Genomic DNA, 55,180 nt, shown 5'->3' with positions numbered 1-55,180 from the left:
CATAGCAAATTGCAACGCCTCAGAAGCCCGCGCTTCCGGGGCGTTTTTGATTCCCGCACAAGCCCACGACTCCATTTCCAACGCAGGCGCGCCGCTGCATCAAAAGATCCTGGCCTTCTGACGTGTAGGACCACGGCTGCGATCAGGTCGCGGATTCGCTCAATCGCTTGCGCTCTCAAAGTCCTGCCCGCGCGAAGGTCTTCGTGGGGCCGCGACTGTCTCACGGTACACGTGTGTACGCGTACCTCAGGCTCCCAGGACATCGGGAGCATCAGCATATGGGACTGTGTCCCGGGGCGTGGTGTAGCTGAAGCCGAGGCGCCGCGCATTTCGGCATCCGTCTGGGCCGTTCATGCTCCTGGGACTGCTGAGAGCATGGTGATTGGATTGTCGCTGACCGGCGCCATGGTTTCAAGGGTCATATAGCGGGCACGCTGGACGGCCCATTCGTCTGACTGTTCCATGAGGATAGCGCCGATGAGTCGGGTGATGGCAGCCTCATTGGGGAAGATGCCGACGACATCCGTGCGGCGTTTGATTTCGCCGTTGAGGCGCTCGATGGGGTTTGTGCTGTGTAATTTGGCGCGATGCTCGCGCGGGAAGGTCATGTAGGCCAGCACATCGGGTTCGGCTTCATCCATCAGGTTTGCCAGTTTGGGCAGTTTGGGTCGCACCTGATCGGCCACGGCACGCCATTGCTGGCTGGCGGCCTCGGGTGTTTCCTGAGCGAAGGCGGTGGCGATGAAGGCGGAGACAACCCTGCGGCCGCTTTTACCGGCATGAGCCAGCGCATTGCGCATGAAGTGAACCCGGCAGCGCTGCCACGTGGCACAGAGCAGTTTGGAGACGGCTGCCTTGATGCCTTCGTGCGCGTCGGAGATGACCAGCTTGACGCCGCGCAGTCCTCGGCGCGTCAACTTGCGCAGGAAGGCGGTCCAGAAAGGCTCGGCTTCCGAGGCGCCGATGTCCATGCCCAGCACTTCGCGGCGACCGTCGCTGTTCACGCCTACCGCGACGATCACCGCCACCGAGACGATCCGCCCATTCTGCCGAACCTTCACGTAGGTTGCGTCGATCCAAAGGTACGGCCAATCCCCTTCGATCGGGCGGTCCAGGAAGGTATGCACGCGCTCGTCGAGCTCCTCACATAGGCGGCTCACTTGGCTCTTGGAGATGCCGTCCATGCCAAGCGCTTTGACCAGATCGTCCACTGAGCGGGTGGAAATGCCCTGGATGTAGGCCTCCTGGATCACCGCAGTCAGCGCCCGCTCCGCCATCCGACGTGGTTCGAGGAAAACGGGAAAGTAGCTGCCTTTGCGCAACTTTGGGATCCGCAGCTCGACAGTGCCGGCCCGCGTCTGCCAGTCGCGCTCGCGGTGCCCGTTGCGCTGAACAAGCCGGTCGGGAGACTTCTCGCCGTAGCCAGCGCCAGTCAGGTTGCCGACTTCCATCTCCATCAGCCGCTCGGCGGCAAACGAGATCATCTCGCGTAGAATATCCGCGTCCGGGGTCTTCTCTACCAGCGAACGCAGGTGCATCATCGGATCGGTCATCGTGATTCCTTCCGTCAGGTTCGAGTTTCGCAACCCAAACCTATCCGAAAATCACGGTGACCACCTCAACCCTCAGCTACACCACCTCCCGGGACACGATCGCATATGGCAAATCGCCATAATGGCCGAACCGCCTTCGCCCGTCTTCCGAAGCCAATGCATCTGCGCCTTCCTGGAAATTCAGGACCGCCGCGGCGTGATCACTCGCACGCTCACGAAGGTTGGGCGTCTGGTGCGAGATGATGAAAAATGCAGCCCGGACCTGAAGCTCTGCCTTGCGACGTCATCCAGAGGCGATCGCGGACAAGGCCGGCTTCTGTCGGCGCGGTCCAATTACCTCTCCACCCCTCTATAAATGCAGAAGCAAGCGAACACGCGAGCGGTGCGCAGGCACTTCGCCGGGCCCTCAATGCGCGCCCATTGATGAGGTTGTCAGAGATGAATTTCCAAAGCTCCGCCATGCTTGAGCCGATAATCGAAACGACGGCTCATTCCATGAGCCATCGGGCGGATTGCGACATTGCGGCACCCCCGCAGGCTGTATCGGCGTTGAGGTAAGTCCCGAGCCTATCATTCAGGCCTGAACTGTCCTGACAAAGCACAGATTTCCGTAATCGTGATTATGAATATCGGGTGTAAGCGTCACTCTTTCCAAAAAATGTGCCGCTGACCGCCTCTAACGTCGCATTCAATCGCGGTCGTGAGTTTATAGGGAAAAACAATGTCTCAGTCCTACCGCATCGATGGCGATAAGTATATTTGTCGTGTGCCGATTGAAATGTTGTTCTGCGAAAGTAACGACTTTATTCACGGCCCGAATGCCTATGCCGAGCGTCCGCCGCTGTGGCATCAGCAGCACAATATCACCGACGGCCTGCCCATCATGAGCCTGCGGTCCCACATCCGGCTTTTCGAAGGCTTCTTCGATCCTTCGCAGCTTGATGTCGGTTATTACGAGAATTGGTGGAACACCATCCATCACACGATGGGCATCGCGCTGCCGTGCAGTGCGACGCAGCAGATTTCCCAGCGCTACGACTATTTCAATCATCTCAATGCACGTTATGCGGAAAATGGCATTGAAGACGCTGCCTTCGCCCTTGAAGGTGAATACGATGCGTCGACCGGCCGCTTCATTCTGCGGGATGGCCATCATCGCACCTGCTATCTGATCGCGCGTCGCGAACGTTGGGCCAATGTCCGCATGTCGCGTTCATCCTTCTCGGCGTTGTTCGAGCCGGCCATCGGCGAGCGTGTGCGCAAGCATGTCGAACAGATTGGCTATACCCAGCCCTATGCTCCTATCGAGCATCCGCAATTCCATGTCCCCTTCGCTTATCGGGACAATTTCTTCCCGAACCGCCTCAGCTGCATAGCCGACACGCTAGGCTATATCCGGCCGGCGAGCGTACTGGATATCGGCTGCAACGCCGGATATTTTTCGCGTCATTTCAGCCGTATGGGCGCGCATGTTGTCGGTGTGGAACCGCAGGATTGCCATTTCACCACCGCTTCAATCCTCAACGAACTTTTCAACACGCGGTGTGATTATCGGCAGGATACGGCAGAAAACGTCGATTTGGGCGACCAGGTATTCGAAGTTGCGATCATGCTTACTGTCCTATACCACTTCCTCGATAAGGGGGACACGGCAGTGAAGATCGCCAAGAAGATCGATAGTCACGTGTCGCACTTCGTGTTTTGGGAATCCGGCTCTGATGCCGAACGCGAAATCGACTTCATGAGGCGACATACGGGCTTCAATGCCTATCGCCGCCTGCGCACGACCATCGGCACCGGCCGTGTTCGCGAACTGGGCGTATTCGCGCGCGAAGCCGAAACCATCGATAACCTTCTGGCCTTCAACCCCTATCACCATTTCATGCTCGCAACCGCCCTTTGAAAGCTGCGATAATCTGCCCCCTCACCGGCTTGTTGGTAGGTCGGTGAAGGGGGCAGTAGCAGATGCACAGTGCGGATAAGCGGGGTGGGGCGATGCTTTCCTGCGGCACGCACCTCACCCTCAAAACCCATCCCAAAACCGCGGTTTTGTGCACACGGCACACGTACATACCACGTGCCTGTCGAAATTATGTCGTATACTATCGACAACTCCTTCCAGATGGGCATCATCGCGGTCAGCGGATCGTCCTGATCCGATGACCCTGCATGTCTGGCGGCCTTTGGGCCAAGGAGTATCGATGATCACCCGCACCCTTCGTTCTTCGTCTCTGCGCCTGATCGCGCTTGGCGGTCTGTGCTCGGCCTCGGCCATTGCCATCGCGGCCGCGCCGTCCGCGCCCAGCTTCGACGTGGCGCGCGTGTCCAACGACATCAAGACGCTCTCCAGCGATGCTTTCGAAGGCCGCGGCCCTGCCACCCGCGCTGAAGTGAAGACCATCGACTACATCGCCGCGCAGATGAAGGCCGCCGGCCTCAAGCCGGCCGGCGACAAGGGAACCTGGTTCCAGAACGTGCCGCTGCTGCAGTCGGACATCGTGGGAACCCCGTCGCTCTCGATGAGCATCGGCGGAACTGCGACGCCGCTTTCGCAGGGCAACGAGATCGCCGTGCGCGCGGCTGAGAACGGCCAGTCGACCGTCAACTTCAAGGACCTGCCGCTGGTCTTCGTCGGCTATGGCGTGAAGGCGCCCGAGCGTGGTTGGGACGACTTCAAGGGCGTTGATCTCAAGGGCAAGATCATGGTCGTGCTCATCAACGACCCCGACTTCGAGGGCGGTGAAGGCGACTTCGGCGGCAAGCTGATGACCTACTACGGCCGCTGGACCTACAAGTACGAGGAAGCCGCGCGCCAGGGGGCGGCGGGCGTGCTGGTGGTACACGAGAGCGAGCCCGCCTCCTATGGCTGGGCCACGGTCAAGAACTCCAACACCAACACCATGTTCGACATCGTCCGCGCCGATCCCAAGTCGGCGCACACGCAGATGGAAGGCTGGATCCAGAAGGACCTTGCCGCGCAGCTACTGAAGGCGTCCGGCATCGATTTCGAAGCAGCCAAGGCTGCCGCGCGGAAGAAGGATTTCCAGCCCATTCCGCTGAAGGCGACGATGAGCGCCGACTATGCGGTGAAGTCGCAGGTCATCACTTCGCACAACGTCGCCGGAATCGTGCCCGGTTCGAAGTATCCGAACGAGACCGTGATCTACTCCGCGCACTGGGATCACCTTGGCGTCGGTGCACCGGATGCCAAGGGCGACCGCATCTACAACGGCGCGCGCGACAACGCTTCGGGTACGGCGGCGCTGCTCGAACTGGCGCGCGCTTTCGCCAAGGGGCCGAAGCCTGAGCGCACCGTGCTGTTCCTGGCGGTGACGGCGGAAGAGAAGGGCCTGCTCGGCTCCGAATACTATGCCGACAATCCGCTGCGTTCGCTGGCGACCACCGCCGGCGTGATCAACATGGACGGTCCGCTCTCGATCTCCAAGACCACCAACTTCAGCATCTCCGGCGCGGCCAAGCTGGATCTGCTGACCGTGCTGACCGAAGAAGGCCAGAAGCTGGGCCGCCACTACACGCCCGACGCCCGTCCGGAGGCAGGCAGCTTCTACCGTTCGGACCACTTCTCGATGGCGAAGCGCGGCGTTCCGGCGATCTCGTTCAGCCCGGGGCGCGAGCTGGTCGATGGCGGCGATGCGCGCGGCAAGGAACTGTCCGACGCCTATACCCGCGACAAGTACCACCAGCCTGCCGACGAATACGATCCCAGCTGGGATACCAGCGGTTGGACCAGCGATCTGACGCTGCTCTACAATACCGGCGCGCGTCTGGCCGACAGCCACGTCTGGCCGAACTGGTCGCAGGACAGCGAATTCCGCGCAACGCGTGACGCCACCGGGGCGCAGCGCAAGCCCTGAGTGTCTCCCGTCTGACGGGCCATTTCACGCCCCGGTGCCGCAAGGTGCCGGGGCGTTTTCCGTATCGGGCAAGCGGGTTATCGCAATTAGACCAAGGCCGATGTGGCCTGCCTTGTTCCCTGCGGCACATCGGCTTGCCGAGCCGGCAAGACTTGCCTCAAACGGATTGATCGCGCCTCAGCGATTGCCCGACAGTCCCGTTCGAAACGCACGCGGCCGCGAAAAGCGACCGTGCAGGAAAAAGACGTTCGAGGGGAGGATCGGTTCATGCTCAGCAGGAAAGCAGCCTTGTGCCTTGCTGCCGCGCTCGTTTTCGCGCCGGAAGTGGTGTTGGCGCAGGAGGCTGAGGCGCCGGCGCCTGAGGACGCAGCGCAGCCCAAGACCGGAGAGATTATCGTCACCGCCCGCAAGCGGCAGGAATCGATCCTGCGCGTGCCGGTGGTGGAAAGCGTGCTGAGCGGTGAAGCGCTGCAGCAACAGCAGATCACCTCGATCCAGGGAGTGACCAGCCGCATTCCCGGGCTTGTGCTCGGCAATTCGGTCCTTTCGGTCGGCTCGCAGATTTCGCTGCGTGGCGTCGGCACCAGCGCGCTCGACGCCGGTATCGACCAGTCGGTCTCGCTCAATATCGACGGGCAGCAGTTCAGTCAGGGCCTGTCGTTCCGCAGCGGGCTGTTCGATCTGGCACAGGCGGAAGTGCTGAAGGGCCCGCAGGCGCTGTTCTTCGGCAAGAACAGCCCCGGCGGCGTGATTGCGCTGACCACCGCCGATCCGGGGCGGACGTTCGAACTGATCACCCGCACCAGTTATGAATTCGAGGCGCGTGAGATGCGCGGGGAACTGATCGTCTCCGGCCCGGTGACCGACACACTGGGGCTGCGGCTTGCCGGCACATGGTCCGATTCCGATGGCTGGTTTCGCAATCGGGCAGTGGCCTATCCCGGCACCGGCGCGGTGGATCCGCGCCAGCCGCGCACCGGCGGCAATGAGAACTACATCATTCGCGGCACTGCCGTGTGGGAGCCGGATCCCAGCTTCAAGGCCCGGTTGAAGGTGAACTTCACCAAGGACCACAGCGACAATCCCGCCACCACGCAAAGCGTCTCCTGCCCGGACGGGATCGCCCCGGTGGTGAGCCCCACCAGCATCGGCTATCCCTTTCTGGTCAGCTGCAAGCAGAGCCGGAACGTCTACTTCGTGTCGATGGACCCGGCCGCCTTCACCGGCTTGCGCCGCGATGGCACGCCGGGGCTGCGCAATAACGGAGAGCCCTTCACCAACATCGTCCAGAACTTCGGCGTGCTGGACATGACCTGGCGGCCGGCGACCGACCTCAGCCTGACGTCCACCACGACGTATTACCACAACACCACCGATGCCGCGATCAACGGCACCGGCACCAGCGCGGCCGGCCCGGCGCTATTCGCCGACAATCATTTCAAGCGCCGCGACGTGACCGAGGAGCTGCGTCTGGAATCGGACTGGCGCGACAGCCCGGTCAATTTCCTGCTGGGCGGCTATTACCAGAACGGCAAAGTGACCAACGACGTGTTCGTCGGCGGCAATACCAGCCAACTGCTCTACGTGGGCGCCTATGGCATCTTCATTCCGATCCCGGCGGTGCTCTCGGCCGGCACGCACGATATGCGGATCGAATCGACATCGCTGTTCGGGCAAGTCCGCTGGAACCCGGTGAAGACGCTGGAACTGGCGCTGGGCGCGCGCTGGACCAGCGAGCAGCGGCGCGACGACGCGGTCTCGCGCAATGCCTTGGGCGAATACGTCGATATCGACCTGCCGACGCCGAAGATCTCGTCCAAAAACATCTCGCCCGAACTGACGGTGACATGGACGCCCAGCGATGACTTCACCGTGTTCGGCGCGCTGAAGCAGGGCTACAAGTCCGGCTCCTACTCGATCACCACCCCGGCGGTGGCCGGCGTCGACAACTCCTTTGGCGACGAGCGTGTGCGCGGCGGCGAACTGGGCTTGAAGGCGCGCACGGCCGACCGTTCGCTCACCGCCAACGCGGCCTTCTACTATTACCGCTACAAGGGGTTGCAGGTGGGCACCAATGTGCCGGCGCTGAACGGCATTCCGGTGGTGCGGACGATGAATGCGGGATCGTCCAAGGTCTATGGCGTCGATTTCGATACGACATGGCATCCGCCGCAAGTGGAAGACCTGTCGCTGACCGCCGCAGTCAACTGGAACAAGGCCAGCTTCATCAGTCTGGACGGCGTGCCGTGCTATGGCGGACAGACCTATGCGGCGGGCTGCAACCAGCTGCTCGATCCTTCGACCGGGCTCTACACCGGGCAAAGCGCATCGGGCGAGCCGCTGGAGCGGGCGCCCGAATGGCAGTTTTCGGCAGGGGCCGATTACGAGCTGCCGGTCAGCAGCACCACGCGGTTCGCGCTGGGCAGTTCGGTGCAGTATTCGTCCAGCTATCACGCCACGATCGGCCCGCGTGAGGATTACATTCAGGGCTCCTACGCCAAGCTCAATGCCTATCTGACGCTGAAGGGCGCGGACGACCGCTGGGAAGTCTCGCTGATCGCCAACAACCTCACCAACGTGATCCGCGCCGGCTATTGCACCAACGGCAATTTCCAGAACGGCCAGATCCTGGGCGGACAAGTGACCGGCAGCCCGACCAACGCGGCGGGGCCAGCGGGGATCGACGAAGTATCCTGCGTGCTCGATCCGGGCCGGCAGGTGTTCCTGAAGCTGACGCTGCGGCCTTTCGGATAGGGGGCGGTTTGGATAGAGGGAATGCGCAGTTTCCTTGACTCTGCGCGCCCCGCCGCTTATCGGGCGGAGTTTACCGATCCAGCGAATTTTTCACGGAGTGCCCATGGCGCGCGTTACTGTCGAAGACTGTGTCGACAAGATCCCCAACCGGTTCGATCTCGTCCTGCTCGCCGCGCAGCGTGCGCGCGAGATTTCGGGCGGCGCCGAACTCACGCTTGAGCGTGACCGCGACAAGAATCCGGTCGTCGCCCTGCGCGAAATCGCCGAACAGAACGTCAAGCCCACCGAGCTGAAGGAATCGCTCGTCACCTCGATGCAGCGCGTGCTGCCCGACGACGACGATGCGATGGACGATGTCGGCTCGCTCAGCCAGTCGGCAGAGGCTCTGCGCATCACCGCTTCGGCACCGACGCGCAACACCTCGATCGGCGGCGATTACGACGGTTGATGTCTTCCTTGCGATCGCTCCGTATCAGCCCTGATGGCTTGACTACGGAGGGATCGCGGGCAACCATCGTCAGGTGGTTGCAGGAAAGCACAGATTGCCCCGCATAGCCGGGAGCGGCGGGTCGGCCCTGAAAAGGGTACGGCCCGTTGTCGCGTCCGGGGGAGGGGCATCGGAAAAAGCCGAGGCGCCTTCCGAGGCTGCGCGCAGCGCCACGATCGCCATCTACAGCGTCAAGGGCGGGGTGGGGAAAACCACCTTTGCCGCCAATCTTGCCTGGTGTTCGGCGCAGTCGACCGCCCACCGCACCTTGCTCTGGGATCTCGACGCCGCCGGCGGTTCAGGCTTTCTCTATGGGCTTGAGCCGAAAGGGTCGCGCCTTGCGGAGGAAGTTTTCACCAAGGATCGCCCGGCCACCAAGCTGATCCAGACGACTCGCGATCCGCTGGTGGACGTGCTGCCCGCCGATGAGAGCATCCGCGCGCTCGACGCGCAATTGACGCGCATCGGCAAGCGCAAGCGGCTTGCCAGGCTGGCGGAGGAGCTTTCGGCGGACTATCCGCGCATCGTACTCGATTGCCCGCCGGTGCTGAATGAGCTTTCGGCGCAAGTCGCCCGCGCGGCGGACCTCATCATCGTGCCGCTGCCGCCCTCGCCGCTGTCGGCGCGGGCGCTGGAACTGGTGGTGCGCGAGATTGCGGGAACCACCAAGCGTCACCCGCCGATCCTGCCCGTGCTCTCCATGCTCGACATGCGCCGCGCGCTGCACCGGCAAGTGCGCGAGGCACAGCCGGACTGGCCGGCGGTGCCTTATGCCAGCGTGGTCGAACAATGCGCGGTGCAGCACCGCCCGGTGGGCGCGATCGCCCCCACCAGTCCGGCGGCGCAGGCCTTCGCGATGCTGTGGCGAGCGATCGAGGCCAAGCTGGCAGAGAAGCGCAATTGAGGCCTTTCCGCGGGCGATCGGCGCGACTTTCGCCTGCCGCGCGCAATGGCTGTTCACCCACCGCGTGACAGGTTAAGTTCCCCCGCCCGGTTTCGTTCGGGCAACAGGGGGAAATGGTGAGCGAACTAACTGAAAGTCTGGCAGAAATCGGGCAAGGTGCGATGGCGGCGCGCGCGGCCGAGCCCTACGCGGGGGAGGCTGAGGACGGCCACACGCATGAGACGGCCTGCCTGAACTGCGGCACCAAGCTGATCGGATCGCACTGCCATTCCTGCGGGCAGGCGGCGCATGTTCACCGCACGCTGGGCGCATTCTTTCACGATCTGCTGCACGGCGTCTTCCATTTCGAGGGCAAGATCTGGCGCACGCTGCCGATGCTGGTCCGCCACCCCGGCGCCCTGACGCGCGAATATATCGACGGCAAGCGCGCCAGCTTCGTCTCGCCGATCGCGCTTTTCCTGTTCTGCGTCTTCCTGATGTTCGCTGTGTTCCACGCAACGCACGACGAAAGCGTGAAGGGCGCCCGGGCGGTGACCAATCCCAAGGAACTGGCTGCGGCCATCGCCGGCAACGACAAGCTGATCGCCGACCTGAAGGCGCGCCGCAAGCAGTTGGCAGATGCCGGTAAGGATACCGACCGGATCGACAAGCAGATCGAGAACAAGGAAAACGCGCAGGAAGTGCTGCGCGATACGCATGACGCCATCGCCGAAAACACCAGCGACGAGCAGTTGAGCGAGTTCAAGCCGCTGCAGAAGGCCGTGGCCAAGTTCCGGGACGATCCGGATTTCGCGGCCTACAAGATGCAGAACTATGCGTACAAATACAGCTGGACGCTCATTCCGATCTCGGTGCCATTCCTCTGGCTGCTGTTTCCGTTCAGCCGGCGGTTTCATCTTTACGATCACACCGTGTTCGTCACCTATTCGCTGTGTTTCATGACGCTGCTGGCGATTGCCGGGATGCTGCTGGGGGCGATCGGCGCCTCTTCGCTGGAGGGACTGCTGTTCTTCGTGCCGCCGTTCCACATGTATGCGCAGCTTAAGGGCACTTACGGTCTGGCGCGCCGCGCGGCGCTGTGGCGGACCGCGCTGCTGGTGTTCTTCGCCTCCACCGCGCTGCTGTTGTTCTTCGTGGCACTGACCGCGCAGAGCGGGGCGTAAGGCAAATCTGCTGGGTGAGGGGTCGTCAGTCGGACGGCTCCGGCTTGCGGCGGAGGTGCGATTTGTGCGTGCCGCGTGCCACACGGCTCGCTGCACAACCTAAGCGCGGAACCTGAGGCGCAACCTTACAACACACCCCTTCGTCATCCCCGCGCAGGCGGGGATCCCGCTTTTCTTGCGGCCGTACGACAGGTTGCAGAAGGAAGCGGGGCCGCCGCCTACGCGGGGGGCGACGAGATAGTGACGGAGGAGTCCATCTCATTCTTCTCACCCTACGTGAGCCAGCCCTCCGCCCAACCAAGACAACAAAAAAGGGCGAGGACACCGCCGTCCTCGCCCTTTCCTGCATTCTTCCCCGAGGGGAAGCCTTGTTTCGGAAGTCTTTTCGAAAGCCTCGTCAGGCGCCCTGGGGCGTCGCGCTGCCGGAGTAGCGGCGGCCGGCCTTGGGGATCGACGATCCCGTCATCGGACGCGGCGTGCCGGTTCCGCGCGGTTCGCTCGGCCGGTCGATCTTGCCGTCGGACAGCAGCTGGTTGATCTCCTCGCCCGAGAGCGTTTCGTATTCCAGCAGCGCCTGTGCCAGCGCTTCGAGCTGCTCGGCATTGTCCCGAAGCAGCGTGGTCGCGCGGGCGTGGGCATCGTCCACCAGACCGCGGATTTCGCTGTCGATCACCTTGTTGGTCTCGTCAGAGGCCATCAGGCGATGCGATCCGCCCATGCCCAGGTAGCCTTCCTGCTGCTCTTCGTACTGCAGCGGACCCAGCTTGTCCGACATGCCCCACTTGGTGACCATGTTGCGGGCCAGACCGGTGGCATACTGGATGTCAGACGAGGCGCCCGAGGAGACCTTGTCGTAGCCGAAGATCAGTTCCTCGGCCACGCGGCCACCCATGGCGACCGAGAGGTTCGCCAGCATCTTGTCGCGGTGGTACGAGTAGCTGTCGCGTTCCGGCAGGCGCATCACCATGCCCAGCGCGCGGCCGCGCGGGATGATGGTGGCCTTGTGGATCGGGTCCGAAGCGGCCTCGTGCAGCGAGACGATGGCATGGCCGGCCTCGTGATAGGCGGTCATCTTCTTCTCGTCGTCGGTCATGACCATGGAGCGGCGTTCCGCGCCCATCATCACCTTGTCCTTGGCGTCCTCGAACTCCTGCATGGCGACCAGGCGCTTGTTGCGGCGCGCGGCGAGCAGGGCGGCTTCGTTGACGAGGTTGGCAAGATCCGCGCCCGAGAAGCCCGGCGTGCCGCGTGCGATCACGCGCGGGTTCACGTCCGGCGCCAGCGGCACCTTCTTCATGTGCACGGCGAGGATCTTTTCGCGGCCCTCGATATCCGGCACAGGCACCACGACCTGACGGTCGAAGCGGCCGGGACGCAGCAGCGCGGGGTCCAGCACGTCGGGGCGGTTGGTCGCCGCGATGATGATGATGCCTTCGTTCGCCTCGAAGCCGTCCATTTCGACCAGCAGCTGGTTCAGCGTCTGCTCGCGCTCGTCGTTCGAATTGCCGAGGCCGTGGCCGCGATGGCGGCCGACCGCGTCGATTTCGTCGATGAAGACGATGCAGGGCGCGTTCTTCTTGGCCTGTTCGAACATGTCGCGCACGCGGCTTGCACCCACGCCCACGAACATCTCGACGAAGTCCGAGCCGGAGATCGTGAAGAACGGCACGCCCGCCTCACCGGCGATGGCGCGGGCGAGCAGGGTCTTGCCGGTACCCGGCGAGCCGACCAGCAGCGCGCCCTTCGGAATCTGGCCGCCCAGCTTGGAGAAACGGGTGGGATCGCGCAGGAACTCGACGATTTCCTCCAGCTCCTCACGCGCTTCATCGATGCCGGCAACGTCATCGAACGTGACGCGCCCCGAACGTTCGGTCAGCAGCTTGGCCTTGGACTTGCCAAAGCCCATCGCGCCCGAACCGCCGCCCTTCTGGACCTGGCGCAGCGCGAAGAAGGCGATGCCGACGATCAGCAGGAAAGGCAGGGTCTGCGCCAGGATATAGACCAGCACGGAGCCTTCTTCCTGGCTCGCGCCGGCGTAGCGCACGTCATGGTCCTGCAGAAGCTGGGTCAGCGTGGTGTCGTTCGGCACCGGGACGGTGGTGAACGAATCGCCGTTCTTCAGCTTGCCGTCGATGCGGTCTTTGCCGATTTCCACCGTCTGCACGCTGCCTTCGGCAACTTTTGCACGGAAGTCGGAATAGGCGATGTTCGGCCCGCTTTCGGCGCGGGTGTTGAACATCGACACAACCAGAAGGAGGGCGACAAAGATGCCGCCCCATACGAGCAGGCTCTTGACCCAGGGATTGCCGCTAGGCTGGTCGTCGTTCATCGTCTGTTGAAACCGTCCTTTCGCCCGTCAATGTAAGATCGGGCGGTTGAATCGCAAGCGTGCGGAATGCAGTCACTGTAATCGAAACCGCACTTCGCTGCGAGCATTTCGCGTTTGATTGCCATTCAAGCCTGCGCAGCCGCGCGACAGGGCGGGAGAGTCAGCGTCATTCTAGCACCTTGGGCGAGGGTTTCGGCGGCCGATTTCGGAGCGTTTGCCGGGCTGGCGAGGGTCACCGATTCCAGCGCATATTCCGCGCCGATCTGGCGGGCCAACGCGCGCGAGATGCTAAGCCCCACCGAATCACCTTCGATTGCGACAAAGCCCGGCGGCAGCCCGGCACCGTCATCCTCCACGCTCAGCGCGATGCTTTCGCCGGTGCGACGCAGGCCGACGCGAATGGTGCCCCGCTCGCGTTGGCCCAGTCCGTGCTCAAGCGCGTTCGCAATCGCCTCGTTCAGGATCAGTGCCACCGGCACGGAGGCTTCGGGCCGCAGGATCAGGCCCGGCTCGGCCACGACGACGGTGGCGATGCCGTCGCGGCCGCTCGTCTCCATGACATTGCGCGTCAGTTCGGAGATGAACGAATCGAGCGTCACCAGCGCGCCATCGGTATGGTAGAGCCGGCGCTGGATGCGGCCGATCACATGTAGCCGCTTGGCCGCATCGCTGATCGCGCGGCGGGCGACCGGTTCCTCAAGCCCGCGCAATTGCAGCGACAGCACGGCCGCGATCATTTGTAGATTGTTGCCCACACGGTGCTGCAATTCCTGAAACAGCACTTCGGAGCGATCCGCCAACTGGCCGCGTTCCTCGGCCAGCACGCGCACTTTCTCGCGCGTGTCGGACAGGCGGGCATTGGCGCGCTGCATCAGGTGGACGAGCGCGATATCCACCGTGACCACGGCGCAGTAGAAAGCCATGGCCACCAGCGTGCGTCCGTCCAGTGAAACACCGAAGCGCGGGGGAATGAAGAAGAACCAGGCGAAGGCCCCGCAGACCACCGCCGTCAGAATGCCTGGGCGCGGTCCGAACAGGAACGAGGACAGCGTCACCGCCGGGAAGAAACTGAGGAACGGGTATCCCGGCGGAAAGGCATCGTCCAGTTCCCACCGCAGTCCCAGCGCGACAAGGCAGAGGCAGAGCGAGATCGCATAGCCGAGCAGCGGACGCTCGGGAATCAGCGGCAGGCGTTCGATGAAGCGGATGGAAAGAGGGGCCAGTCGGATCACGTCTTGTTTGTCGCTCGCTACGCATGGTGCGGCGAGATCGCGTCCGGCAGGTGCGTCCGGGCCGGGCGTCTCGAAAGCAGAGACGCGCGATCCGGCGCGCAAGTTCCCATGTGTGTTATCTTACCAACTGATAGTCTCCGGCCGTATCGATCTGGGCCACCCATCCGGGATAGACGACGATGGTGGTGAGGGTCTCCTCGATGATCGCGGGCGCGGCCACTTCCATCCCGGGCGCAAGGTCCGCGCCGCGATAGACCGGCACATCGGCGAAGCCCTGACCCAGATTGGCGCGGCGGTGGCGGTTCGGCTGCGGTATGACGCCGCTGGGGGCGAAGTCTCCGCCGGCCGCGGGTGAGGGCGTCTCGACATGGGCGGCGAGTCGGACGCCCGAGATTTCGGGAACCTCATGCTCGCGGATGTGGCCGTATTCGGTCATGTGGCGGGCGTTGAACAGTTCGATGGCGCGTGCGGCAAAGGCTTCGTCGATGAAGCCGAGGTCGCCCAGCGGGGTATCGGCGGCGAAATCGAACGAGAGCGAGAAGTTCTGCCCCGGATAGCGCATGTTGAGCCGGTAATCGGCGCGGATGTCCTCCGCGCGGAACTGCGCGGCGGTGAAGAAGCGCGCCGCGCGGTCCGACAGTTCGGTCCAGAGCTTGCGAATGCGTGTCACATCCAGCGCCGAGGCGGAGGCGATGTAGGAGCGTTCCTCGTCAATGGTCGGATTGGCCACCAAAGTGCCCAGTGCCGAGAATGTGGGCGATGCCTTGGGCACCAGCACGCGGCGGATGCCAAGGTCTTCGGCCTGAATCGCCGCGAAAGCGGGGCCGTTGCCGCCATAGGCCAGCATGACGAGGTCCTTGGGATCGATGCCCTTGCCCGCCGTGGTGCGGCGCACGCCTTGGCTCATATGGGCATTGACCACGCGCCAGCAGTCGAAGGCGGCGCGTTCCGCATCCTCGTGGCCGAGTTCGTTGGCGATCTGGCGGAAGGCTTCCTCCACACCGTTGCGGGTCAGGCGGAAGCTGCCGCCGGCGAAGCCTTCCTCGGTGGAGAGGATGCCCAGCATGACCAGCGCATCGGTCACGGTCGGGTCGGTGCCGCCGCGTCCGTAGCAGATCGGGCCGGGCTCGGACCCTGCCGAGCGCGGGCCGACTTCCAGCGCGCCCTTGTTGACGTGGCAGATCGAGCCGCCGCCCGCGCCCAGCGTCTCTACTTTCACCATCGGCACGCCGACGAGATAGCGGTGATGCATGTTCCAGCCCGCCTCGGCCGGGGCCTCTCCGTTCAACACCAGCGCCATGTCGTAGCTGGTGCCGCCCATGTCGACGCAGAGCAGGTTCGGGCAGCCCTTCGCGCGCCCCGCATGGGCCGATCCGACCACACCGCCCGCCGGTCCGGAGGCGAGCACGCGGATCGGCGCGCCGTCGATATAGTCCTTGGTCATCACCCCGCCGGAGGCCTGCATGACCATCAACTGATTGCGGTATCCACCCTCGCCAAGCCGCTGCACCAGCCGTTCGAGATAGCCGGTGACGCGCGGGCCGACATAGGCGTTGACCACCGTGGTCGAGGTGCGGTCGTACTCCGGCGCGCGGGGCAGCACTTCGTGGCTGGCGGAAACGTAGGCGTTCTGGATTTCCTGCCGCACGATCTCCTTGGCGCGGCGCTCATGCTCCGGATTGACGAAGGAGAACAGGAACGAGATCGCCACCGCCTCCACGTTCTGCAGCCGCAGCTTGCGGCAGGCTTCGCGCAGCGCCGCTTCGTCCAGCTCCTTGTGGACCGATCCGTCGTGCAGGACGCGTTCGGGTACTGTCAGGCGGCGGCGGCGCGGGGTGATCTGCTGCGGCGCTTCGAGGCGGACGTCCCAGATATCTTCCTTGTAGCCGCGGCGATATTCGATCTCGTCGCGGAACCCCTCGGTGGTGATCAGGCCGGTGAGGGCGCCGTTCATCTCGATCAGGGTGTTGTCGGCGACGGTGGTGCCGTGGACGATCGCCTCGCAGCGGCCGAGGAATTCGGTGAGGGGCAGGCCTTCCTTCTCGGCCAGCTTGCCCAGGCCCTCCATCACCCCCAGCGAGCGGTCCTCCGGGGTGGAAAGGTTCTTGTGGAGCACCACTTCGTCCCCTTTCAGGAGCGCGAAGTCGGTGAAGGTGCCGCCGATGTCGATGCCTACTCGGTACGTCATTCAGGTTTTCTCACTCTCCAGATCCTCCCCCAGCGGGGGAGGGGGACCGCCGCAGGCGGTGGAGGGGGATTGGCGCGGCGTTGTGTTCTTGCGCGCCCCCTCCGTCGGCCCCTTGGGCCGCCACCTCCCCCGGTGGGGGAGGATCGCGAACTGTCTTGCTATTCCGCCGCCTCGGCCATGCTCGCCATTTCGGCCCTGAGCGCCTCGGTCGCGGCGTGATCCACCGCCAGCGAATAGTCGCCAAGGCTGCCGGTCAGCACCACGCCGTACTTCGCCCGCGCCGCCTCCGGGCTGACGTACTCGTCCAGCACATCCTCCTTCACCGCCTCCGGATCGCGCTGGAGCGGGCGGCCGAACCCGGCGCCGCCGCCGTGCTGGTAGGCGATCACCGCCCCCTCCGGCAGCAGATCCTGCGCGGTGTGGAGAATGGCGCGCTCGTTGGGGGAGCCGACCTCGAAGCGGTTGGTATAGGGGGTCGCATCGTCCCCGCCGCGCAGCCCGCGCAAGGGGTGGTCGGCCGAGACCATCCAGGCCATCGCCGAAGTCGGCCGCAGCACTTGCTTGACGTTGAGCGAGCCGGGGCACCCGCGCCACCGGCCGGCGCCGCCGCCATCGGTGGTCATCTCGCGGCTGATATTGAGGATCGGGAAGCGGCTTTCCGCATCCTCCGCTTCGGAGAGGATCAGGCTGCCCAGCGCGGAAGGGCAGGAGCCCCAGCCATCCAACCCTTCCACCGCCGAAACGTCCATCGACCGGCAGTCGACGCCCTGATCCATCCACATCATGCCGGCCTCGTCGAAGCCGACGACCATGTTGGGCATGCCGATCTTGTAGAGCTGCGGCTGAGACCGTTCGGGCGCCACATTGGACAGCGCGATGCAGACCGCCTCGGTAATCTCGCAAGCCGGGTGGAACGATCCCAGCGCGGCGGGCTTGTTCGGCGGCGGCTGGGCGATGCAGCCTTCGGGGATCAGGATATCGACCGCGTTGAAGAAGCCTTCGTTCTTCACGATCGTCGGGTCCATCGCCGCGACCACCTGGCACATCACGTAGCTGCGCGAATTGGCGAAAGTGTTCCACACGCCGACAAGGTTCTGCCGGTCGTCGGTGCCCTCAAGGTCGACGGTCAGCTGGTCTCCGGCGATGGTGCAGGCGACCTGGACCTTGATGTCCTTGGTCCCGGCCGTGTCGTGGTCGATCCAGACGGTCGCCTCGTGCCGGCCATCGGGCCATTTCGCCACTTCCTCGCGCACGCGGCGTTCGGTGTGTTCGATCGAGTGGTTGATTGCCGCCTTGATGGTCTCCCCGCCCCACTTGCCGATCAGGTCGTCCAGCATCCGCACCGCATGCTGCACGCCGCCGATCATCGCTGCGATGTCGCCCGCGAATGTGGCGAAACGGTTGTTGCGCACCACCGTGTCGAACACGTCGCGGCGCAGTTCGCCCCGGTGGACGAGCTTGAGGCAGGGGTAGATCACGCCCTCGGTAAAGACGTCGGTGGCGTCGAGCGAGAAGCCGCCGGGGTCCTTGCCGCCAGTGTCGCCCTGATGCGCCTGCAGTGTCTGGATGCAGATCAGCTCGCCCTTGTCGTCATAGACAGGGCCGTAGATGCAGTAATCCGGCAGGTGGCCGCCGCCGTGATCGGGATCGTTGCCCAGGAAGACATCGCCCGGCCCCCAGTCATAACGGTCCTGGTTCATCAGCCCCCAGCGCGTTTCCATCTGGTTCACGAAAGTCAGGTGCGGGGTGCCCACCGCGCCCATGGCAAGGCGGCCGTGGGCATCGACGATGGCGGCGTTGCGTTCGTTCGACTGGTTGATGATCGGGCTGGAGGCGGCACGGCCAAGATAAGTCGCAGCCTCGAAACAGACCGTTTCGAAAGCGCCGCGAATGATGTCGCCCGTTACTGGGTCGATTGCGGCCGTGGTCGGCAGGGGCCCGCGCGGCGCGGCGAGCTTGCGGTTCAGCTCGTAGGACACGTCTCTTGCTCTCCCTTGTGGTTTGTCCGAGGTAGGAGGGGAGAGGGCGCGCTTCTCGACAGCGAGCGCATCGGCCCATGCAGATCACGAAACACCGGCGCCGGGCTTGTCCATGGGCGCATAAGGAGCCGTACCGGGAATGAAGACAGCTGGCCGTATCCACCCGGTCTATGCGGAAATGGAGCGCACGGTGTTCGATCGCATGTCGGCACTGGCGCGCGAGCATGGCGCGATCAATCTGGGGCAGGGCTTCCCCGATGGTCCGCCGCCGCCCGCGCTGATCGAGGCCGCAAGCCGGGCCTTGCATGAAAAGTCGAACCAGTATCCGCCCGGCGCGGGCCTGATCGAATTGCGTGAGGCGATCTGCGGCTATTACGCGCGGCGGCAGGGGCTTGAACTTGCGCCGGAGCAGGTGACGGTCACGTCCGGCGCCACGGAAGCACTGGCCGCTGCCGTCTTCGCTTTCGTGAAGCCGGGGGACGAAGTGATCCTGTTCCAGCCCGCCTACGATGCCTATGCGCCGCTGGTGCGCCGCGCCGGCGGCATCGCGGTTTCGATCCCGCTCTCGCCGCCCGATTTCCGCTACCCGGCCGAGGCGCTGGAGGCGGCTTTGCAGGAGCGGTCCACGCTGTTGGCGCGTTCAGGACTGCCCGATCCGGCACCGGTAAAGCCGCGCGTGCTGATGCTGAACGATCCGCTCAATCCGGCGGGCACGGTCGCCAGTCACGAGGAACTGGCGATGATCGCGAAGGCCTGCGTGGAGCATGACCTGATCGCGATCTGCGACGAAGTCTGGGAGGATGTACGCTTCGACGGGGTGCCGCACCGTTCGCTGATGAGTTTTCCCGGCATGGCCGAACGGATGGTGAAGATCGGTTCGGCGGGCAAGATCTTCGGGCTCACCGGCTGGAAGATCGGCTGGATGATCGCGGCTGGCCATCTGGCGACGGCGATCTCGCGCGCGCACCAGTTCCTGACGTATGCCACCGCCGTACCGCTGCAATGGGCGGTGGCGGAGGGGCTGTCGCTGCCCGACGCGGTGCTGGACGAGCAGCGCGCTACATGGGCCGCCGCGCGCCAGCGGCTGAAGGCGGGCCTGACCGAGGCCGGGTTCACCGTGCTGCCCAATGCGGCCACGTGGTTCCTCAATGTCGATCTCGCGGCCTCAGGCATTTCATTGTGCGACCGCGAATTCAGCGAGCGCGCGGTGACCGAGGCCGGCGTGGCGAGCGTGCCGGTGGCGGCACTCTATCAGGGTGAGGAAGCACCCGAACATCTGGTGCGTTTCTGCTTCACCAAGCCCGCAGATGTGCTGGATGAGGCGGTTTCGCGGCTTGCCCGCTTCCGCCAGACGCTGATCGGTTAAGCGCCGTCACACAACCGTCGCTTGACACTTTGCTGCAGTGCGGCATCGTGGTCCCTTCACGCATCGGGGGACGCGCATGGTTGAAGCTGAAGGCACGCTCTGGAACGCGGACCTCGCGCCGACGAGCGCGGCGCAGCGCAACTGGCGCTGGTGGCACTTCGCGGCGCTGTGGGTGGGCATGGTCGTCGCGGTGCCCAGCTGGATGCTCTGTGCCGGGCTGATCGATCAGGGCATGTCGGCCGTGCAGGCGATCGGCACGGTGCTGCTGGGCAACCTGATCATCCTGGTGCCGATGCTGCTGATCGGCCATTCGGGCGCGCGCTACGGCGTGCCTTTCGCGGTCCTGGCGCGCGCTTCGTTCGGCACGGTGGGCGCCCGCCTGCCCGCCATGGCCCGCGCGCTGGTCGCTTGCGGCTGGTACGGCATCCAGACATGGATCGGCGGCGAGGCACTGCTGACGCTGCTCGGCATCTTCCTGGGCGCGGACTTGCGCGGCACGCCGCTGCCGTTCGTCGGCATCGGCCTTGGGCAATTGCTGGCCTTCCTGGTTTTCTGGGGCGTGCAACTGTTCTTCGTGCGCAAGGGGCTGACGACGATCCGCAAGCTGGAGACCTGGACCGCGCCGGCCAAGCTTATCGCCTGCATCGGCCTCGTCTGGTGGGCGCTGGACGCTGCCGGCGGTGTCGGCCCGATCTTCTCCGCCCCTTCGGCCTTCGGGCCGGGCGGCGCGCGGGAGGGGCAGTTCTGGGCGGTCTGGCTGCCCGCGCTGACGGCGATGGTCGGCTTTTGGGGCACGCTGGCGCTCAACATCGCCGACTTCACCCGCTTCGCCAAAAGCCAGCGCGACCAGATGCTGGGGCAGGCGCTGGGCCTGCCGCCGACGATGGGGCTGATCGCGCTGCTGAGCGTCATCACCACCTCCGCCACCGTGGTCGTCCATGGCCGGGCGATCTGGGATCCGGTGGAACTGGCCGGCACGCTGCACGGGCCGTTCGTGCTGCTGGGGCTGATCGTGATCGCGGTGGACACGGTATCCTGCAACATCGCCGCCAATCTGGTCTGTTCGGCCTTCGACTTCGCCTCACTGAAACCGTCGAAGATCAGCTATCGCACGGGCGCGCTGATCACCGCGACCATCGGCCTCGTCATGATGCCGTGGAAGATCATGGCGAGCACGCAAGGCTACATCTTCACCTGGCTGACCGGCTACGGCGCGCTGCTGGGCCCGATCACCGGCATCCTGATCGCCGACTACTGGCTGCTGCGCGACGCACGGCTGGATGTGGACGGGCTCTACCGCGAGCATGGCCCCTATGCCTATCGCAAGGGCTGGAACCCACGCGCGCTGATCGCGCTGGGGCTGGGCATCGTGCCCAACGTGCCGGGCTTCCTCTCGGTCGCCGCACCGGGCGTGTTCGGGGAGGCCGGGCCGGTATTCTCCGCGATCTATACTTATGCGTGGTTCGTCGGCGTGGCGGTGGCGCTGGGCAGCTATACGCTGATGATGCGGGGCAGGGCGGTGATGGTGGAGCCCATGTTGTCGGGGGCGTAAGTCGGCCCCGACGCGGCATGCGGCGTTAGCAGGCTAAATCGCCCTATCTCCAAAGGCCCCGCCACAATAACTTCGTCATCCCCGCGAAGGCGGGGATCCCGCTACCTTCCTGACCGCCACCGTGATCGGCGCCGCAAGAAAGCGGGGCCCCCGCCTACGCGGGGGCGACGAAGGTGTTTGGAGAGGTGGTATCTGCATCCGAGACGGGCGCTTAGTCGCTCTCGAACGCTGCGCGCATATCGTCGTCGGCCAGATCCGAGAACTTCGTGATCCGCGCTTCGAAGCGCATGCGGACCTTGCCGGTGGCGCCGTGACGCTGCTTGGCGATGATGAGTTCCGAAAGGCCGGTCACTTCTTCCATCTTCGCGCGCCACGATTCCCACTTGTCGCGCACGTCTGGGGTATCGGTGTCGCTGGGGAACTTCGGCTCGGTCGCCTTCACGTAATAGTCTTCGCGGAACACGAACCAGACCATGTCCGCGTCCTGCTCGATAGAGCCCGATTCGCGAAGGTCGGACAGCATCGGCCGCTTGTCTTCGCGCGATTCCACCGCACGGGACAGCTGCGAGAGCGCGATCACTGGAACGTGCAGTTCCTTGGCCAGCGTCTTCAGACCACGCGAAATTTCGGAAATTTCGTTCACGCGGTTGTCGGTAGCGCGGCCCGAGCCCTGCAGCAGCTGCAGGTAGTCGATGATGACGAGGCCGATGTTGTGGCGGCGCTTCAGGCGGCGGGCGCGGGTGCGCAGGCCGGCGATGGTGAGGCCGGGGGTATCGTCGATGAACAGCGGCAGTTCGGCCAGACGCTGCGACGCGAAAGACAGCTGCTGGAAGTCCTCGCGGCTGATCTTGCCCATGCGCAGCGCTTCGGAACTGATGCCCGACTGCTCGGCAAGGATACGCGTGGCCAGCTGGTCGGCGCTCATTTCGAGGCTGAAGAACGCGGTTGCCGCACCCACCGATTTTTCGACCGGGATGCCGTCGGCCAGATCGCGCTGGAGCCGGTCGGATGCGTTGAAGGCGATGTTGGTGACGAGTGAGGTCTTGCCCATGCCCGGACGGCCGGCAAGGATGATCAAGTCGGAATCGTGAAGGCCACCGATCTTGTTGTTCACCGAGTTGAGGCCGGTGGTCTTGCCCGAGATGTGGCCGCCCGAATTGAACGCCTTTTCGATGGCGCCGATCGCGGTGCGGGTGGCGGCGGCGAAGCTCTTGGCCTCGTTCGCGGTGGAGGCGCCTTCGGCCACTTTGTAGAGCGCGGCTTCGGCGCGTTCCACCTGCTCCATCGGCTCCACCGATTCGGAGGTGTCCATGGCCTCGGCCACGAGATTGCGGCCCACCGAGATCAGTTCGCGCAGCAGGGCGAGGTCGTAGATCTGGTCCGCCAGTTCGCGCGGCGCCAGCAGGCCCTGACCGTCCGCGGTCAGGCGGGCGAGGTAGGACACGCCGCCCAGCGCCTTAAGCTGTTCATCGGCCTCGAAATAGGGGCGCAGGGTAACCGGGGTGACCACGGCCTTGCGATCGAGCAGCTGGAGAATGCGCTCATAGATGCGGGCGTGGACGGGTTCGAAGAAGTGCGTGGGCGAGAGCTGGGTGGGAAGCTCCTCGATCACACGGTTGTCGATCAGCACAGCGCCAAGGAACGCGGCCTCCGCCTCGACGTTCGAGGGCAGACTACGGGCTTGGGCCGCGGGCTCGCGGGTGATGACGGCTTCTTCTGACATGAGGGATTCGACAATGCCCCAAGAGACCGGGTGCCAGCAAGCGCGCGTGTGGACCATTTCTATCCACAGCCTGTTGATGGCCAGTGGATAGAAATGTTCCTGACCTCTCCGCGGCACCAGCCCACTCCCCCACCCGACCTCCCCTACGGGGTAGAATCTGGGAGGTCGGGTGGGGGAGTGGGCTGGTGCCGCAAGCCTTCGACGGATGTCGAAGGCGTACCAAACAAAGACTCTTCTTATCGCACGGGGTTGCCCGCTTATGCCGCAACCGCGTAAAGGCCTTCCGATCATGGCCGATCCGCGAATCTCGCATATCGAACTCGACGAGGCGACCATCCTGTGGCGCAACGCCGATATCGAGCAGGAACGGCGCATCGCGATATTCGATCTCATCGAAGACAATGTCTTCAAGCCCATGCGCGCCTTCGAAGCAGGGCACGCGGGGCCTTATCGCCTGCGTCTTTCGGTGCGCGACGGGCGCCTCTCGCTCGATATCGCGGCGGACGGCGGCGATCCGATCGAGACGATGGTGCTGGGCCTTGCCCGTTTTCGCCGTCCGGTCCGCGAATACTTCGCAATCTGCGAAAGCTACTATCAGGCGATTCGCAAAGCCTCGACGCAGGAGATCGAGACGATCGACATGGCCCGCCGCGCTATCCACAACAATGCGGCGGAACTTCTGCTCGAAAGGCTCGATGGCAAGGTCGAAACCGACTTTCCGACGGCGCGCAGGCTTTTCACGCTGATCTGCGTCCTGCATATCCGGGGCTGAAGGGGGCTTCACGATGGCAAGGACTGCAGCGGGGACTGCATCGGGCGCGGTTTCGCGCAAACGTTTGCTGTGGCGCTGGGGGCGGCAGGCGCTGGCCGCGCTGCTGCTGATCGCACTGATCGCCGGTGCCTGGGGCTGGTGGACGATGCGCCACTGGCAGCCTTCCCGAACGACTTTCCCGGTACAGGGCGTGGAAGTGGGCGCAGCGGACGGCCAGTTCGACTGGAAATCGCTGAAGGCGATCGGCGTGGACTTCGCCTATGTCGACGCCAGCGCCAGTGCCTTCGCACGCGATCCGCGCTTCGTCAGCAATTTCGGGGAAGCGCGCGCCGCAGGCGTGCAAGTGGGGGCGGTCCACCGCTACGATCCCTGCCAGCCCGCGCAGGCGCAGTCGGCCAATTTCGTGACCACGGTTCCGCGCGATTCGCGCCTGCTGCCGCCCGCCATCGATCTGGACATGCTGGCCGATGACTGCGCCACGCCGGTTTCCGACGCGAAGGTCGAGAGCGAGCTGATGACCTTCATCAACCAGATCGAGACGCACACCGGCAAGGAAGTGCTGCTGAAGATCAGCCCGGCCTTCCAGACGCGCTACCACATCGCCGCCAAGTTCGATCGCAAGCTCTGGCTGATCGGCGACCGGTTGCTGCCCGATTATGCCGGGCGGCCCTGGACGATGTGGACGGCGAACCAGTCCGCTGCCAACGAGATTGCGCAAGGGGGGCTGCGCTGGGTAGTGGTGCAGCCATGACCACAGCTTTCACCCCGGAACAGCGCGACGCGCTGCTCGCCACCGCGCGCGAGGCCGCCGGCCGCGCCTATGCCCCTTATTCGAAGTTCCACGTCGGCGCCGCGCTGCTGATGGCCGATGGCTCGGTCGTCACCGGCGCCAATGTCGAGAATGCCAGCTACGGCCTGTCGCTCTGCGCGGAAACGGTGGCGGTGGCCTCGATCCTGTCTTCCGGTGATTACGGTAAGCTGGAAGCCGTCGCTGTGACCGGCGGCGCGCCGGGCGCGCCGGGCGAGGGCGACGTCGTCAGCCCCTGCGGCCGCTGCCGTCAGGTGCTGAACGAGATCGCCCAGCTTGGCGGCACCGACCCGCTGGTCTGGTGCGACGGCAAGGACGGCGTGATCGAGATGCGGCTGTCCGAATTGCTGCCCCACGCGTTCGGGCCAGCCAACCTCCTGTAATTCCGAGAAATCGCGAAACGACGCTGATGTCCGCCGCGCAAAGCGGCGCGGCAAGGCGTCGTTTCGTCGGAATCTTATTGTCAACCGAATTGGTTGAGTTATGGTGTGCGCAGTCGGGACGTAGACAGAGTCGACCGGCGGTTTCCCAACCCTGTTGGAGCACCTCCATGACGCACTACCGCTATCCGCATGAGCAGGACCATCTTCCCCTGATCCTTCTGGTTCCCGGCGGCCCGCTTCGCGATGGCCACTGGATGAAGCGCTGGGCGCAGTGGAGCGAGCATTGCCGCGTGCTGGAACTGGGCATGTGGGACGAACCGCATCGCAACACCTGGGTCAACAAGCTGAACCTGGCGATCCGCCGCGCCGATCGGCCGGTGGTGATCGTCACCGACGACATTGCCGCACTGGCTTTGGCCTGGTGGGTGGAATTCGAAGGCGTGGGCCCGGAAAACCCGGTGCTGGGCGCGATTGCCGTCAATCCGCCGAACATGGACCTTCCCGGCGCCGATCCGCGCCTCTCGCGCTTCGGCGCCTGTCCAAGGCAGCCGCTGCCCTTCACCTCCTTCGTGGTGAGCGATCTGGACGCGACGGTGGCGCAGCAACGCTCGGTGATCCGCCTGGCCAAGGATTGGGGCGCGTCGCCGGTCTGCGACGACACGCGCGGCGATTGGGCTTCCGGCTGGGTGATGCTGCAGAGCGTGCTAGGACTGGTGCCGGCGTCAGCGCTGACGCCGCGCTGGTCTCAGGACGAGAACCTCGCCGTGCGCGAGGCTTTACGCCAGTGGGCAGGCATTTGAGGGCAGGGATTTGAGCGCGGGCTGACGACGCCTCAAATCCTTCACCACCCAATCCCCGTCATCCCCGCGAAGGCGGGGATCCCGCTTGTTCTTTGTCTCCGCGTGTCCGTGTGAACGAAAAAAAAGCGGGGCCCCCGCATACGCGGGGGCGACGAAGTGAATAGGGATACGGGAGGCGCTAATCGTGCGCCGAGAGATGCAGGCAGCCGAAAATGGATCGCCATTCCCGCCGCCGCCAATCTCTTACTTCGCTTCGCGCTCGATCAGCCATTCCAGCAGCGCACCCATGCAGTCGGCGCCGAGCTGGGCGGAGCGTTCCGGGCTCCACGCCTGCGCCGGGTCGGCGGCATCGTCGTGGTCCTTGAACGGCATTTCCAAGGTCATCGACACCGCGCCGAAGCGCTCTGCCAGCTGGTTGGTGGACATCGTCAGGTTCGCGCGGCCCGGCGCGGCGACGGCATAGCCCAGCTTGCGCTGGAAATCGGGCGTGCGGCGGTCGAGGATTTCGCTGAAGCGGTCATAACCCGCCTGCTGCTCGGCCTTGATCGAGGGGATACCCTGGAAGCCGGCCATGAACACCGCCGGGATCGCCTCGTCGCCATGGACGTCCATGGCGAAGTCCACGCCAGTCTCATCCATGGCACCGCGCACGGCGAGAACTTCGGGCGATTTTTCCGCCGTCGGGGTTTCCCATTCGCGGTTGAGGTTCACGCCCACGGCATTGGTGCGCAAGTGGCCGCGCACCGAACCGTCCGGGTTCATGTTGGGTACCACGTGGAAGCGGCAGCGCTTGCGCAGTTCGCGGCCGGTCGAATCGGCGGGATCGGCCAAGACTTCCAGCGCGCCTTCCATCCACCATTCGGCCATCGATTCGCCCGGATGCTGGCGGGCATAGAGCCAGACTTGCGTGTCGCCGTCGCCCATTTCCAGGCAATCGAGCGCCTGCCCGTCCAGCGTCTGGCCGAGGCTGCGATAAGTGACGCCTTCGGTGGTCGCCAGATCGGCGATCAGGTCGTGGTGGCGCTCCATCGAATAGGGCGCGAAGTAGGCGAACCACGCCAGATCGCTTTCGGGCATGTAGCGGATGGTCAGCGTGCCGTTGTCCTCGGCGGCGTCCCAAGTGCTTTCGGCCTGCGCCCAGTACTGGCGGTCTTCCGAAACGCGCGCGTTATAGTTCGGCCAGCCGCCGGGATAGGCCGAACCGTTGAGCCCGGTGATCTTCAGCACCAGTTCCTGCCCGGCAATGCCGGCCCCGCTGACGCGGAAGTGGAACCACTGCAGGAATTCGGAATCCTTGTCGTGCCGGATCGCGAGGCGGGCGGTGAGCCCTTCGGTGGAGAGGACTTCGATGTTACCGGAATCGAAGGCGGAGGTGATGTGGAGGGTGGTCATTTCACAAGAATAGTTTCGCCGGACTGGCCCGGAAAGCCCTTGAACAGCGCTTCGGCCATTTTTGCGGAGCCCAGCGAGGTCTGCGCCATCGGTGACTTGGAACTGACGGTGAAGGCGGCGCGGCCTTCCCACAAGGTGCGGCCGCCGGGACGATCGCGAATCATGACCTGCATCCGGGTTTCAACCTGATCGGCGGGACGGCCGGACAAGTTGATGCCGATGCCAAGGCCCACGCCCGAACCGTAACTGCCGGCAGTGCCAAGGCCGCCCACCGAAATGGGGCTGCCCTGATTTCCGGCCTGAAGCGTGCGGCGCTCCACCGTCAGCACGGCCACTTTGGTATCGGAAACCGTCTCGCCCGGAAGCGCCTGCCGGAAGCCGACGCGGGCCAGCTCTTGCCCGACGGCGGCGGCATAGGCGCGGAATTCAAGGCTGGACGCGTCCTGTCCGGGGCCGGCGTCCACGCGGATGAGCCCGCCGTTCAGCGCCGGCGCATCCGGTGCGGTAAAGCGCGTGACTTCCACCGGACCGACTTGCGCGGCACATCCGCCAAGCGCGAGCGCGCCTGCAAGGAGCATCATGGCGACGAAAGGGCGGGCGCTGCGGGTCATCTGGGCTCTCCGGGGGCTAAGGGGTTGGACGATAACCCTTGTTGGCCGTCAGAACCAGACGCGGGCTACGTCTGGAAATCCCGAAAAAGGGGAATCTGGGCCGGTATCGCGTGGAAATGCCCGCGCGGGGGCATTTCCAAGCAGACTCTTCAGCCGGCGGAGCCGCCTACGGGATCGGCCTTGGGGAAGCCGTCGAAGAGGGCGCTGGCCAGTTTTCCGGCGATGCGGTCGTCCGGCCAGTTGTTGTCGCCCTCCCGCGTGGCGATCGTGGCATAGCCTTCCCACAGGACCTTGCCGCTCGCCTTGTCGACGATGCGCGTGTCGAGGCGGGTGCTGACAAGCGCGCTGCGCGGCTTGGAAAGGTCCACATTGACGGCAAGGCCATAGGCCGATCCGCGATTGCTGACGCCCATTGCCGCCGTGCCGCTGACCGGGTTGCGCTTTTCTTCGGCGGGGGTGAGGACCTGGCGGGTGATCTTGAGTTCGACGTCTTGCCCGCCGTTATCGGCCTTGGCCTGGGTGTCGTAGCCGGCGCCGACGAGGGCATCGATGATCGCCGCTTCGTAGCGGGCGCGTTCGGGGCCGGCGACCCACGGGCCATCGCCCGATTCGGACGTGACGTTGACGGCGCCGTGGCCCAGTTCGCCGGCCTCGGGCCCTTGCGCCACGAATCGGCTCACTTCGACTCGGCCCTCGCGCGGGTCCTTGGTGTTGGTGCGATAGGGCGAAGATGTGGGGCCGCCCATCAGCGGATCGTTCCAGCCGCCGCCCCAGCCGGAACCGTATCCGCCGCCCCAGCGCGAACCCCAACCGGGTTGGGCCTGAACGGAGGACGCTGCGCCAAGGGCGGAAAGGGTGAGAGCCATGCCAGAGGCGAGAATCGCGGCTTTTAGCGTGTGCATCGGTGTTCTTGTGTCCGAAAGAATCGGTTGGGTCGCACCCGGTATTGCGCTATCGGCTCGTCGCGATTGCCCCGCGATGAACGGAGCCGATCGACGGAAAACCGCGCCTGACCGGAGCAAGTTCGAGCAGAAGGAATGGGCGCTCACGCTTGACTTTGCAAGCCACTGCCACTAACGGCGCCACTTCAAATTTCTGGCGGCGGCCCAGTTGCTGTTGGAACAACCGCCGAACCACCAAGACGAGACGAACCATGAAGATTGTGAACAGCCTGAAGTCGCTCAAGGGTCGCCACCGGGACAACCGCGTGATCCGTCGTCGCGGCCGCACTTACGTGATCAACAAAACCAACCGTCGCTTCAAGGCTCGCCAGGGCTGATTCGTCTTGCCCGTCCCCGCTGTAACGGCGGGGTATGAGGCAAGCGGTCATCGCGACGACATTGGACCCCCGCCACAGGCGGGGGTCTTGTCATGTCCGGAGCATGCGTGAACATGCAGAGTGAAGTGCCTGTAGAGGCTGTCGTCTTCGATGTCGGCCGCGTGCTGGTGCAATGGGACATGCGCGGCGCGCTGTTCGCCAGGCTGATCGACGATCCCGAAAAGCTCGACTGGTTTTGCGCCAATGTCGTCTCCGAAGAATGGCATTTCGCGCATGATGCCGGGGCCGACCTTGGCGAACTGGTTGCCGCCCGCAAGGCCGAGTTTCCCGGGCACGACGATCTGATCGACGCCTATGCCACGCGCTTCCTCGAAACGATTCCCGGCAATGTGCCCGGCAGCCACGAGATCGTGCGCGAACTGGCTGCGCGCGATGTGCCGCTCTATGCCATCACCAACTTCGCCAGCACCTTCTGGCGCGAGTATCGCGAAAGCGAACCGCTGTTCGACCTGTTCGGCGATGTCGTCGTTTCCGGCGACGAGAAGCTGGTGAAGCCGCACCGCGAAATCTACGATCTCGCTGCCCGCCGCTTCGGCCACGATCCGCGCGCGATGCTGTTCATCGACGACAATGCCGACAATATCGCCGGCGCCGCCGCGCTCGGCTGGCAGGTGCATCATTTTCGCGATGCCGAAACCCTGCGTGCCGATCTGACGGCACGTGGGCTGCTGGGGTGAAATTGCCGGACGCCCCGCCAGGGCGACCGAATAGTTCTCCGTAGGCGATCTTAAGGTAAAAATTTTTCTTCGCACTTGCAGCGTAACCGCTTGGCAAGTGCGAATCCTTGTTGCATCACTTGGTCAACAGGGAGTCACAATGTCGGCTGCGGGCAAAACGAACTTCGATGAAATGCTCAATGCGGACGGGTCTGTAAGACCCGCCTATGACGAACTCAGCCAGTGGTACGATTCGCAGGACAAGGCCTGGTTCAACCGCCAGCAGGTAGAGGCCGAACGCTTCTTCCGCCGCATCGGCATCACCTTCAACGTCTATGGTGACGAAGCGGCCGAGGAACGGCTGATCCCGTTCGACCTGATCCCCCGCATCATCACCGCGCGCGAGTGGCGCAAGCTGACGCGCGGCATCGAACAGCGGGTACGGGCGCTCAACGCCTTTCTGCAGGACTTGTACCACCGCCAGGAAATCGTCCGCTCCGGCCGGCTGCCGATGGAGGCGCTGCGCGACAATGTGGCGTTCCTGCCGCAGATGATCGGCATGACCCCGCCCGGCGGCGTCTATACCCACATCGTCGGCATCGACCTCGTCCGCACCGGGCCCGAAGAGTTCATGGTGCTGGAGGACAATGCCCGCACCCCGTCCGGCGTCTCCTACATGCTGGAGAACCGCGAGACGATGATGGCGATGTTCCCGGAATTGTTCACCAAGGTTCCGGTGCGTCCCGTCTCCGACTATCCGCGCCGGCTGGCCCGCAGCTTGCGCGCCTGCGCGCCGCCTGCCTTCAAGGGATCGGGCCGGCCCACGGTGGCGGTGCTGACCCCCGGTATCTACAATTCGGCCTATTTCGAACACGCCTTCCTGGCCGACCAGATGGGGGCGGAACTGGTGGAGGGCAGCGATCTTCGGGTGGTCGACGGCCGCGTCGCCATGCGCACCACCACTGGCTACAAAGCGATCGACGTGATCTACCGCCGGGTGGACGACGAATACCTCGATCCGCTGACCTTCCATCCCGATTCGGTGCTGGGCGTCGCCGGGATCATGGACGTCTACCGGTCTGGCGGCATCACCATCGCCAATGCGCCGGGCACCGGCATCGCCGACGACAAGGCGATCTACAGCTACATGCCGGAAATCGTGGAGTTCTACACCGGCGAGAAGCCGATCCTGCCCAATGTGCCGACCTGGCGCTGTTCGGAGCCGAAGGCGCTGGCCTACGTGCTGGACAATCTGGCCGATCTGGTCGTCAAGGAAGTGCACGGCTCGGGCGGCTACGGCATGCTGATCGGGCCTACCTCCTCGAAGAAGGAACTGGCCGCGTTCGAGGGCAAGCTGCGCGCCAAGCCGCATAACTACATCGCGCAGCCCACGCTGTCGCTTTCCACCGTGCCGATCTTCACCAAGGCCGGCCTCTCACCGCGCCATGTGGACTTGCGGCCCTATGTCTTGGTCTCTCCCGACGGGATCGACATCACGCCGGGCGGGCTCACTCGCGTGGCGCTGAAAAAGGGCTCGCTGGTGGTCAATTCGTCGCAGGGCGGCGGCACCAAGGATACCTGGGTACTGGACGAATAATGCTCGGACGTGCTGCCAACGGCGTTTACTGGATGAGCCGCTACCTTGAGCGGGCCGAGAATACCGCGCGGCTGATCGACGTGGGTTTCCACCTCGCGCTCACGCGCAGCGACAAGCATGCGCAGGAGGAGGAGTGGAAATCTGTCCTCACCACCACGGGGCAAGTGGACGACTATGCCGCGCGCCATTCGGACTTCGGCGGGCCGCAAGTGTTCAACTATCTGCTGCGCGAGAAGGACAATCCCGCCTCCGTCCTGCGCATGATCGAGAATGCGCGGACGAACGCGCGCATGGTCCGCACCAGCCTGACCAACTCGGTATGGGAAGCCACCAACGAAGGGTGGATGATCCTTTCCGAACTGCTTTCGCGCCCGGTGCGCGAATCGAACCTAGGCGAAGTGCTCACGGCGATCCGCCGGCAGGGGACTTTGGTGCGCGGCGCGCTGGAAGGCACGATGCTGCGCAACGAGGTGTTTAACTTCGCGCGCATCGGCACTTTCATCGAACGGGCGGACAGCACCGCGCGCATTCTGGACGTGAAGTACTACGTGCTGCTGCCCTCGGTGGCGTGGGTGGGTTCCAGCCTGGACAACGTGCAGTGGGATACCCTGCTGCGTTCGGTGGCTGGCAACCGCGCCTATTCGTGGCTCAATGCCGGCGCCATGGACCCCCGCGGCATTGCCCGCTTCCTGATCCTGGACGGGCAGTTTCCGCGCAGTCTGGTGTTCTGCTATGAAAAGCTGCGCAGCAATCTGGCCGGGCTCGCCAAGGAATATGGCGAGGAAACCTCCGCGCACGAACTGATGCGCGAGACGAGCGCGGCGCTGAACCAGACGACGATCGAACATATCTTCGAGACCGGCCTGCACGAATTCCTGCAGGACTTCGTCGGCAAGACCAACCGCCTCGGCAATGCCATCGCCGCCGATTACCGTTTCATCGAGTAGAAAGGGACTACCTCCCCGTGCTGCTGACCGTGACTCACACCACTCGCTACACTTTCGACGCGCCGGTCACGCATGGTCTCCAGCGGTTGAAACTGCGGCCGAAGAGCACGCACGGGCAGGACGTGATCGACTGGACGATGGATCTGACCGGCGCCAGCGCAGAGGCGGAATACGACGATCATCACCACAGCCACACCGCGCTCGTTTCGATCGAGCCGGGGGCGGACATCGTGGTCGTGGCGTGCCGGGGCACCGTGCGCACCATCGACAACAGCGGCATCACCGGAAGCCACACCGGGCTGATGCCGCTCTGGACGTTCCTGCGCCCCACGCGCCTGACCAAGGCCGGAGCCCGTGTGCGCGCGCTGGTCGAGGATGTGGATGCCGACCGGCGCGATCCGCTGGAGTTTCTTCACGCCCTGTCGCGAAAGGTGGCAGATCGGATCGAGTACCGACCCGGTGCCACCGATGCGAAGACCACGGCGGAAGAGGCCTTGGCGGCGGGTAAGGGCGTGTGCCAGGACCATGCCCATACGTTCATTTCGGCCGGGCGGCTGCTCGATATCCCGATGCGCTATATCGGCGGCTACCTGAAGATGAACGACCGGGAGGAGCAGGAAGCCGGCCACGGCTGGGCAGAGGCGCACGTGCCCGGCCTCGGCTGGGTGGGATTCGACGTGTCCAACGGCATGTCGCCGGACGAACGGTATATTCGCGTGGCCAGCGGTTGCGATTATGGTGAGGCCGCACCTGTAACCGGAATCGCTGCGGGAGGTGGGGATAGCCGCCTTGAAGTGCGTTTGTCGGTGGGAGAGAAAGTGCTAGGTCAACAGCAACAGCAGCAGTCCTCCACCGGGCAGCAGCAAAGCGGCTAAGGCTTGGTTGGAAATTCGCGGCACGCGAATTTTGCGGCACCGGCCTGCTCCGCCACCCGACCACCCTTAGGGTACTATCGTCGGGTGGCCGGGTGGGGGAGAGGGCCGGCGCCGCGACGAAAAGAGACTAGGGCGCTCCCCGCCAAGGACAGGACGTGCGGGGACGTGAATTGATCGGGGCGTAGAATTCCATGACCTATTGCGTGGGCATGATGCTGGACCGCGGGCTCGTGTTGATGAGCGACACCCGCACCAATTCCGGGGTCGACAACATTTCGACCTTCCGGAAGATGTATCATTGGCAGATCCCCGGCGAACGCGTGATCTCGGTGATGACGGCGGGCAACCTTGCCACCACGCAGGCGGTGATCAGCCAGCTTGAGGAACGCAACAAGGCCCCGGCGGAGCGGCACAATTCGCTGCTGGAAGCCCCCACGATGTTTCAGGTGGCCACCATCGTCGGCAACCTGCTGCAGGACGTGATCGAGGAACGCGCGGCCGACAACGGCCAGACGGCGGCATCCGGCACTTTCAGCGCGACGATGATCGTGGCCGGCCAGATCAAGGGCATGGAGCCGCGCTTGTTCCTGATCTACCCCGAAGGCAACTTCATCGAAGCCAGCTTCGACACGCCGTTCTTCCAGATCGGGGAGACCAAGTACGGCCGCCCGATCCTGATTCGCGGCTACGACCGCGACATGAGCTTCGAGGCGGCGATCAAGCTGCTCTGCGTGTCGTTCGATTCGACCGTGAAGGCCAATCTTTCGGTCGGCATGCCGCTGGATCTGCTGGTGCTGGAAACGGACAACTTCACACCGCTGCACCAACGGCGAATCGAAGGGAACGATCCCTATTACCAGTCGATCTCGGCCAGTTGGGGTGAGGCGCTGCGGCAGGCATTGGACGGCCTGCCGGACTACACTTTGAACAAGGGCAAAGGCGGCAAGTTGAAAGACGCGGCCGCCTGACGGGGGCCGGCCTTTTCAACCTGCCGTTCCCGATCAGTCCACCACGAACGTCGTTGTGGCGATCCGGTGCAGGACTGCGACTTTGCCAAGGCTGGTTTCCGCCCCTGCTTCGTCCTTGTGCGAAGCTGAAAGGATGTAGCGCCCCTTCTCGCGCGAGGGCAGGGTGAACCCGCCCTGGGCATCGGTCTTGAACGACTTCGACCATTTTTCCGGCGTGATTACCGTAACCGCCGCATCGACCATGGGCTTACCATCGCGCGTCAGCACGAAACGGTCGCTGCCCGCCGCGACGGGGGCGATCTCGAAAGGCATCACCGCACGGGCATCGCTGCGGCCGGCGCGGGCGAAGTAGGCAACGCCTTCCTTCTTGCCGTCCTCTCCCCAAGGCGCGAACACCGTGTCGTCATGCGCGCGCACGTCACCCGGCGGAACCGCGACTTCGATGTAGCCCGCCTTGCGGACTTGCGCGGCATTGGAGGCGGGCACCAGCTTGGGTGCCTTGAGATGGTCGAATTCGGGATCGCCGCCAGCGGGCAGCGGCTCTGCCGGTTCGCCGAGATAGATGCGCGCCGGCCCGGCGCCATCGCGCTCGATCCACACTTCATGCGCCTGTACTGCCGGTGCGGCGACAACTGCCAGAACCGGGGCAAGAACCACGGCGGGCAGGTAGCGTGCGATCATAATCGTTCCCCCAAAACAGCGAATGCGTTCCGGATTGAGTAATGCGACTGATTATTGATTGCAATAGTGGTGCCCGTCGCCCGGATGGGGATGCATCCCCAAGAGGCGGACGGTCAGGCTGTAGCCCGCGCCAGTCGTTCGGCCAGCGCGGCGAAGTCGGCTTCGCTGGCCGTCCAGGTCTTGGCGAACAGGCCGCCTTCGCCGAACAGCGCGCGCGGGGTGCCGTCCTTGCCCTCTTCGCGCCAGATGTCGGCAAGACGCCCGGCCATCGGGTCGTCCACCGGGCCCCACTTGGCGGCATTGTCGCCGCGCACGTGGCGCAGCCATGCGGCCAGCGCGGTGAGGATCGCCGGACACTGCTTGCCTTTTGCCTGATTGGCGGCGAGCGTTTCCAGCCAGCGCTGCGGGATCTTCTGGCTGCCGTCCATCGCGATCTGGATCAGCCGGTGCTGGAGCGCGGGATTGGCGAAGCGGGCCAGCAGCGCGTCGGCATAGGCCTGCAGATCCTGCGCCGGCGCGGCCTTGATGGTCGGCTGGGCTTCCTCATGCATCAGCCGTTCGATCAGCGGACGGATCGCCGGATCGCCGACTGCCTGATGGACGAAGGCATGCCCGTGTTCGAGGCCGAGATAGGCCAGCGCCGAATGCGCGCCGTTGAGCATGCGCAGCTTCGCCGCCTCATAAGGCGCGACATCGCTGACCAGTTCGGCGCCGACCTTTTCCCATTGCGGGCGGGGGCCGGCGAACTTGTCCTCGATCACCCACTGGCTGAACGGTTCGGTCATCACCGCGCCGTCGTCGTCCAGCCGGGCGAGCGTCGCCACCATCTTGCGGTCGGCGGCGGTGGTGGCGGGCACGATGCGGTCGATCATCGCGCAGGGGAACGTGCATTCCGCGGCGACCCATGCGCCGAGATCGGCATCCTTGAGCGCGAGGTACTCGCCCATCAGCCGCTCAAGCTGGCGGCCGTTGAGCGCAAGATTGTCGCAGGAAAGCAGCGTCAGGCCGGGCAGGCCCTGCTCGCGGCGGCGGCGCAGGCCCTGTTCGAGGAAGGCGTAGATGCTGCCGTGATGCGCCAGAAACGGGTCGAGCGATCCGTCGGCCGCGCGGCAATAGCCCTTTTCGGTGACGGTGAAGGTCACGATCCGGGTTTCCGGCGCGGCGATGGCAGCGATCACCGCCTCCGGATCCTCACTGGCGACGATCACGCGCTGGACCGATCCGACCACGCGCATGCGGTTGCGCTCTGCCGAACATTCGGTGAGCGTGTAGAGCCCGTCCTGCGGATTGAGTTGGCGCGCGACATTGGCCGAACGCAGCGAAACGCCGATGATGCCCCAATCGCGGTCGCCCTTGGCCATCGCCCGGTCGGTATACCAGGCCTGATGCGCGCGGTGGAACGCGCCGATGCCGAAGTGGACGATGCCCGCCGCTTGCGCGGAGCGGTCATAGCCCGGACGGGCGACGGATTCGGGCAGGCGGGACAGCGTTTCGCTGGAGAGTCTCACAGACGATAGGCCTTCTTGACGAGATTGTAGGTCAGGTCACGCGCCAGTTCGGCGGCTTCCCAATCCTCGATACGATGCTCCATTACGAGTTCGGCAAGGAACCCGCAATCGATCCTGCGCGCGACATCGTGGCGGGCGGGGATCGACAGGAAGGCGCGGGTATCGTCGTTGAAGCCCACGGTATTGTAAAAACCGGCGGTTTCCGTGGTCATCCGGCGGAACCGACGCATGCCTTCCGGGCTGTCATGGAACCACCATGCCGGGCCCAGCTTCAGGCAGGGATAGTGCCCGGCCAGCGGGGCCAGTTCGCGGGCATAAGTACTCTCATCCAGCGTGAAGAGGATCACCGAGAGGCCGGGCTCGTTGCCGTACTTATCCAGCAGCGGCTTCAGATTGGCGACATATTCGGTGCGCGAGGGGATGTCGGCGCCCTTGTCGCGCCCGAAGCGTTCGAACACGCGGGCGTTGTGGTTGCGGAACGCGCCCGGATGGATCTGCATGACCAGTCCGTCGTCCAGGCTCATTCCCGCCATTTCGGTGAGCATCTGCGCGCGGAACAGTTCGGCGTCTTCCGGCGTGAAGGCGCGCTTGCTCACCTTGTCAAACAGCGCTTCCGCTTCGGCGGGGGAGAGGTCTGCGGTCTTGGGTGTCGGGTGGCCGTGGTCGGTGGAGGTCGCGCCCATTTCCGCGAAGAAGCGGCGGCGCTGGCGGTGCGCGGCAAGGTAGCCATTCCAGGTGAGGCAATCCTCCCCGGCGATCTCGGAGAACTTCGCAAGGTTATCGCGGAAGCCCTCGAATTCCGGATCGACCACCGGATCGGGGCGATAGGCGGTGATCACCTTGCCCTGCCAGCCGCCGGGGCGGGCGTTCTCCGCGCGGATCGCGGCGTGGTATTCCAGCGTGTCGAGCGGGCTTTCGGTCGTCGCGATCGCCTCTATGCCATAGCGGTCGAACAGTGCGCGCGGGCGGAAATCGTTCGTCGCCAGCTTGTCGGTGATCGTGTCGAAGTAGAGGTCGCTGGTCTCGGCGCCGAGTTGCACGCTGATCCCGAACGCCTCGGCGAAGACCCAGTCCAGCCACATGCGCGAGGGCGTGCCGCGGAACAGGAAATAGTTTTCCGCAAACAGCCGCCACGCCGCGCGCGGATCGGCATTGCGGTTACGCACGCCGAGGTCCTCCATCGCGATCCCTTGCGAATAGAGCATGCGGAACACGTAGTGGTCCGGCACCAGCAGCAGGTCGGTGGCGTTGCCGAAGGTCTCGTTGCCGGCGAACCAGCGCGGATCGGTGTGGCCGTGCGGGCTGACGATCGGCAGGTCCGCGACGTGGCGATAGAGTTCGCGCGCCAGCTTGCGCGTGGCGGGATCGGCGGGGAGCAGACGATCGGGATGAAGCTCAAGGGGGCGAATGGGCATCAGTCTTCCAGAGCGGTGAAACGGAAATCGCGGAAAATGGCTTCGCCTTCACCGGCAGTATATAGGCCGGGACGCAGCATGAGGAACCCCCCACGAACATTGTGGTGGTATCCGGAGACCTCCATGCCGCGATCAAATCGCTTCCACGTTTTCCCGCCGTCGCCAGAGGTGTGGTAGGAAACGATGTGGCGGCGATTGGTCACACGCATCTTCATGCGGCGGCCGAGCCGGTTGGCGGGGCGGCCGCGTTCCATGCCGTATTGGTGGGTGACGAAGCGGGTCTGGTCGAAGCCGAGCCCGGCGTAGAGCTTGTCGTCATAGAACAGTATGAGGCCCGCGGTGCCGCCGGGCGGAATCTCGATATCGCATTCGAACTGGTAGCTGGTGTCGCCCGCGATCAGCAGCAATGGCGATCCGCTCGACGGGGCGAGGCCCTTGCCCTTGAGATGCAGCGCGCCGCCTTCGACCCGCACGCGGCTGGCTTCGTCGGGCGTGGGGCGGAAGAACGACCACTTGGAGCCCATCGCCAGCGGTTTCGCAAAATCGTCCGACAGCGGCATGCCATGGGGCAGGGGCTTGGCGATTTTCGGCACCGGCAGCGGCCCCGACAGGTCGCCGCCGGTCATGCGGAACCAGCCGTCACCGGTCCATTCGATGGTATCGAGCAGGCACTGGCGGCCCAGCGTCCAGAAGCCGTTCTCGAACCCGTGGTAGAGCGTGTACCACTTCTTGTCCGGCCCCTCGACCAGGGAGGCGTGGCCGCGCGACCACCAGGCTTCGGACTGGTTCTCGGTACGGACCAGCGGGTTGCCGGGGTGCTGCTCCCACGGGCCGTGGATCGACCTTGCGCGGGCGGCGATCACCATGTGGCCGGTCGGCGGGCCGGCCGTGCCGCCGACCGCAGTGAGCATGTAGAACCAGTCGCCGTGGCGGTGGATCTTGGGGCCTTCGGGGGAGAAACCCTCGACATCCCAGTCCTCCGGATAGTGCCAGGGATCGTAGACATGCTCCACCTTGCCGGCCAGCGAGAGGCCGTCTTCGGACAGACGCACGCGGTCTCCGCCCGAAAGGAACAGCCAGCGCGATCCGTCTTCACCCACGGCGTGGCAGGGGTCGATATGGTCGTGCAGGCCCAGCGGCTTCGGATCGCTCCACGGCCCGTCGATGTGATCGGCCCAGATCACGTAGATCTCGTTGGGCTCCGCCTTGACCGGAATGTAAAGGAAGTAGCGGCCCTTGTGCTTTTCCAGGCTGACCGCCCAGACCGAGCCGATATTGCGCGTGAGCGCGGGCTTCCGCGGCTGCCAGTTCACCAGATCGCGGCTGTGCCAGATGGTGAGGCCGGGATAGGAATCGAAGCTGGAGAAGGTGAGGTAATAGTCCTCCCCATCCTTGAGGATCGCCGGGTCGGGCCGGTCTCCGGAGAGCACCGGATTGAGCATCGTTCCGTTCCCCAGATCGGCAATGCGCTGATTGTCGAACCCGCGCCGCCATCGGACGGGAGCCGGGGCGGGCGGGGGAGGAGGCCCTCCCGCCCCGGGCTCCCTTGCGGCAGCGGCTTCCCCCTGAAGCCCGCCTGCTGCAAGACCTGCGCCGCCGATCAGGGCGGCTTTCAATGCTTCACGTCTGTCCATGGTCATTCCGTCAGCCAGAGAATGCTATGCCAGCCCCTTGGTCCGCGCCCAGGCGCGCCAGAGTTCCGGCCATGCCTCCACCGGCTTGCCGATGGCGCGGCGCAGGCCAAAGCCGTGGCCGCCGTGTTCGAAGAAATGCGCCTCCACCGGAATGCCGCGCGCCTTCAATGCGGCGCGCAGGCGCACGGTGTTTTCCACCGGCACGGCGTCGTCATCCTCGGCATGGAGCAGCCAGTGCGGCGGGGCGTCGGCAGGCACGGTGCGCTCGGGCGAATGGGTCGCTTCCAGCGCGGAGGTAGGGTTGGGGCCCAGCAGCAGGTCGCGCGATCCGGCGTGGGCGATCGCGGGGTCCATGGAGACCACCGGATAGATCGGCGCGGCGCAGAAGGGCTTGGCGGAAAGGCGGTCCGCCGCGTCCACCGGCGCGTAGACCTGAGCGGCGAAACGGGTGGAGAGGCTGGCGCAGACATGGCCGCCGGCGGAAAAGCCCATGGCGGCCACGCGCTCGGGATCGATCGCGAAGTCCCGCGCGCGGTGGCGGATCAGGCGCATGGCGCGCTGCGCGTCGATCAGCGGGGTATCGGGTCCGCTAGTCCAGCCTTCGCCGGGCAGGCGGTAGAACAGCACGAAGGCGGTGAAGCCGCGCGCGGTCAGCCAGCGCGCCATTTCGTAGCCTTCCTTGTCCACCACCACCCACTTGTAGCCGCCGCCGGGCGTCAGCAGCACCGCCGCGCCATTGGGGCGGTCGGGCCGGAACACCGCCATGCGCGGGCGGGTAATGCCGTAGACGGCGCGGTCGGTGACGAGTTCGTCGGCGGAGCGTTCGTCGACCGTTTCGGCAAGGGGCTTTGCCGGCAGGCCCGGTGCGCCCTTGGGCCAGAGGTCGATGGTCTCGCTGGGTTGGGGCAGGCCGGGGGCACGGGGCTTGTTCGTTGCCACCGGCGGCGCGGTTTGCGCGGCGGCTTCCCCCGCGAGCAGGCCGGAAACGAGAGAGGCCGCCATGAACGATCGACGGTCGAAGGTCATGACGGCACTCTCCAATATTATTTCATATATTCAAGGCCATCCGGCCGGTGTGCGGGATCAGTACTTGACCCGCGCGCCGAACAGGATGGTGCGCCCGAAGTGGTTGTTCTCGTAGTTACGTTCCGCATCGACGTCGTTCCAGCGGTAGCGGTATTCGTCGGTCAGGTTGTTGCCGTCGATCGAGAGTTCCAGCCAGTCCGTCGCCTGATAGCGGATCGCGGCATCGACGCTGGTGTAGGAGCCATAGCCCTCGAACACGTTGCCGGTGGCACTGCCCTGATCGACGAAGGGCCCGCGATAGCTGACCGATCCGCGAATGCTGAACTTGCCGTCGTCATAGTACAGCGTGGCGTTCCAGGCCCGCTTCGACACGCCGTAGAGCGTCGAATGATAGATCGCCGAAACGCCGGCCAGCGTGCAGGCACCCGAGCTGTTGCGCGTGCAGGCGGAAACCGCCGGGCCGGTCTGCTGGTAGTCGGCATCGCTCTTGATGAAAGTGGCGTTGCCCTGGAAGCCGGTGTGGCTGAGGATGCCCGGCAGGAAGGTGAAGGGCATCTGCAGCGCCACTTCCACACCCTTCAACGTCGCACCCGCGCCGTTCACCTGCGAAGACACCACGTATTCCTGATTGGGATCGTAGTTGATGTAAGCCGGCGAACTGGGCGTCAGCACCGACCTGTCGAGCCCGAGCTGCGGCAGCGTGGCGGTGTAAGTGCCGGAAACCGGGAAGCTTTCGATCTTCTTGATGAAGCCCGCCACCGAGAGCAGCGCGCCCGGTGCGAAATACCATTCGACCGAGGCGTCGAAGTTGGTGGCGCGATAGGGATCGAGGAACGGGTTGCCGAACGTCACCTTGTAGTTGAACCCGTCGACCGAACCGCCGGGGTTCAGGTTGCCCAGCGAAGGCCGGGTGATGACCTTGGCCACGGCGCCGCGCACGATCACGTCATGCGTGGGATAGAAGGCCAGGTTCATTGACGGCAGCCAGTCGTCGTAAGTCCGCTTCACGGTTGCCGCGATGCCGGCGGTGTAGCCGGTCGACTGCTGGTTGGTGTGGGCATAGCGCATGCCCGCGTTGCCGGCGAATTCCAGGCCGAAGATATCGCCCTTCACGTCGAACTGCAGGTACCCGCCCGAGGTGGTTTCCTGCACGCGGCGGTTGCTGCCAAGATCTTCCACCGCCGCGCGCTGGTAGAGATTGGTGTAGTCAGCCGCGTTATTGATGTTCGCCACCAGCCAGGAGTCGGTCGTGCCGCTCGGCTGGCCCGCATCGCCCAGATTGACCAGCTGCGAGATGTCGGAGGTTACCGGCAACCCGTAGACGCTGGCGGAGCAGGTGGTGGTGCCCAGGATCAGATCGGGCTTGCCGTTGCCGTTGCAGGCCACGGTGTCGCGCGTCCACAGCTGGGTGCGGAAGTTGTACCGCCGCCAGACGGCGCCGGCCTTCACGGTGAAGCCTTCGGTAACGTCCCACTCGGTGCGCAGCTGGCCGGTCTTGAACTGGTTCTTCACATAGGAAGGACGGTCGCGGATTTCGGCGAGCTGGAAGGTGGCGGGGTTGGTCACGTCGATGCCGTAGTTCAGCACCGGCGATTTCATGTCCGAATAGTCGAAGTTGAAGCCGTTCGCGCCCTTGGCGTCATAAGCGAAGGTGGTTTCGACCGGGATCTTGGCGTTGGACTGCGAGATACCGCCCAGCGCGGTGACGCGGAAGCTATCGGTCACATCCTGATCCAGCGTGGCGCCGATCTGGTAGAATTCGGTGTCGGACTTGCGCAGATAGCTTTCGGTGCGGACATAGGCGTTGTTGTACGTGCCGCTGACCATGTTGCCGTTGTCGTCATAGACGGGATCGACGACGTTGAAGCTGCGCTCGTTCGAACGGGCCAGCACTTCCAGCCACTGTTCGGCGCGCTTTTCCTTGAAGCGCGAATAGAGCCCGTCGATCGAAAGCTTGGTGCGGTCGGTCGGCTCGAACTGGATCGATCCGGTCAGGCCCAGACGCTCACGGTCATGCTCGACCTTGCCGTAGCGCGGAATGCGGGCGTGGAACGAGAGCGAGGCTTCGTCGCAGGCGGCCGAGGGGCGGTAATAGCCGCCCGAATTGACCGGATTGCCGCCGGTGGCGCCGGGAACCGAATAGAAGCAGGGCGTGCCGTCCACCGAGTTGAAGTAGGCCTGCGCCCAGCGCACCGTGTTGTTGCCGGTTTCCAGCGTATCGGTGTGCGAATAGGCGGCCGACAGGTTTACGCCCAGCGTGCCGGCATCGTTCTTCCACGAAAGCAGGCCGGCGATGCGCGGGCCGACGTTCTTGGACAGGTCGTTGTACGAACCCTGCACGTTCAGCACGGCGGAAAGGCCGGTCTTGCCCGCCAGCGGATTGCCGGTGTTGAGATCGACGACGGCGCCCAGCGAGCCTTCGTCCAGGCTGGCTTCGGCGGTCTTGTGTACGACCAGGCTGCTGAACAGTTCGGATGCGAAGACGTTGAAATCGAACGAGCGATCGCGGTTGGCGCTGGCGCCGTCGGAACTGGTGGCGATGGTTTCAAGGCCGTTCACGCGAACGCGGGTGAACTGGGCGCCAAGGCCGCGCACGGTGATCGAGCGGCCTTCGCCGCCGTCACGCTGGATCGAGATGCCGGGGATGCGCTGCAGCGATTCGGCCAGGTTCTGGTCGGGGAACTTGGCCATGTCTTCGGCGACGACGGCATCGACGGCGGAGACCGAATCGCGCTTCACGCTCAGCGCGGCTTCCAGCGACTTGCGATAGCCGGTGACGATGATGGCTTCGGTCGGCGTGTCTTCGGCGCCGACAGTGGGTGCCGGGTTGGCAGCCTGCGGTGCGGCGTCCTGCGCGAAGCCAGCTTGCGGCAAAGCCAGCGCGGCGCCGGCGGTCCCCAACGTCAGGGCAATCTTGAACAGCGAAATCCTCGAAACATGCGAATGCATGATCACTCCCCCTCGCGGCCTTGTCGGCCTTTCTATGATACCGGTGTCATGAGGAGTCGCGGGATAACCGCGCACCCTTTCGTCCGGCATTCTGCTCCCTGCGCCTCACAGCGCACGCTCATGCACCGTTCGGTGCATTTCGGCGAGCCCGCATCTGTCCTTATGGACAATCTGCGGCCAGCACCCAGTTCTTTCTTGCCGGTCTTGGTAACCGGTGTCATGAACTATGAGCGCAGGGACCCCACCCTGTCAAGAACCAGTGCAAACGGGAGATGCACAGTGAAGAAATCGACGGCGTTCAGCCGCTTGCTCCTCGCCTCCATGCTGGCTTTGGCCGCCCCTCACACCGCTTTCGCGCAGGCCAAGGATCCGACCACGGGCGGCGACGGCGGGCGAATCATCCGCGTCACCACACTGGCCAAGGACGGCCCCGGATCACTTAAGGCCGCCATCGATGCGAAGGGCAAGCGGACGGTCGTGTTCGAAGTGGGCGGGGTGATCGACCTTGGCCGCAGCGTGCTTGAAATAGACGAGCCGAATCTGACGATTGCGGGCCAGACGGCGCCCTCGCCGGGCATCACCATCATCCGCGGCGGCATCGATCTGAAGGGGCATGACGTCAAGATCAGCCACATCCGCGTGATGACCGGCGTGGACGGCCAGCCGCACCTTTCCGGCTGGGAGGCGGACGCCTTCTCCACGGTCGGCGCGCACAACGTGGTGATCGAACACTGCTCGTTCTTCTGGGCGATCGACGAAAACATGTCGACCTCCGGCCCGCGCTTCAACGGCAAGGACGTGAAGGAATGGCGCGCCAATACCAGCCATGACGTGCTGTTCCGCGAAAACCTTGCCGCAGAGGGCCTCGCCAATGCCAGCCACCCGAAGGGCGAACATTCCAAGGGTTCGCTGGTGCATGACAACACCACCGGCATCGTCTTCTACCGCAATGTCTGGGCGCACAATCTGGAACGCTCGCCGCTGGTGAAGGGCGGGGCGCAAGTGCTGATGATCAACAACATGATCTATGATCCCGGCCACCGCGCGGTGCACTACAACCTGATGAACCTCGAATGGACCGGCCACCCTTACGTCACCGGCGAGATCACCGCCGTCGGCAACGTGATGCGCGCGGGCAATTCCACCGCTACGGGCCTGCCGTTCCTGACCTTGGGCGGCGATGGCGATCTGGCGTGGTTCAGCAAGGACAACATCAACGTGGACCGCTGGGGCAACCCCGCACCGATGTTCGGCCGCTACGGCGTGACCAAGGCTAAGGTGATCGAATCGCCGCAGCCGCTCGCCAGCCTCGACGGCTACAAGATCACGCCGGCCGCCGATCTTGAAACTGACCTGCTGCAGACCGTCGGCGCCCGCCCGTGGGACCGCTCGGCGGACGAGATCCGGGTGCTGTTCTTCGTGGCCGAAGGACGCGGCGAGGTGATCGACGATGAGAAGGTGGTGGGCGGCTATCCCCACCTCGCCGAAACCCATGCGCCATTCGTAGAGAAGGACTGGAACCTCACGACGATGACGCCGAAGTCGGGTCATTATCCAGGGGACCATACGGGGGCGCAGGAAAAGCTTTCCAGCCGCGATCAGGCGATGAGGAAATGATAGCCGCACTGCTGCTGATGGCCGCTTCTGCGCCGCCAATGGCCGTGATCGACGAGAAGGACACCGTGCGCGAGGAAGCCCCTCCGCACGGATCCATCGGCATGAGCACCGCCTACCGCATCTCCGACGCCGTTCCGGCCCCGCGCGCGATGGAATTCCGCCGCCGCATCCTCCACAAGGGCGCGGCGATCGGCGAACATCCCATCGCGCACGACGAGGTCTACTACGTGCTCTCGGGCGAGGGCGAGGTCGTGTCGGACGGCAAGCGGGCCACGCTTAAGCCGGGGATGACGGCCTATCTCTACAACGGCGCGGTCGTGGGGATCTGGCAGAAGGGGGATGAGCCGCTGTCGCTGATCGTGGCTTATCCGAACCCGCCCAAGGTCGAAGAGAAGAAGTGAGGGGGCGCTCTGCGTCGCCGTCTTCCTCTCAATTTTAACACCTCGTCATCCCCGCGTAGGCGGGGATCCCGCTTCCTTGAACGGTGCGTCTGATCGCGACGTCGCAAAGAAAAGCGGGGCCCCCGCCTACGCGGGGGCGACGAGGTGTGTGGGGAAATCGTGGGTCGGGAACGAGCCCTGTCAGGTCCCCGGCTGAATGTAAGGCGCGGTGGCCCACAGTTCCCGCTGCCACCCACGCGGATCGTTCTCGACGCGAACCCTGTCCCCGAACACCATCGTCGCACGCTGAGGAACCGTATAGGCCGCCCAGTCCGCAACTCCCGGACGCCCGGTTTTCGCCAGACCGGTGAACGCCCCCATCATCGCCTTGCTCAGCCCCTGCGCACCCGCGTCAACACCCGAAAAACTGCCTTTCGCATCAAGCGTGCCGAATACGTAAGGAATGTCGTCCGTATGCGCCGCACCGCGCAGCGGATCGACGGGGGAGGGGCGCTCAAGCTGATAGACCCAGGTCGCCGCTGCGCCTGCCTTGGCACGTTCGTCCGCCTCGATAACCTGCCCCGGCCATGATCGGCCGGCAGTGGTCGCTGCGTAATAGACTTGCTCCACCGTCCAGCCCGGCTCGCGGGCGCGGTACTGGTCGATCACCCATTGCGGGTCGAGATCGATCTTCACTTCGCGGCCCATGCGCGCGGCCACGTTGCTCCAGTCGAGGCCTTTCAGCTTGGCCCCGCGCGGATCGAGGAAGGCGCGGGTCTCGTCGTGAACATTGCCCAGGATCATCGGCACCGCCAGCGACTGCGGCGCGGCATCGGGCCAGAACGGGTGGCGCGGCAGGTTGGTCATGTCCAGCACCGGGCCGAAGTAGGCCGGGCCGCTGCCCATCACCGGATCGGTGGTGTCGAGCGCGGCGGTCAGGCGCTCCACCGGCATCGTGCGCAGCCCCTCGACATCGCCGGGCGCGAGTTTCAGCGCTGCCATCAGCGCCTGCGTGCGCGCCCATGCGTGCATCGGGCCGCTGGCCTGCACTTGCTGCCCGCTCATCGTCGCGGCGGAGTGAAACAGGCCATTGGCAGCGGGCATGGCCATCAGCGTGGCGATCTTGGCGCCGCCGCCGGACTGGCCGAACACCATGACCCGCGCCGGATCGCCGCCGAACGCGGCGATATGCGCGCGCACCCATTGCAGCGCGAGGATCAGGTCGAGCTGGCCGAGATTGCCGCTGTCCGCATATTTCGCACCGAACGGCTTCAGCCAGGCATAGCCCAGTGCATTGAGCCGGTGGTTGACGGTGACGACCACCACATCACCCTCGGCCGCCAGCTTTGCGCCGTGGGTGAGCGGATCGGTGACCGAGCCGGTGGTGTAGGCGCCGCCGTGGAAATAGACCATGACCGCGCGCCTGGCGGCGGGGTTCGCCTCGGGCGTCCAGACGTTGAGCAACAGACAGTCTTCGGACTGCGGCTGATCGTCCATCCCGCGCTGCGGGCAGATCGCGCCGAAGACTTGCGCATCGACGCGCGGGCCGTCCCAGGGCTCGGCCACGGCGCGGGCGAAGCGTGCCGCGCGGCCATAGCGGATGCCGCGGAAGGCGAGCACGCCCTGCTGCTCCACGCCGACATAGCGGCCAACCAGAGGCCGAACCGGAGATCGGGCAAGGGCAGGGGCGGCGCCGGCAGCGAGCGCGGCGGCTCCGCCCGCCAGCACGGCGCGGCGTGTGGTGCTAGCGCCTGACGTCGCCTCCTGAAGCGGAAAAGGCATCGATTTCTCCCGGTCCGATCAGGCACATGTCTCCGGGCAGTGAGTGCTTCAGCACCGTATAGGCCAGCCCGGCCTGTGCCATTTTCTGAATATCCGCGCCATTCAGCCAGCCTTGCAGCACGCCCGCCGCGAAGGCGTCTCCGGTGCCGATGCGGTCGACGATCTGCGTCACTTCGACCTCGTCGGTCTGGTATCCGGCTTCGCGCGCGTCGATCCGCGCGGCGATGCGGTGATGCGCCGCGTTGACCACGTGGCGCGCGGTGGAGGCGATAATCTGCAGGCCGGGGAAAGCGGCAAAGGCCGCCTCGGCAGCCTCTCGCCGGCGGTCTTCGCCATCGCCGGAGAAGGTCTTGCCCAGCAGCAGCGAGATGTCGCGGTGGTTGCCGATCATTACCGTGGCAGCGGAGACCAGTTCGGTCAGCACTTCGCGTGGATTGCTGTCCCAGCTTTCCCAAAGCAGCGCGCGGTAGTTGCCGTCGAAGCAGATCGGCACGCCGGCCTCCTGCGCGGCGCGCACGGCCGCCTTGGCAAGCGCCACGCCGCCGGGACCGAGCGCCGGCGTAATGCCGGAAAGGTGCAGCAGTCGCGCGCCGTCAAGCGCGGCGGCAAAGTCGAAGTCTTCGGGCGCGCTCGTCGCAAAAGTGCTGCCGGCGCGGTCGTAAGTGATTGCGGAAGGGCGCAGGCCCGCGCCGCTTTCGAGGAAATAGAGCCCCATGCGGCCCGACCCACTGCCGACGTGACGTGTGTCCACGCCTGCCGCCGCCAGTGCCGAACGGGCCTTGTCGCCCAGCGGACTGGCAGGCAGGCGGGTGACCATGCGCACGCCGTGGCCCAGCGAGGCGAGGCCGGAGGCGACATTGGCCTCGGCCCCGCCCACCACCATGTCCAGCGTATCGCACTGAACCATCAGGCGGTGGGAAGGGGTGGCGAAGCGCAGCAGCACTTCGCCGAAGCAGGTTACATGTCCGGTGGTCATGGGGCTCGTTTTCAGCGTGCCAGCCAGCCGCCGTCAACCGCCAGCACATGGCCGGTGACGTAGTCGGAAGCGGGCGAGGCCAGGAACACGGCGGCCCCGGCGATATCCTTGGGATCGCCCCAGCGGCCGGTCGGGATGCGCTCCAGAATCTGGCGGTTGCGCGTCTCGTCGCCCTGCAAGGCTGCGGTGTTGTTGGTGGAGATGTAGCCCGGGGCGATGGCGTTCACTTGCACGCCCTTGGCGGCAAGTTCGTTGGCCATGGCCTTGGTCACGCCGCCCACACCCGACTTCGCCGCGGCATAGCTGGGTACGCGGATACCGCCCTGAAAAGTGAGCAGCGAAGCGATGTTGACGATCTTGCCTGTTCCGCGCTCGACCATGCCCTTCGCCGCCGCCTGGCTGAGGAAGAACAGGGTCTTGAGGTTGGTGTCCATCACCGCGTCCCAGTCCTCTTCAGAGAACTGGAGCAGGTCGTCACGGCGGATGATCCCGGCATTGTTGACCAGGATGTCCACTTTGCCGAGCCCGGCCACCGCCTCATCGATCACCCGGCCGACGGGTTCGATCGAGGAAAGGTCGGCCTTGATGTTCACGGCCTTGCGCCCGGTCGCCGCGATCAGGGCGAGCGTTTCGGTCGGTTCGCTGCGGCCCGCGAGGGCCACGTCGGCGCCCGCTTCTGCAAGCGCCACGGCAATGGCCTGCCCGATCCCGGTATTCGCGCCGGTCACCAGCGCGGCCTTGCCTTCGAGGCTGAAGGAAATCGCCATAAATCCAAATCTCTCGTTGCTGCGTTCTTCGCGCGCGGCGAAGGAAAGGGGACTACTGAAGCTGGCAGATATCCAGCACGTTCATGTCCGTGTAGTCGAGGTTCTCCCCGCCCATGGCCCAGATGAACGCATACTTCTTGGTGCCCGAACCCATGTGGATCGACCACGGCGGGCTGATCACCGCTTCCTCGTTGGCGATCACGATGTGACGCATCTGATCGGGCTCGCCCATGTAATGGAACACGCGGTCGTTCTCTTCGGGCAAATCGAAGTAGAGGTAGATCTCGCTGCGGCGGTCATGAAGGTGCGGGGGCATGGTGTTCCACACCGAACCTTCTTCCAGCACTGTGAGGCCCAGCAGCAACTGCGCGCTCTCGCAGACGCCGGGGATGACCAACTGGTAGATCGTGCGCTGGTTCGAATTGGCCAGATCGCCGCGCGCCAGCGGGTTCGCATCGGCCAGCGTGATCAGCTTGATCGGGCAGGCCTTATGCGCGGGGACCGAGGCGATGTAGAACCGCGCGGTCTCACCCTCGAAGATCACCTCGTCCGAACCCATCGGCACGTAGAGGCATTCCTTGTTGCCCACCTCGAAGCGCTGTCCGTCGACCGTGATCGCGCCGGGGCCGCCGATATTGGTGATGCCGGCTTCGCGGCGTTCGAGGAACGGCTTGCCTTCCGCGCTCTTGGGAACGGTCTGCGCGGGCAACTTGAGCGGCCCCTGCGAGGGCACCGCGCCGCCGATCACGAAGCGTTCGTTGTGCGAATAGTTGAGGTTGACCCTGCCGTCCTCGAACATGCCGCCGACGAGGTAGCGATCGCGCAGTTCCTCGTTGGACACGCACTCCATCATGTCGGGATGGGTGGCGTGATAGGTCTTGCAGAACACGGGGCCTCTCCTTTTGGAATTAAGTTCCGTATGGTGGGACGCTATTGCGCTTCAGGTCAAGTCTTATCCGGGTTTGGTAACCGGTGTCAACGCGGGAAATCTGTCCGGAAATTGTGCCGGGATGCATTTTTGGGGCCGGTGCCGCCTCAAAATGCCCTTGCGGGCATTTTTCAAACGGACTCTCAGCCGGTGCCGCGAAATGCGGCGTAGCTGATTTTCAGACAATCAGGCGCCGGGCGGCGCCACCGATGCGCGGCGTACCAGGTCGGACAGGAACAGCGCCTGTCGCGACAGGGCATTGCCCGGCTCGATCAGCTTGTGCGCGGCGGCGGCGGCCATCGGCACGATCGGCCAGCGCACGGTGGTCAGCGGCGGCCAGATATGCGCGGCGATGGCGGTATCGTCGAAGCCGATGATCGAAAGCTGCGAGGGCACGTCGATCCCGCGTTCGCGCGCGGCGTGGAGCAGGCCGGCGGCCATTTCGTCGTTGCTGGAGAACACGGCGGTGGGGCGCGGTGAGGCGTCGAGCAGGCGCTGGCCGGCCTCGTATCCCGATTCGAACTTGTAATCGCCGCGCGTGGACAGCGCCGGGTGGGGCGCGAGGCCGGCCTGCGCCAGCCCTTCGATGAAGCCCTGTTCGCGTTCATGGGCGGAGCGGAAACCGGCGGGGCCGGCGATGAAGCCGATCTGCGTGTGGCCGAGGCTGCCCAACCATGCCACCGCCTCGCGCACCGCCTGCCGGTCGTTCGATGCCACCAGATGCGCCTCGTCATCGAGCGGCGCGGAACCCATGCGCACCAGCGAGCAGCCCAGTTCGCGGCACAGCGCGGCCAGTTCGTCATTCTCGGAAATCGGCGGCAGTAGCAGCACGCCGTAGAGCCGCTGCTGTTCGATGAAGTGGCGGATATCGTCCAGCAGCTTCGGCGAATGGCGGTCCACCGGGCGCACCACCAGCGCAAATTCGGTGTCGCGGATGGTCTGCAGGATGCCTTCCTGCACCCCCAGCACCATCTGCGCGTTCGGGTTGTCGTGGATCAGGCCGATCAGGAAATTGCGCCGCAACGCCAGCGCGCGGGCCTGCAAGTTGGGCACGAAGCCCAGTTCCGCGATCACCGCCTCCACCTTCTCACGCGTGGTCTGGTTCAGCAGGGGCGATTTGTTGATGACGCGGCTGACGGTTTTCTTCGAAACGCCCGAAACGCGGGCGACATCGTTGATCGTGGGTTTGCCCGTGATTTGCCCCGAGGCTTGAGCATCGCGCTTGGATTCTTTCGGCATTCTCGCCCCTCTGGCCTCTCGCATGTTTGTTCTCAAGAGGCGCGGTTGACACCGACTTGCCTTCTGATCGTCGCAAAGGCAAGATGACACCGGTTTCCAAAACAGGGAAGCCCGGATAAACGGGCCAGCGATGACACAGGCAATTCCTCCCTCCATTCGTATTCACGCCGCCGACGATGTGGCCGTTGCCCTGCGTCCGCTGACCGCCGGGGAGCAGGCGGAAGGCGTGGTCCTGCAGGGCGACGTGGCACGCGGGCACAAGTTCGCGCTCCGCGCCATCGCAGTGGGCGAGGCAGTGGTGAAGTATGGCCAGCCGATCGGCCGCGCGACGCAGGCGATCGCGGCGGGCGGGCATGTCCATACGCACAATCTGGCAACGGCACTGGCGGGCGAACTGGCCTATTCGCCGCATCTCGGCGCGGCGGAATTGCAGGCGGGAGAGGGGGCTGCCACGCCGACTTGGCGCGGCTACCTACGCGCCGATGGCCGCGCGGCGACGCGCAACGAGATCTGGATTCTGCCCACGGTCGGCTGCGTCGGCATGACCGCCGAACAAGTCGCGCGCGAGGCGCAGGCGCGTCATGCAGACCTGATCGCTGGTGGCAGGATCGACGGTATCCACGCCTTCGCCCACCCGCACGGCTGCTCGCAATTGGGCGACGATCTGGACGGCACCCGCGCGGTGCTCGCCGGGCTGGCGGCCAGCCCGAACGCTGCGGGCGTGCTGTTGCTCGGCCTCGGCTGCGAATCGAACCAACTCGATGCGCTGGTGGAAGCGGTGCCGGTCTGGGCACGGTCGAAATTGCGGGTGCTCTCCAGCCAGAGCGCGGGCAATGAAATCGCGGAAGCGGGCGTGCTGGTCGATGAGCTGGTGGTCGAAGCGGCCTGGGCCGAGCGGACGGAGCTGCCGCTTTCGGCGCTGACCATCGGCCTGAAGTGCGGTGGGTCGGACGGCTTTTCCGGCCTTACCGCCAATCCGCTGCTGGGCCGCCTTTCGGAGACGATGGCGCGCGCCGGCGGCAAGGCGATCCTTACCGAAATTCCGGAGATTTTCGGCGCCGAACAGGCGCTTCTGGACCGGGCAACCTCGCGCGCGGTGTTCGATGCGGCGGCGGGCCTCGTGAACCGGTTCAAGCGCTATTACCTCGATCAGGGCCTGCCGGTTTCGGAGAATCCCTCGCCGGGCAACCTTGCCGGCGGCATCACCACGCTGGAGGAAAAGTCGCTGGGCGCCGTGCAGAAGGCGGGCCATGCGCCGCTCTGCGACGTGATCGATTACGGCGGACAGGCCAGCGTGCCGGGCGTCACCCTGCTGGAAGCGCCGGGCAACGATGCCGTATCGTCCACCGCCCTGGCCGCTTCGGGCGCGACGCTGGTGCTGTTCACCACCGGGCGCGGCACGCCGCTGGGCTTTCCGGTGCCGACGATCAAGGTCGCCTCCAATCGCACTTTGGCCGAATCGAAACCGCACTGGATCGACTTCGACGCCTCCATCGCGCTGGACGAAGGGCAGGGGGCGGCGGACGCGGCGTTCCTGGCCCGAATCCTTAGCTTTGCGAGCGGCGAGCAGACTGCCTCCGAACGGGCGGGCCAGCGCGCCATCGCCGTCTGGAAACGGGGCGTAACCCTTTGAGATCCGGCATCATGGCCATTTGCGTTTGCTTATGACACCGGTTTCCTATAGCGATCTGATCAACGAGATATTGGGGTAAGGGATGAGTTTGACCGAACAGGCGAAAACGATCGCGGGGGCATTCGTGACGGCGCGGCGCGAGAAGCGCGCGCTGGCGAGCTACCCCGGCGAAACGCCTTCAGACCTCGCCGCCGCCTACGCGATCCAGAATTTGGCGCTTCAGCTGGATGGGCGCGGGGTCGTCGGCTGGAAGGTGGGCAAGATCAATGCGCCGGACGATGCGCGGCTTGGCGCCAATCGCCTGTCGGGGCCGATCTTTGCCGACAGCGTGATCGATGCGTCCAATGGCGAAGTGCCGGAAATGCCCGTCTTTGCAGAAGGCTTTGCGGCGGCGGAGGCGGAATTCCTCCTCCACGTCGCGGCCGGGTGGAACGGTGAGGTTCCCACCGATGACGCGGGCACCTTGGCGGTGCTCGACGCCGTGCACATCGGTCTGGAAATCGCCAGTTCGCCCTATCCCGGCATCAATGCCGATGGGCCCACCGTCACCATTTCCGACTTCGGCAACAATGCCGGCATGGTGATCGGCCCGGTGCTGGAGGGCTGGCAGAGCGCGGACTTCGACGCGATCACCGTTCGGTTCGACATCGACGGCGAGATGGTGGGGGAAGCGACCACCGCCGCCATGCTGGACGGGCCGCTCGGCGCGGTGCGTTTCCTGCTCGCCAACCTTGCCGCGCGCGGGATCGACTGTAGCGCGGGGACGTGGGTTTCCACCGGGGCGGTAACTGGCGTCCATCCGGTGGTGCCGGGGCAGACGGTGGTGGCCTCCTTCGCAGAGCACGGTACGGTGCGTTGCACGATCGCGGCGGCGGTGCCCGCCTGAACAGACGAGACGATCCGGCAGGCCCGCAAAGGGCCGCCGGGAAAGGGAGCAGGAAAATGGATGCAGGCACCACAAGCATCGCGGGCGGGATCGGGAGCGACGTGAATCACGCCGTTCCCGCAGCCCCGGTGAAGTCCGGCCGTCATCGCTGGGTCGTCGTCGGGCTGCTCTTCGCGGCGACGGCGGTCAACTATATCGACCGGCAGATGATCGGCGTGCTGAAGCCGACGCTCGCCGGAGAGTTCGGCTGGACCGAGAGTGACTTCGCGGGAATCGTGTTCTGGTTCCAGCTGGCTTACGCCATCGGCTATCTCTCGTTCGGCAAAGTGGTGGACGTGCTGGGTGCGCGGCTGGGCTACACCATCGCCATCGTCATCTGGACCGTCAGCCACATGGCGCACGGCTTCGCCACCGGCGTTGCCAGCTTCGCGGCGGCGCGCTTCGGCCTCGGCATCGGCGAATCGGGCAACTTCCCGGCCGGCATCCGTGCCGTCACCGACTGGTTCCCCCAGAAGGAACGCGCCTTCGCGATCGGCCTGTTCAACGCCGGCGCGAACGTCGGCGCAATCATCACCCCGCTGCTGGTGCCGCTGCTGGTGCTGTGGTTCGACTGGCGCGCGGCCTTCTTCGTCACCGGCATTTTCGGCATCGCCTGGCTGGCGGCATGGTGGGCGATGTATCGCCACCCCCTGAAGCATGGCCGCGTCTCGGCCGAGGAACTGGCGTGGATCCAACAGGACCCTGCCGACCCGGTGGAGAAGATCGGCTGGGGGCGCCTGCTGACGGTCAAGGAAACCTGGGCCTATGCTCTGGGCAAGTTCCTGATCGACCCGATCTGGTGGTTCTTCCTGTTCTGGCTGCCCGGCTATCTGTTCGAACGCTACGACCTCGACCTCAAGACCTTCGGCCTGCCGCTGGCGGCGATCTATCTGATCTCCGACCTGGGCAGCGTCGGCGGCGGCTGGCTCTCTTCCAAGCTGATCAAGGCGGGCCGCACCCCCAACTTCGCCCGCAAGGTGACGATGCTGATCAGCGCGCTCTGCGTCCTGCCGATCTGGTTCGCACAATCGATCGACAGCGTCTGGATGGCAGTGCTGATCATCGGGCTGGCAACGGCCGCGCATCAGGCCTTTTCCGCCAATCTCTACACGCTGCCGTCGGACATGTTCCCGCGCGGCGCGGTGGGGTCGGTGGTCGGCATCGGCGGCACCGTGGGCGCCTTGGGCGGCATGGGCATGGCGCTGTTCGCGGGCTACATCCTCGACGCCACGCACAGCTATCAGGTGCTCTTCGCGATCTGCGCGAGCGCCTATCTGCTGGCGCTGGCCGTCGTTCACATGCTGAGCCCGAAGCTGGAGCAGGCGAGCGTTTGACCGGAATGGCGGCGGGGGCCCTTAGTGGTCCCCGTCCTCTACCAGAGCGCGTAGTCTTTCCAACCGCGCGTCCCAGTCTGCCGAGACCCCGCCCAGATAGTGCCGCACCGTCTCAAACCGCTCCGGCCGCAAT

The 55,180-nt window shown here is 64.9% G+C and carries 44 protein-coding genes (1 of these 44 cut by a window edge); 23 read left to right on the top strand and 21 right to left on the bottom strand.

From position 1 onward, the window contains the following. Positions 1 to 350: 350 nt before the first annotated feature. On the bottom strand, positions 351 to 1,553 hold the full coding sequence (locus ACZ1JC_RS27065) for an IS256 family transposase (RefSeq protein ID WP_465135341.1): 1,203 nt from the start codon (positions 1,551 to 1,553) through the stop codon (positions 351 to 353). 721 nt (positions 1,554 to 2,274) lie between these two features. Between ACZ1JC_RS27065 and ACZ1JC_RS27060 the strand changes: the two genes are divergently transcribed. The 6 genes from ACZ1JC_RS27060 to ACZ1JC_RS27035 all read left to right on the top strand — a co-directional run bounded on the left by ACZ1JC_RS27060 (position 2,275) and on the right by ACZ1JC_RS27035 (position 10,736). After that, on the top strand, positions 2,275 to 3,456 hold the full coding sequence (locus ACZ1JC_RS27060; RefSeq protein WP_465137225.1) for a class I SAM-dependent methyltransferase: 1,182 nt from the start codon (positions 2,275 to 2,277) through the stop codon (positions 3,454 to 3,456). Positions 3,457 to 3,754: 298 nt separating this feature from the next. After that, positions 3,755 to 5,428, top strand: coding sequence for a M28 family metallopeptidase (locus tag ACZ1JC_RS27055; RefSeq protein ID WP_465137226.1), 1,674 nt, complete (start codon positions 3,755 to 3,757; stop codon positions 5,426 to 5,428). 267 nt (positions 5,429 to 5,695) lie between these two features. Then, positions 5,696 to 8,182: a TonB-dependent receptor gene (locus tag ACZ1JC_RS27050; RefSeq protein WP_465137227.1), complete on the top strand. Its 2,487-nt coding sequence runs from the start codon at positions 5,696 to 5,698 to the stop codon at positions 8,180 to 8,182. Positions 8,183 to 8,285: 103 nt separating this feature from the next. Then, a complete protein-coding gene (gene rpoZ, locus ACZ1JC_RS27045) occupies positions 8,286 to 8,630 on the top strand; it encodes a DNA-directed RNA polymerase subunit omega (protein ID WP_465137228.1) in 345 nt (114 codons plus the stop codon). A gap of 214 nt (positions 8,631 to 8,844) precedes the next feature. Further along, the gene (locus tag ACZ1JC_RS27040; protein WP_465138477.1) at positions 8,845 to 9,573 is read left to right on the top strand and encodes a ParA family protein; all 729 of its coding nucleotides are present in this window, start codon (positions 8,845 to 8,847) and stop codon (positions 9,571 to 9,573) included. Between the two features lie 161 nt (positions 9,574 to 9,734). Continuing rightward, positions 9,735 to 10,736: a DUF3667 domain-containing protein gene (locus ACZ1JC_RS27035; RefSeq protein WP_465169082.1), complete on the top strand. Its 1,002-nt coding sequence runs from the start codon at positions 9,735 to 9,737 to the stop codon at positions 10,734 to 10,736. A gap of 397 nt (positions 10,737 to 11,133) precedes the next feature. Here the strand turns inward: ACZ1JC_RS27035 and ftsH are convergent, their stop codons facing one another. The 4 genes from ftsH to ACZ1JC_RS27015 all read right to left on the bottom strand — a co-directional run bounded on the left by ftsH (position 11,134) and on the right by ACZ1JC_RS27015 (position 18,464). After that, positions 11,134 to 13,065 carry an ATP-dependent zinc metalloprotease FtsH gene (gene ftsH / locus ACZ1JC_RS27030; RefSeq protein ID WP_465137230.1) on the bottom strand — a complete coding sequence of 644 codons (1,932 nt, stop codon included), beginning with the start codon at positions 13,063 to 13,065 and terminating at the stop codon, positions 11,134 to 11,136. A gap of 125 nt (positions 13,066 to 13,190) precedes the next feature. After that, entirely contained in the window at positions 13,191 to 14,297 is a 1,107-nt protein-coding gene (locus ACZ1JC_RS27025) for a sensor histidine kinase (RefSeq protein ID WP_465137231.1), read from the bottom strand. A 115-nt stretch (positions 14,298 to 14,412) separates the two neighbouring features. Then, complete coding sequence (locus tag ACZ1JC_RS27020) at positions 14,413 to 16,485, bottom strand: hydantoinase/oxoprolinase family protein (protein ID WP_465137232.1); 2,073 nt, start codon at positions 16,483 to 16,485, stop codon at positions 14,413 to 14,415. 158 nt (positions 16,486 to 16,643) lie between these two features. Beyond that, positions 16,644 to 18,464 (bottom strand): hydantoinase B/oxoprolinase family protein, encoded by a 1,821-nt coding sequence (locus ACZ1JC_RS27015; protein WP_465137233.1) that lies wholly within the window; start codon positions 18,462 to 18,464, stop codon positions 16,644 to 16,646. Positions 18,465 to 18,603: 139 nt separating this feature from the next. Between ACZ1JC_RS27015 and ACZ1JC_RS27010 the strand changes: the two genes are divergently transcribed. Together ACZ1JC_RS27010 and ACZ1JC_RS27005 are read left to right on the top strand one after the other, a co-directional pair. Beyond that, the gene (locus ACZ1JC_RS27010) at positions 18,604 to 19,830 is read left to right on the top strand and encodes an aminotransferase (RefSeq protein ID WP_465137234.1); all 1,227 of its coding nucleotides are present in this window, start codon (positions 18,604 to 18,606) and stop codon (positions 19,828 to 19,830) included. 76 nt (positions 19,831 to 19,906) lie between these two features. Next, on the top strand, positions 19,907 to 21,382 hold the full coding sequence (locus tag ACZ1JC_RS27005) for an NCS1 family nucleobase:cation symporter-1 (RefSeq protein ID WP_465137235.1): 1,476 nt from the start codon (positions 19,907 to 19,909) through the stop codon (positions 21,380 to 21,382). Positions 21,383 to 21,593: 211 nt separating this feature from the next. On the opposite strand, the gene ACZ1JC_RS27000 is transcribed toward ACZ1JC_RS27005, so the two are convergent. Continuing rightward, positions 21,594 to 23,105 carry a replicative DNA helicase gene (locus ACZ1JC_RS27000; protein WP_465137236.1) on the bottom strand — a complete coding sequence of 504 codons (1,512 nt, stop codon included), beginning with the start codon at positions 23,103 to 23,105 and terminating at the stop codon, positions 21,594 to 21,596. 289 nt (positions 23,106 to 23,394) lie between these two features. Here ACZ1JC_RS27000 and ACZ1JC_RS26995 point away from each other — a divergent pair, with 289 nt between their 5' ends. The 4 genes from ACZ1JC_RS26995 (at position 23,395) to ACZ1JC_RS26980 (ending at position 25,868) form a co-directional block, all read left to right on the top strand. Beyond that, positions 23,395 to 23,877: a UPF0262 family protein gene (locus ACZ1JC_RS26995; protein ID WP_465137237.1), complete on the top strand. Its 483-nt coding sequence runs from the start codon at positions 23,395 to 23,397 to the stop codon at positions 23,875 to 23,877. Positions 23,878 to 23,890: 13 nt separating this feature from the next. Beyond that, complete coding sequence (locus ACZ1JC_RS26990) at positions 23,891 to 24,628, top strand: glycoside hydrolase family 25 protein (RefSeq protein ID WP_465137238.1); 738 nt, start codon at positions 23,891 to 23,893, stop codon at positions 24,626 to 24,628. After that, positions 24,625 to 25,068, top strand: coding sequence for a cytidine deaminase (locus ACZ1JC_RS26985; protein ID WP_465137239.1), 444 nt, complete (start codon positions 24,625 to 24,627; stop codon positions 25,066 to 25,068). Before ACZ1JC_RS26990 ends, ACZ1JC_RS26985 begins: the two co-directional genes overlap by 4 nt. Before the next feature lie 167 nt (positions 25,069 to 25,235). Beyond that, positions 25,236 to 25,868: an RBBP9/YdeN family alpha/beta hydrolase gene (locus ACZ1JC_RS26980; RefSeq protein ID WP_395330614.1), complete on the top strand. Its 633-nt coding sequence runs from the start codon at positions 25,236 to 25,238 to the stop codon at positions 25,866 to 25,868. Positions 25,869 to 26,111: 243 nt separating this feature from the next. On the opposite strand, the gene ACZ1JC_RS26975 is transcribed toward ACZ1JC_RS26980, so the two are convergent. The 3 genes from ACZ1JC_RS26975 to ACZ1JC_RS26965 form a co-directional block, all read right to left on the bottom strand. Next, positions 26,112 to 27,260 (bottom strand): M14 family metallopeptidase, encoded by a 1,149-nt coding sequence (locus ACZ1JC_RS26975; protein WP_465137240.1) that lies wholly within the window; start codon positions 27,258 to 27,260, stop codon positions 26,112 to 26,114. Continuing rightward, positions 27,257 to 27,871, bottom strand: coding sequence for a DUF4136 domain-containing protein (locus ACZ1JC_RS26970; RefSeq protein ID WP_465137241.1), 615 nt, complete (start codon positions 27,869 to 27,871; stop codon positions 27,257 to 27,259). The genes ACZ1JC_RS26975 and ACZ1JC_RS26970 overlap by 4 nt, the downstream gene beginning before the upstream one ends. A gap of 149 nt (positions 27,872 to 28,020) precedes the next feature. After that, positions 28,021 to 28,773 carry a DUF4136 domain-containing protein gene (locus ACZ1JC_RS26965; RefSeq protein ID WP_465137242.1) on the bottom strand — a complete coding sequence of 251 codons (753 nt, stop codon included), beginning with the start codon at positions 28,771 to 28,773 and terminating at the stop codon, positions 28,021 to 28,023. A 251-nt stretch (positions 28,774 to 29,024) separates the two neighbouring features. Between ACZ1JC_RS26965 and ykgO the strand changes: the two genes are divergently transcribed. From ykgO to ACZ1JC_RS26935, 6 genes are all read left to right on the top strand, one after another. After that, positions 29,025 to 29,150 (top strand): type B 50S ribosomal protein L36, encoded by a 126-nt coding sequence (gene ykgO, locus ACZ1JC_RS26960; RefSeq protein WP_029724010.1) that lies wholly within the window; start codon positions 29,025 to 29,027, stop codon positions 29,148 to 29,150. Between the two features lie 92 nt (positions 29,151 to 29,242). Continuing rightward, a complete protein-coding gene (locus ACZ1JC_RS26955) occupies positions 29,243 to 29,887 on the top strand; it encodes an HAD family hydrolase (protein WP_465137243.1) in 645 nt (214 codons plus the stop codon). Positions 29,888 to 30,026: 139 nt separating this feature from the next. Then, entirely contained in the window at positions 30,027 to 31,463 is a 1,437-nt protein-coding gene (locus ACZ1JC_RS26950; protein ID WP_465137244.1) for a circularly permuted type 2 ATP-grasp protein, read from the top strand. After that, positions 31,463 to 32,410 (top strand): alpha-E domain-containing protein, encoded by a 948-nt coding sequence (locus ACZ1JC_RS26945; protein WP_465137245.1) that lies wholly within the window; start codon positions 31,463 to 31,465, stop codon positions 32,408 to 32,410. The genes ACZ1JC_RS26950 and ACZ1JC_RS26945 overlap by 1 nt, the downstream gene beginning before the upstream one ends. Positions 32,411 to 32,427: 17 nt before the next feature. Then, positions 32,428 to 33,285 carry a transglutaminase family protein gene (locus ACZ1JC_RS26940; RefSeq protein WP_465137246.1) on the top strand — a complete coding sequence of 286 codons (858 nt, stop codon included), beginning with the start codon at positions 32,428 to 32,430 and terminating at the stop codon, positions 33,283 to 33,285. A 191-nt stretch (positions 33,286 to 33,476) separates the two neighbouring features. Continuing rightward, positions 33,477 to 34,253 carry a proteasome-type protease gene (locus ACZ1JC_RS26935; protein ID WP_465137247.1) on the top strand — a complete coding sequence of 259 codons (777 nt, stop codon included), beginning with the start codon at positions 33,477 to 33,479 and terminating at the stop codon, positions 34,251 to 34,253. 33 nt (positions 34,254 to 34,286) lie between these two features. Here ACZ1JC_RS26935 and ACZ1JC_RS26930 read toward each other — a convergent pair whose 3' ends face one another. From ACZ1JC_RS26930 to ACZ1JC_RS26905, 6 genes are all read right to left on the bottom strand, one after another. Next, positions 34,287 to 34,934, bottom strand: coding sequence for a DUF4198 domain-containing protein (locus ACZ1JC_RS26930; RefSeq protein ID WP_465137248.1), 648 nt, complete (start codon positions 34,932 to 34,934; stop codon positions 34,287 to 34,289). A 113-nt stretch (positions 34,935 to 35,047) separates the two neighbouring features. Continuing rightward, positions 35,048 to 36,442 carry a mannitol dehydrogenase family protein gene (locus ACZ1JC_RS26925; RefSeq protein ID WP_465137249.1) on the bottom strand — a complete coding sequence of 465 codons (1,395 nt, stop codon included), beginning with the start codon at positions 36,440 to 36,442 and terminating at the stop codon, positions 35,048 to 35,050. Then, a complete protein-coding gene (gene uxaC / locus ACZ1JC_RS26920) occupies positions 36,439 to 37,857 on the bottom strand; it encodes a glucuronate isomerase (protein ID WP_465137250.1) in 1,419 nt (472 codons plus the stop codon). The genes ACZ1JC_RS26925 and uxaC overlap by 4 nt, the downstream gene beginning before the upstream one ends. Continuing rightward, entirely contained in the window at positions 37,857 to 39,497 is a 1,641-nt protein-coding gene (locus ACZ1JC_RS26915) for a family 43 glycosylhydrolase (RefSeq protein ID WP_465137251.1), read from the bottom strand. The genes uxaC and ACZ1JC_RS26915 overlap by 1 nt, the downstream gene beginning before the upstream one ends. An 18-nt stretch (positions 39,498 to 39,515) precedes the next feature. Beyond that, complete coding sequence (locus tag ACZ1JC_RS26910) at positions 39,516 to 40,517, bottom strand: alpha/beta hydrolase (RefSeq protein WP_465137252.1); 1,002 nt, start codon at positions 40,515 to 40,517, stop codon at positions 39,516 to 39,518. 57 nt (positions 40,518 to 40,574) lie between these two features. Further along, positions 40,575 to 43,466 carry a TonB-dependent receptor gene (locus ACZ1JC_RS26905; protein ID WP_465137253.1) on the bottom strand — a complete coding sequence of 964 codons (2,892 nt, stop codon included), beginning with the start codon at positions 43,464 to 43,466 and terminating at the stop codon, positions 40,575 to 40,577. A gap of 321 nt (positions 43,467 to 43,787) precedes the next feature. On the opposite strand from ACZ1JC_RS26905, the gene ACZ1JC_RS26900 reads away from it, so the two are divergent. Both ACZ1JC_RS26900 and ACZ1JC_RS26895 read left to right on the top strand, forming a co-directional pair. Continuing rightward, positions 43,788 to 45,083, top strand: coding sequence for a pectate lyase family protein (locus ACZ1JC_RS26900; protein WP_465138478.1), 1,296 nt, complete (start codon positions 43,788 to 43,790; stop codon positions 45,081 to 45,083). Further along, positions 45,080 to 45,484 (top strand): cupin domain-containing protein, encoded by a 405-nt coding sequence (locus ACZ1JC_RS26895; protein WP_465137254.1) that lies wholly within the window; start codon positions 45,080 to 45,082, stop codon positions 45,482 to 45,484. Before ACZ1JC_RS26900 ends, ACZ1JC_RS26895 begins: the two co-directional genes overlap by 4 nt. 180 nt (positions 45,485 to 45,664) lie before the next feature. On the opposite strand, the gene ACZ1JC_RS26890 is transcribed toward ACZ1JC_RS26895, so the two are convergent. The 5 genes from ACZ1JC_RS26890 to ACZ1JC_RS26870 all read right to left on the bottom strand — a co-directional run bounded on the left by ACZ1JC_RS26890 (position 45,665) and on the right by ACZ1JC_RS26870 (position 51,155). Further along, entirely contained in the window at positions 45,665 to 47,245 is a 1,581-nt protein-coding gene (locus ACZ1JC_RS26890) for a carboxylesterase/lipase family protein (RefSeq protein WP_465148419.1), read from the bottom strand. Next, positions 47,208 to 48,221 (bottom strand): sugar kinase, encoded by a 1,014-nt coding sequence (locus ACZ1JC_RS26885; protein ID WP_465137256.1) that lies wholly within the window; start codon positions 48,219 to 48,221, stop codon positions 47,208 to 47,210. The genes ACZ1JC_RS26890 and ACZ1JC_RS26885 overlap by 38 nt, the downstream gene beginning before the upstream one ends. An 11-nt stretch (positions 48,222 to 48,232) precedes the next feature. Then, entirely contained in the window at positions 48,233 to 48,988 is a 756-nt protein-coding gene (gene kduD, locus ACZ1JC_RS26880; protein ID WP_465137257.1) for a 2-dehydro-3-deoxy-D-gluconate 5-dehydrogenase KduD, read from the bottom strand. A gap of 52 nt (positions 48,989 to 49,040) precedes the next feature. Next, positions 49,041 to 49,877, bottom strand: a complete 837-nt coding sequence (gene kduI / locus ACZ1JC_RS26875) for a 5-dehydro-4-deoxy-D-glucuronate isomerase (protein ID WP_465137258.1) — start codon at positions 49,875 to 49,877, stop codon at positions 49,041 to 49,043. A gap of 225 nt (positions 49,878 to 50,102) precedes the next feature. Next, positions 50,103 to 51,155, bottom strand: a complete 1,053-nt coding sequence (locus ACZ1JC_RS26870; protein WP_465137259.1) for a LacI family DNA-binding transcriptional regulator — start codon at positions 51,153 to 51,155, stop codon at positions 50,103 to 50,105. 130 nt (positions 51,156 to 51,285) lie between these two features. Between ACZ1JC_RS26870 and ACZ1JC_RS26865 the strand changes: the two genes are divergently transcribed. The 3 genes from ACZ1JC_RS26865 (at position 51,286) to ACZ1JC_RS26855 (ending at position 55,047) form a co-directional block, all read left to right on the top strand. After that, on the top strand, positions 51,286 to 52,788 hold the full coding sequence (locus tag ACZ1JC_RS26865) for a UxaA family hydrolase (protein ID WP_465137260.1): 1,503 nt from the start codon (positions 51,286 to 51,288) through the stop codon (positions 52,786 to 52,788). Positions 52,789 to 52,870: 82 nt separating this feature from the next. Further along, positions 52,871 to 53,674 carry a 2-keto-4-pentenoate hydratase gene (locus ACZ1JC_RS26860; RefSeq protein ID WP_465137261.1) on the top strand — a complete coding sequence of 268 codons (804 nt, stop codon included), beginning with the start codon at positions 52,871 to 52,873 and terminating at the stop codon, positions 53,672 to 53,674. Positions 53,675 to 53,730: 56 nt separating this feature from the next. Next, on the top strand, positions 53,731 to 55,047 hold the full coding sequence (locus tag ACZ1JC_RS26855) for an MFS transporter (RefSeq protein ID WP_465137262.1): 1,317 nt from the start codon (positions 53,731 to 53,733) through the stop codon (positions 55,045 to 55,047). A gap of 21 nt (positions 55,048 to 55,068) precedes the next feature. Here the strand turns inward: ACZ1JC_RS26855 and ACZ1JC_RS26850 are convergent, their stop codons facing one another. Then, positions 55,069 to 55,180, bottom strand: the end of a protein-coding gene (locus ACZ1JC_RS26850; RefSeq protein WP_465137263.1) for an ArsR/SmtB family transcription factor. It continues 227 nt past the right edge of the window; only the last 112 of its 339 coding nucleotides appear in the window; its start codon lies off the right edge, out of view; the stop codon is at positions 55,069 to 55,071.

Source organism: Sphingomonas sp. BL-S-28, assembly GCF_055521515.1.
The sequence above is the reverse complement of the archived record's forward strand: the minus strand, read 5'-3'. Positions and strand labels throughout refer to the sequence as shown.

Bases quoted from the DNA above. Each gene is read 5' to 3' on its own strand.
- ACZ1JC_RS27065 (WP_465135341.1), bottom strand. From the start codon at position 1,553: ATGACCGATCCGATGATGCACCTGCGTTCGCTGGTAGAGAAGACCCCG.
- ACZ1JC_RS27060 (WP_465137225.1), top strand. From the start codon at position 2,275: ATGTCTCAGTCCTACCGCATCGATGGCGATAAGTATATTTGTCGTGTG.
- ACZ1JC_RS27055 (WP_465137226.1), top strand. From the start codon at position 3,755: ATGATCACCCGCACCCTTCGTTCTTCGTCTCTGCGCCTGATCGCGCTT.
- ACZ1JC_RS27050 (WP_465137227.1), top strand. From the start codon at position 5,696: ATGCTCAGCAGGAAAGCAGCCTTGTGCCTTGCTGCCGCGCTCGTTTTC.
- rpoZ (WP_465137228.1), top strand. From the start codon at position 8,286: ATGGCGCGCGTTACTGTCGAAGACTGTGTCGACAAGATCCCCAACCGG.
- ACZ1JC_RS27035 (WP_465169082.1), top strand. From the start codon at position 9,735: ATGGCGGCGCGCGCGGCCGAGCCCTACGCGGGGGAGGCTGAGGACGGC.
- ftsH (WP_465137230.1), bottom strand. From the start codon at position 13,065: ATGAACGACGACCAGCCTAGCGGCAATCCCTGGGTCAAGAGCCTGCTC.
- ACZ1JC_RS27020 (WP_465137232.1), bottom strand. From the start codon at position 16,485: ATGACGTACCGAGTAGGCATCGACATCGGCGGCACCTTCACCGACTTC.
- ACZ1JC_RS27010 (WP_465137234.1), top strand. From the start codon at position 18,604: ATGAAGACAGCTGGCCGTATCCACCCGGTCTATGCGGAAATGGAGCGC.
- ACZ1JC_RS27005 (WP_465137235.1), top strand. From the start codon at position 19,907: ATGGTTGAAGCTGAAGGCACGCTCTGGAACGCGGACCTCGCGCCGACG.
- ACZ1JC_RS27000 (WP_465137236.1), bottom strand. From the start codon at position 23,105: ATGTCAGAAGAAGCCGTCATCACCCGCGAGCCCGCGGCCCAAGCCCGT.
- ACZ1JC_RS26995 (WP_465137237.1), top strand. From the start codon at position 23,395: ATGGCCGATCCGCGAATCTCGCATATCGAACTCGACGAGGCGACCATC.
- ACZ1JC_RS26990 (WP_465137238.1), top strand. From the start codon at position 23,891: ATGGCAAGGACTGCAGCGGGGACTGCATCGGGCGCGGTTTCGCGCAAA.
- ACZ1JC_RS26985 (WP_465137239.1), top strand. From the start codon at position 24,625: ATGACCACAGCTTTCACCCCGGAACAGCGCGACGCGCTGCTCGCCACC.
- ACZ1JC_RS26980 (WP_395330614.1), top strand. From the start codon at position 25,236: ATGACGCACTACCGCTATCCGCATGAGCAGGACCATCTTCCCCTGATC.
- ACZ1JC_RS26975 (WP_465137240.1), bottom strand. From the start codon at position 27,260: ATGACCACCCTCCACATCACCTCCGCCTTCGATTCCGGTAACATCGAA.
- ACZ1JC_RS26970 (WP_465137241.1), bottom strand. From the start codon at position 27,871: ATGACCCGCAGCGCCCGCCCTTTCGTCGCCATGATGCTCCTTGCAGGC.
- ACZ1JC_RS26965 (WP_465137242.1), bottom strand. From the start codon at position 28,773: ATGCACACGCTAAAAGCCGCGATTCTCGCCTCTGGCATGGCTCTCACC.
- ykgO (WP_029724010.1), top strand. From the start codon at position 29,025: ATGAAGATTGTGAACAGCCTGAAGTCGCTCAAGGGTCGCCACCGGGAC.
- ACZ1JC_RS26955 (WP_465137243.1), top strand. From the start codon at position 29,243: ATGTCCGGAGCATGCGTGAACATGCAGAGTGAAGTGCCTGTAGAGGCT.
- ACZ1JC_RS26950 (WP_465137244.1), top strand. From the start codon at position 30,027: ATGTCGGCTGCGGGCAAAACGAACTTCGATGAAATGCTCAATGCGGAC.
- ACZ1JC_RS26945 (WP_465137245.1), top strand. From the start codon at position 31,463: ATGCTCGGACGTGCTGCCAACGGCGTTTACTGGATGAGCCGCTACCTT.
- ACZ1JC_RS26935 (WP_465137247.1), top strand. From the start codon at position 33,477: ATGACCTATTGCGTGGGCATGATGCTGGACCGCGGGCTCGTGTTGATG.
- ACZ1JC_RS26930 (WP_465137248.1), bottom strand. From the start codon at position 34,934: ATGATCGCACGCTACCTGCCCGCCGTGGTTCTTGCCCCGGTTCTGGCA.
- uxaC (WP_465137250.1), bottom strand. From the start codon at position 37,857: ATGCCCATTCGCCCCCTTGAGCTTCATCCCGATCGTCTGCTCCCCGCC.
- ACZ1JC_RS26915 (WP_465137251.1), bottom strand. From the start codon at position 39,497: ATGACCATGGACAGACGTGAAGCATTGAAAGCCGCCCTGATCGGCGGC.
- ACZ1JC_RS26910 (WP_465137252.1), bottom strand. From the start codon at position 40,517: ATGACCTTCGACCGTCGATCGTTCATGGCGGCCTCTCTCGTTTCCGGC.
- ACZ1JC_RS26905 (WP_465137253.1), bottom strand. From the start codon at position 43,466: ATGCATTCGCATGTTTCGAGGATTTCGCTGTTCAAGATTGCCCTGACG.
- ACZ1JC_RS26900 (WP_465138478.1), top strand. From the start codon at position 43,788: ATGCTGGCTTTGGCCGCCCCTCACACCGCTTTCGCGCAGGCCAAGGAT.
- ACZ1JC_RS26895 (WP_465137254.1), top strand. From the start codon at position 45,080: ATGATAGCCGCACTGCTGCTGATGGCCGCTTCTGCGCCGCCAATGGCC.
- ACZ1JC_RS26890 (WP_465148419.1), bottom strand. From the start codon at position 47,245: ATGCCTTTTCCGCTTCAGGAGGCGACGTCAGGCGCTAGCACCACACGC.
- ACZ1JC_RS26885 (WP_465137256.1), bottom strand. From the start codon at position 48,221: ATGACCACCGGACATGTAACCTGCTTCGGCGAAGTGCTGCTGCGCTTC.
- kduD (WP_465137257.1), bottom strand. From the start codon at position 48,988: ATGGCGATTTCCTTCAGCCTCGAAGGCAAGGCCGCGCTGGTGACCGGC.
- ACZ1JC_RS26870 (WP_465137259.1), bottom strand. From the start codon at position 51,155: ATGCCGAAAGAATCCAAGCGCGATGCTCAAGCCTCGGGGCAAATCACG.
- ACZ1JC_RS26865 (WP_465137260.1), top strand. From the start codon at position 51,286: ATGACACAGGCAATTCCTCCCTCCATTCGTATTCACGCCGCCGACGAT.
- ACZ1JC_RS26860 (WP_465137261.1), top strand. From the start codon at position 52,871: ATGAGTTTGACCGAACAGGCGAAAACGATCGCGGGGGCATTCGTGACG.
- ACZ1JC_RS26855 (WP_465137262.1), top strand. From the start codon at position 53,731: ATGGATGCAGGCACCACAAGCATCGCGGGCGGGATCGGGAGCGACGTG.